60 protein-coding genes (1 of these 60 running past the window's edge) are annotated in these 57,671 nt (G+C 45.3%); 53 read left to right on the forward strand and 7 right to left on the reverse strand.

Annotated elements, in window-relative coordinates:
* Positions 1–6: 6 nt before the first annotated feature.
* From dnaA to RUMAL_RS20405, 14 genes are all read left to right on the forward strand, one after another.
* Entirely contained in the window at positions 7–1,386 is a 1,380-nt protein-coding gene (gene dnaA, locus RUMAL_RS00005) for a chromosomal replication initiator protein DnaA (protein ID WP_013496766.1), read from the forward strand.
* Between the two features lie 485 nt (positions 1,387–1,871).
* A complete protein-coding gene (dnaN, locus tag RUMAL_RS00010; RefSeq protein WP_013496767.1) occupies positions 1,872–2,978 on the forward strand; it encodes a DNA polymerase III subunit beta in 1,107 nt (368 codons plus the stop codon).
* A 21-nt stretch (positions 2,979–2,999) separates the two neighbouring features.
* Positions 3,000–3,224, forward strand: coding sequence for an RNA-binding S4 domain-containing protein (locus RUMAL_RS00015; protein ID WP_013496768.1), 225 nt, complete (start codon positions 3,000–3,002; stop codon positions 3,222–3,224).
* Positions 3,224–4,354, forward strand: coding sequence for a DNA replication/repair protein RecF (gene recF / locus RUMAL_RS00020; RefSeq protein WP_013496769.1), 1,131 nt, complete (start codon positions 3,224–3,226; stop codon positions 4,352–4,354). Before RUMAL_RS00015 ends, recF begins: the two co-directional genes overlap by 1 nt.
* Positions 4,355–4,383: 29 nt before the next feature.
* Positions 4,384–4,692, forward strand: coding sequence for a hypothetical protein (locus RUMAL_RS00025; protein WP_013496770.1), 309 nt, complete (start codon positions 4,384–4,386; stop codon positions 4,690–4,692).
* A 61-nt stretch (positions 4,693–4,753) separates the two neighbouring features.
* Positions 4,754–5,101, forward strand: a complete 348-nt coding sequence (locus tag RUMAL_RS00030) for a hypothetical protein (protein ID WP_013496771.1) — start codon at positions 4,754–4,756, stop codon at positions 5,099–5,101.
* A gap of 21 nt (positions 5,102–5,122) precedes the next feature.
* The gene (remB, locus tag RUMAL_RS00035) at positions 5,123–5,389 is read left to right on the forward strand and encodes an extracellular matrix regulator RemB (RefSeq protein ID WP_013496772.1); all 267 of its coding nucleotides are present in this window, start codon (positions 5,123–5,125) and stop codon (positions 5,387–5,389) included.
* Positions 5,390–5,392: 3 nt separating this feature from the next.
* Positions 5,393–7,381: a DNA topoisomerase (ATP-hydrolyzing) subunit B gene (gene gyrB, locus RUMAL_RS00040; RefSeq protein WP_013496773.1), complete on the forward strand. Its 1,989-nt coding sequence runs from the start codon at positions 5,393–5,395 to the stop codon at positions 7,379–7,381.
* 24 nt (positions 7,382–7,405) lie between these two features.
* Positions 7,406–8,110 (forward strand): hypothetical protein, encoded by a 705-nt coding sequence (locus tag RUMAL_RS00045; RefSeq protein ID WP_013496774.1) that lies wholly within the window; start codon positions 7,406–7,408, stop codon positions 8,108–8,110.
* The gene (locus tag RUMAL_RS00050; protein ID WP_013496775.1) at positions 8,111–8,695 is read left to right on the forward strand and encodes a DUF6709 family protein; all 585 of its coding nucleotides are present in this window, start codon (positions 8,111–8,113) and stop codon (positions 8,693–8,695) included.
* A 119-nt stretch (positions 8,696–8,814) separates the two neighbouring features.
* Positions 8,815–11,325 (forward strand): DNA gyrase subunit A, encoded by a 2,511-nt coding sequence (gene gyrA / locus RUMAL_RS00055; protein ID WP_013496776.1) that lies wholly within the window; start codon positions 8,815–8,817, stop codon positions 11,323–11,325.
* 505 nt (positions 11,326–11,830) lie between these two features.
* Positions 11,831–12,586 carry a zinc ribbon domain-containing protein gene (locus tag RUMAL_RS22650; RefSeq protein ID WP_013496777.1) on the forward strand — a complete coding sequence of 252 codons (756 nt, stop codon included), beginning with the start codon at positions 11,831–11,833 and terminating at the stop codon, positions 12,584–12,586.
* Between the two features lie 62 nt (positions 12,587–12,648).
* Positions 12,649–12,945: a hypothetical protein gene (locus RUMAL_RS21580; RefSeq protein WP_050793244.1), complete on the forward strand. Its 297-nt coding sequence runs from the start codon at positions 12,649–12,651 to the stop codon at positions 12,943–12,945.
* Positions 12,908–13,417 (forward strand): helix-turn-helix domain-containing protein, encoded by a 510-nt coding sequence (locus tag RUMAL_RS20405; RefSeq protein WP_157865465.1) that lies wholly within the window; start codon positions 12,908–12,910, stop codon positions 13,415–13,417. Before RUMAL_RS21580 ends, RUMAL_RS20405 begins: the two co-directional genes overlap by 38 nt.
* 405 nt (positions 13,418–13,822) lie before the next feature.
* Here RUMAL_RS20405 and RUMAL_RS00075 read toward each other — a convergent pair whose 3' ends face one another.
* Complete coding sequence (locus tag RUMAL_RS00075; RefSeq protein ID WP_013496778.1) at positions 13,823–14,689, reverse strand: ParB/RepB/Spo0J family partition protein; 867 nt, start codon at positions 14,687–14,689, stop codon at positions 13,823–13,825.
* Positions 14,690–15,103: 414 nt separating this feature from the next.
* Between RUMAL_RS00075 and RUMAL_RS00080 the strand changes: the two genes are divergently transcribed.
* The 10 genes from RUMAL_RS00080 to RUMAL_RS00130 all read left to right on the forward strand — a co-directional run bounded on the left by RUMAL_RS00080 (position 15,104) and on the right by RUMAL_RS00130 (position 29,545).
* Positions 15,104–15,883, forward strand: a complete 780-nt coding sequence (locus tag RUMAL_RS00080; protein ID WP_013496779.1) for a ParA family protein — start codon at positions 15,104–15,106, stop codon at positions 15,881–15,883.
* Between the two features lie 307 nt (positions 15,884–16,190).
* Positions 16,191–17,105: a ParB/RepB/Spo0J family partition protein gene (locus tag RUMAL_RS00090; RefSeq protein WP_013496780.1), complete on the forward strand. Its 915-nt coding sequence runs from the start codon at positions 16,191–16,193 to the stop codon at positions 17,103–17,105.
* A 114-nt stretch (positions 17,106–17,219) separates the two neighbouring features.
* Positions 17,220–19,868 carry a preprotein translocase subunit SecA gene (gene secA, locus RUMAL_RS00095; protein WP_013496781.1) on the forward strand — a complete coding sequence of 883 codons (2,649 nt, stop codon included), beginning with the start codon at positions 17,220–17,222 and terminating at the stop codon, positions 19,866–19,868.
* An 87-nt stretch (positions 19,869–19,955) separates the two neighbouring features.
* Complete coding sequence (locus tag RUMAL_RS00100) at positions 19,956–20,813, forward strand: shikimate dehydrogenase family protein (RefSeq protein WP_037305241.1); 858 nt, start codon at positions 19,956–19,958, stop codon at positions 20,811–20,813.
* A 260-nt stretch (positions 20,814–21,073) separates the two neighbouring features.
* On the forward strand, positions 21,074–22,243 hold the full coding sequence (locus RUMAL_RS00105; RefSeq protein WP_013496783.1) for a cellobiose 2-epimerase: 1,170 nt from the start codon (positions 21,074–21,076) through the stop codon (positions 22,241–22,243).
* Positions 22,244–22,266: 23 nt separating this feature from the next.
* Entirely contained in the window at positions 22,267–23,199 is a 933-nt protein-coding gene (locus tag RUMAL_RS00110; RefSeq protein ID WP_013496784.1) for a hypothetical protein, read from the forward strand.
* A gap of 49 nt (positions 23,200–23,248) precedes the next feature.
* Positions 23,249–23,935: a PHP domain-containing protein gene (locus RUMAL_RS00115; protein WP_013496785.1), complete on the forward strand. Its 687-nt coding sequence runs from the start codon at positions 23,249–23,251 to the stop codon at positions 23,933–23,935.
* Positions 23,936–24,065: 130 nt separating this feature from the next.
* Positions 24,066–25,286 carry a glycoside hydrolase family 5 protein gene (locus tag RUMAL_RS00120; RefSeq protein ID WP_013496786.1) on the forward strand — a complete coding sequence of 407 codons (1,221 nt, stop codon included), beginning with the start codon at positions 24,066–24,068 and terminating at the stop codon, positions 25,284–25,286.
* Positions 25,287–25,330: 44 nt separating this feature from the next.
* Positions 25,331–26,593 carry a DUF1015 domain-containing protein gene (locus RUMAL_RS00125; protein ID WP_013496787.1) on the forward strand — a complete coding sequence of 421 codons (1,263 nt, stop codon included), beginning with the start codon at positions 25,331–25,333 and terminating at the stop codon, positions 26,591–26,593.
* Positions 26,594–27,181: 588 nt separating this feature from the next.
* Positions 27,182–29,545 carry a CotH kinase family protein gene (locus RUMAL_RS00130; protein ID WP_013496788.1) on the forward strand — a complete coding sequence of 788 codons (2,364 nt, stop codon included), beginning with the start codon at positions 27,182–27,184 and terminating at the stop codon, positions 29,543–29,545.
* A 62-nt stretch (positions 29,546–29,607) separates the two neighbouring features.
* On the opposite strand, the gene RUMAL_RS00135 is transcribed toward RUMAL_RS00130, so the two are convergent.
* The 5 genes from RUMAL_RS00135 to RUMAL_RS00155 are packed head-to-tail and all read right to left on the reverse strand — an operon-like array spanning position 29,608 to position 35,712.
* On the reverse strand, positions 29,608–30,408 hold the full coding sequence (locus tag RUMAL_RS00135) for a zinc ribbon domain-containing protein (protein WP_028504505.1): 801 nt from the start codon (positions 30,406–30,408) through the stop codon (positions 29,608–29,610).
* Entirely contained in the window at positions 30,401–33,442 is a 3,042-nt protein-coding gene (locus tag RUMAL_RS00140) for a YfhO family protein (protein ID WP_013496790.1), read from the reverse strand. The genes RUMAL_RS00135 and RUMAL_RS00140 overlap by 8 nt, the downstream gene beginning before the upstream one ends.
* Positions 33,435–34,376 (reverse strand): glycosyltransferase family 2 protein, encoded by a 942-nt coding sequence (locus RUMAL_RS00145; RefSeq protein WP_013496791.1) that lies wholly within the window; start codon positions 34,374–34,376, stop codon positions 33,435–33,437. The genes RUMAL_RS00140 and RUMAL_RS00145 overlap by 8 nt, the downstream gene beginning before the upstream one ends.
* Before the next feature lie 18 nt (positions 34,377–34,394).
* A complete protein-coding gene (locus RUMAL_RS00150) occupies positions 34,395–35,147 on the reverse strand; it encodes a hypothetical protein (protein ID WP_013496792.1) in 753 nt (250 codons plus the stop codon).
* Positions 35,148–35,151: 4 nt separating this feature from the next.
* The gene (locus RUMAL_RS00155; RefSeq protein ID WP_013496793.1) at positions 35,152–35,712 is read right to left on the reverse strand and encodes a hypothetical protein; all 561 of its coding nucleotides are present in this window, start codon (positions 35,710–35,712) and stop codon (positions 35,152–35,154) included.
* 328 nt (positions 35,713–36,040) lie between these two features.
* On the opposite strand from RUMAL_RS00155, the gene RUMAL_RS00160 reads away from it, so the two are divergent.
* The 4 genes from RUMAL_RS00160 to RUMAL_RS00175 all read left to right on the forward strand — a co-directional run bounded on the left by RUMAL_RS00160 (position 36,041) and on the right by RUMAL_RS00175 (position 43,780).
* Positions 36,041–38,347: a sialidase family protein gene (locus RUMAL_RS00160; protein WP_013496794.1), complete on the forward strand. Its 2,307-nt coding sequence runs from the start codon at positions 36,041–36,043 to the stop codon at positions 38,345–38,347.
* A 163-nt stretch (positions 38,348–38,510) separates the two neighbouring features.
* Positions 38,511–39,044: a nucleoside/nucleotide kinase family protein gene (locus tag RUMAL_RS00165; RefSeq protein WP_013496795.1), complete on the forward strand. Its 534-nt coding sequence runs from the start codon at positions 38,511–38,513 to the stop codon at positions 39,042–39,044.
* 376 nt (positions 39,045–39,420) lie between these two features.
* Positions 39,421–43,002 carry a pyruvate:ferredoxin (flavodoxin) oxidoreductase gene (gene nifJ / locus RUMAL_RS00170; RefSeq protein WP_013496796.1) on the forward strand — a complete coding sequence of 1,194 codons (3,582 nt, stop codon included), beginning with the start codon at positions 39,421–39,423 and terminating at the stop codon, positions 43,000–43,002.
* 379 nt (positions 43,003–43,381) lie between these two features.
* Complete coding sequence (locus tag RUMAL_RS00175; RefSeq protein WP_013496797.1) at positions 43,382–43,780, forward strand: peptidoglycan-binding domain-containing protein; 399 nt, start codon at positions 43,382–43,384, stop codon at positions 43,778–43,780.
* A gap of 236 nt (positions 43,781–44,016) precedes the next feature.
* Here the strand turns inward: RUMAL_RS00175 and RUMAL_RS00180 are convergent, their stop codons facing one another.
* Positions 44,017–44,613, reverse strand: coding sequence for a helix-turn-helix domain-containing protein (locus tag RUMAL_RS00180; protein ID WP_013496798.1), 597 nt, complete (start codon positions 44,611–44,613; stop codon positions 44,017–44,019).
* Between the two features lie 309 nt (positions 44,614–44,922).
* Here RUMAL_RS00180 and RUMAL_RS00185 point away from each other — a divergent pair, with 309 nt between their 5' ends.
* From RUMAL_RS00185 to map, 25 genes are all read left to right on the forward strand, one after another.
* Complete coding sequence (locus RUMAL_RS00185; protein WP_028504504.1) at positions 44,923–45,255, forward strand: hypothetical protein; 333 nt, start codon at positions 44,923–44,925, stop codon at positions 45,253–45,255.
* A gap of 593 nt (positions 45,256–45,848) precedes the next feature.
* On the forward strand, positions 45,849–46,163 hold the full coding sequence (gene rpsJ / locus RUMAL_RS00190; protein ID WP_013496799.1) for a 30S ribosomal protein S10: 315 nt from the start codon (positions 45,849–45,851) through the stop codon (positions 46,161–46,163).
* Between the two features lie 95 nt (positions 46,164–46,258).
* A complete protein-coding gene (gene rplC, locus RUMAL_RS00195; protein WP_013496800.1) occupies positions 46,259–46,897 on the forward strand; it encodes a 50S ribosomal protein L3 in 639 nt (212 codons plus the stop codon).
* A 17-nt stretch (positions 46,898–46,914) separates the two neighbouring features.
* Positions 46,915–47,538: a 50S ribosomal protein L4 gene (gene rplD, locus RUMAL_RS00200; protein ID WP_013496801.1), complete on the forward strand. Its 624-nt coding sequence runs from the start codon at positions 46,915–46,917 to the stop codon at positions 47,536–47,538.
* Positions 47,538–47,828 (forward strand): 50S ribosomal protein L23, encoded by a 291-nt coding sequence (gene rplW, locus RUMAL_RS00205; protein WP_013496802.1) that lies wholly within the window; start codon positions 47,538–47,540, stop codon positions 47,826–47,828. Before rplD ends, rplW begins: the two co-directional genes overlap by 1 nt.
* 221 nt (positions 47,829–48,049) lie before the next feature.
* On the forward strand, positions 48,050–48,883 hold the full coding sequence (gene rplB / locus RUMAL_RS00210) for a 50S ribosomal protein L2 (protein ID WP_013496803.1): 834 nt from the start codon (positions 48,050–48,052) through the stop codon (positions 48,881–48,883).
* A gap of 22 nt (positions 48,884–48,905) precedes the next feature.
* A complete protein-coding gene (gene rpsS / locus RUMAL_RS00215) occupies positions 48,906–49,190 on the forward strand; it encodes a 30S ribosomal protein S19 (protein ID WP_002847829.1) in 285 nt (94 codons plus the stop codon).
* 16 nt (positions 49,191–49,206) lie between these two features.
* Positions 49,207–49,542, forward strand: coding sequence for a 50S ribosomal protein L22 (rplV, locus tag RUMAL_RS00220; protein ID WP_013496804.1), 336 nt, complete (start codon positions 49,207–49,209; stop codon positions 49,540–49,542).
* Positions 49,543–49,562: 20 nt separating this feature from the next.
* Positions 49,563–50,381, forward strand: a complete 819-nt coding sequence (rpsC, locus tag RUMAL_RS00225; protein WP_013496805.1) for a 30S ribosomal protein S3 — start codon at positions 49,563–49,565, stop codon at positions 50,379–50,381.
* A complete protein-coding gene (rplP, locus tag RUMAL_RS00230) occupies positions 50,381–50,803 on the forward strand; it encodes a 50S ribosomal protein L16 (RefSeq protein WP_013496806.1) in 423 nt (140 codons plus the stop codon). The genes rpsC and rplP overlap by 1 nt, the downstream gene beginning before the upstream one ends.
* Complete coding sequence (gene rpmC / locus RUMAL_RS00235; RefSeq protein WP_002847971.1) at positions 50,803–51,000, forward strand: 50S ribosomal protein L29; 198 nt, start codon at positions 50,803–50,805, stop codon at positions 50,998–51,000. Before rplP ends, rpmC begins: the two co-directional genes overlap by 1 nt.
* 18 nt (positions 51,001–51,018) lie before the next feature.
* A complete protein-coding gene (gene rpsQ / locus RUMAL_RS00240) occupies positions 51,019–51,276 on the forward strand; it encodes a 30S ribosomal protein S17 (protein WP_013496807.1) in 258 nt (85 codons plus the stop codon).
* 91 nt (positions 51,277–51,367) lie between these two features.
* Positions 51,368–51,736, forward strand: coding sequence for a 50S ribosomal protein L14 (gene rplN / locus RUMAL_RS00245; protein ID WP_002847897.1), 369 nt, complete (start codon positions 51,368–51,370; stop codon positions 51,734–51,736).
* Between the two features lie 16 nt (positions 51,737–51,752).
* Positions 51,753–52,070 (forward strand): 50S ribosomal protein L24, encoded by a 318-nt coding sequence (gene rplX, locus RUMAL_RS00250; RefSeq protein ID WP_013496808.1) that lies wholly within the window; start codon positions 51,753–51,755, stop codon positions 52,068–52,070.
* Between the two features lie 16 nt (positions 52,071–52,086).
* Positions 52,087–52,632 (forward strand): 50S ribosomal protein L5, encoded by a 546-nt coding sequence (gene rplE, locus RUMAL_RS00255; protein ID WP_013496809.1) that lies wholly within the window; start codon positions 52,087–52,089, stop codon positions 52,630–52,632.
* 17 nt (positions 52,633–52,649) lie between these two features.
* Positions 52,650–52,835 (forward strand): type Z 30S ribosomal protein S14, encoded by a 186-nt coding sequence (locus RUMAL_RS00260; protein WP_002847856.1) that lies wholly within the window; start codon positions 52,650–52,652, stop codon positions 52,833–52,835.
* Between the two features lie 16 nt (positions 52,836–52,851).
* A complete protein-coding gene (rpsH, locus tag RUMAL_RS00265; protein WP_013496810.1) occupies positions 52,852–53,250 on the forward strand; it encodes a 30S ribosomal protein S8 in 399 nt (132 codons plus the stop codon).
* 16 nt (positions 53,251–53,266) lie between these two features.
* A complete protein-coding gene (gene rplF / locus RUMAL_RS00270) occupies positions 53,267–53,818 on the forward strand; it encodes a 50S ribosomal protein L6 (RefSeq protein WP_013496811.1) in 552 nt (183 codons plus the stop codon).
* Between the two features lie 18 nt (positions 53,819–53,836).
* Positions 53,837–54,196 carry a 50S ribosomal protein L18 gene (rplR, locus tag RUMAL_RS00275; RefSeq protein ID WP_002847813.1) on the forward strand — a complete coding sequence of 120 codons (360 nt, stop codon included), beginning with the start codon at positions 53,837–53,839 and terminating at the stop codon, positions 54,194–54,196.
* A gap of 18 nt (positions 54,197–54,214) precedes the next feature.
* Complete coding sequence (gene rpsE / locus RUMAL_RS00280; protein WP_013496812.1) at positions 54,215–54,718, forward strand: 30S ribosomal protein S5; 504 nt, start codon at positions 54,215–54,217, stop codon at positions 54,716–54,718.
* Between the two features lie 14 nt (positions 54,719–54,732).
* The gene (rpmD, locus tag RUMAL_RS00285; RefSeq protein WP_013496813.1) at positions 54,733–54,912 is read left to right on the forward strand and encodes a 50S ribosomal protein L30; all 180 of its coding nucleotides are present in this window, start codon (positions 54,733–54,735) and stop codon (positions 54,910–54,912) included.
* A gap of 18 nt (positions 54,913–54,930) precedes the next feature.
* Positions 54,931–55,371: a 50S ribosomal protein L15 gene (gene rplO, locus RUMAL_RS00290; protein ID WP_013496814.1), complete on the forward strand. Its 441-nt coding sequence runs from the start codon at positions 54,931–54,933 to the stop codon at positions 55,369–55,371.
* A gap of 2 nt (positions 55,372–55,373) precedes the next feature.
* Complete coding sequence (gene secY / locus RUMAL_RS00295) at positions 55,374–56,684, forward strand: preprotein translocase subunit SecY (RefSeq protein WP_013496815.1); 1,311 nt, start codon at positions 55,374–55,376, stop codon at positions 56,682–56,684.
* Between the two features lie 30 nt (positions 56,685–56,714).
* Positions 56,715–57,350, forward strand: a complete 636-nt coding sequence (locus RUMAL_RS00300; RefSeq protein ID WP_013496816.1) for an adenylate kinase — start codon at positions 56,715–56,717, stop codon at positions 57,348–57,350.
* Between the two features lie 27 nt (positions 57,351–57,377).
* A protein-coding gene (map, locus tag RUMAL_RS00305) for a type I methionyl aminopeptidase (RefSeq protein WP_013496817.1) crosses the window boundary here: on the forward strand, positions 57,378–57,671 show its beginning. It continues 453 nt past the right edge of the window; the window shows 294 of its 747 coding nt (coding positions 1–294); it begins with the start codon at positions 57,378–57,380; its stop codon lies off the right edge, out of view.

Raw genomic sequence — 57,671 nt, forward strand, 5'->3', positions numbered from 1 at the left:
TAAGAGTTGATAAACTCATTCAATGATGTTTTTGATGAAGTCTTGAAGTATTGCTATCGTCTGACAGGGAGCGATGTCCCGGGTGACAAGCGCATAAGCGAACCGGGGTACCGTATGTGGATACAGGTCCTCAAACCATATAAGATGGAAAATAATGTGGCATACCTGCTGGCGAAGAGCGATTTTGTAAAACAGCAGACTCTTACCGCCTACGGCGATCTGCTCAATAAGGCTTTTGAAGAAGTCATGGGCTTCCCTATCAAAGTCGAGATAATGGTATCGGGCGATGATGAAGAGGAGGAAAAGAAGGAACTGAGGATAGAGGATCCCGAAATAACCGAGGATCCCGATGTATATACCTTCGATAATTTTATCAGAGGCAGTTCCAACAGCCTGGCATACGCTTTCTGCAAAGCCGTTGCCGAGAAGTATGATGCAAAGAACTCAGATAACGTTGATCCCGATAAGGTATTCAACCCCCTGATAATCTACGGTGATTCGGGTCTTGGAAAAACTCACCTTATGAAAGCTATAGAGTATAAGGTAAGCAAGGATCATCCCGATCTGAAGATAATCTATACCACGGGTGAAGCCTTCATAAATGAGCTGGTAAAAGCCCTCGAATTCAAAGATACCGTAAATTTCCATGAGAAATACCGTAATGCAGACCTTCTTCTGGTCGATGATATACAGATCATCGCAGGCAAGGAAAGAATGCAGGACGAATTCTTCCATACATTCAACGAGCTGTACAATGCCCGTAAACAGATAGTGTTCACATCGGATGTACTGCCCTCAAAGATGTCAAAGCTGCAGGACAGGATTTCAACAAGACTCAGCCTTGGTGTACTTGCAGATGTTCAGGCACCTGATTTCGAGACCAGGATGGCTATAATAAACCGCAAGGCAGAACTGCTGGGACTCAAGCTTTCAGATAACGTAGTAAGGCTCATAGCAGAAAAGCTGAAGACCAATATACGTCAGCTTGAAGGTACAGTTAAAAAGATAAAGGCTCTTACAATGTATACCAACGAGTCACCTTCCATATCCATGGCACAGCGAGTTATAAAGGAGATAATGATATCAAATCAGCCCTCCGAGATAACCGTTGACAGGATAATCTCCGAGGTGGCAAATGCCTTTGATGTTACTCCCGATGATATAAAGTCAAATCACAGGCATTCAAAAATATCTATCGCAAGAAAGATAACTATATATATATTGAAGGAAGTCAAGGGAATGACTTATACACAGATAGGCGATGCCCTCAATAAGAACCATTCCACCATGACCATACACTATCGTGACGTATCAAAACTCCTTAAAACAAACAAGGAAATGAAGGATACCGTTGACGATATAATCAAGAACCTGAAAGAGAAATAATACATAACAACAGTTGGTGTATCCTGATTAACATATTAAGATATATCACAGTTATCAACATTTTCAACAGGTTTTTCAACAATTTTGATTTTTGTGACCGGCTTGCTTTTCAGGGAAATCCTGACAATATCCGACAGATTTTCAAACATTTCCACAAACGGGATATTTTGTTTTCAAATGCAAAAAGTTGAAAGATATTATCAAAAGAAATTTTCAACCGATTTTTCACTTTTAAACCAACATTTTCTAAACAATTCAACACCATAAAAATTTGCCAACAGCTTCCCAACAAGCCGCCCTCAAAAAAACACACCACCCAAACAAAGTCTTTAAGGCACTCTCCGGACTTTCCAACAAAATCAACACACACTACTACTACTACTACAAATATATCTTAACTTATGTTTATCTTGGCACACAAAACTCAACAGATCACTACACCATAAGTTGAAAGTTCAACATCACCTAATGAAAGGATCGATAATATGAAATTCATCTGTACCAAGCAGACGCTTTATGATGCAATAGTCAATGTATCAAAAGCAGTATCCGAAAGATCAACTCTCCCTTCACTGGAGGGTATAAAGTTCTCACTTGCAGATTCTTTGCTTGAACTTACCGGATATAACCTCGAAATGGGTATAAGAACCGTCATATCTGTAAGAAGCGACGATAAAGGATCCTGTATAATCAATGCCAGACTTTTCTCTGAGATGATCAAGAAGATGTCGGCTGATGAAGTGCTGATAGATATATCCGACAGCTACCAGGTGACTATATCCGGAGGCGTGACCAAGTTCAATATGTTCGCAGCTTCTGCCGAAGACTATCCCGAACTCCCCGAGAAGGACAGCGAGACCCAGATACCCATATCCCAGCCTGTGCTGAAGAATATGATAGCCCAGACTAAATTCGCTGTGGCACTCACCGAAGATAAGCCGATACTTAAAGGCGAACTTTTCGATATCGAAAACAATACCCTTACCCTCGTTGCTATCGACGGCTACAGAATGGCAGTACGCTATGAACCTGTTAAGTATGCCGAGCAGATAAAATTCGTTGTACCCTCAAAATCTCTCTCCGAGATACAGGGACTACTCAGTGATAACGAAGACGATACGGTGTATATACACCCGTCAAGAAAGCATATAATCTTTGATATCGGCGGATATATGGTATATTCAAGACTTCTCGAAGGTGACTTCCACCCCTATAAGTCCGCTATACCGAATTCATCCAATACCGATGTAGTCGTAGACAGAAAAGAACTCATCTCAACCCTTGAAAGAGCTATGCTGCTCATCAATGACAGATCTCCTTCTCCTGTAAGATGTTTCTTTGAGAACGACCACGTTAAGATAAACTGTACTACCGCACTCGGCAAGATCTCAGATGAGATCAGCGCTGATATAGCAGGTCCCGTTATCGAGATAGGCTTCAAGTGCAAATACCTCCTCGATCCCCTTAAAGTAATTGAGGACGAAAAAGTAAAACTCAGGATGGGCGGCAGTCTGCTGGCTATGAAGATAGTTCCCTGCGAGGGCGAAAAGTATACTTACCTCGTTCTTCCTGTACGTCTGCCGAGAGAGTAATAATATACCGAAAGGAAAAATATGGAATATAAACAGAAAGAAGTAAATATAACTTCCGAATTCATAAAGCTTGATTCCCTGCTAAAATTCGCAGGAATAGTAGAAACAGGCGGAATCGGCAAGGAGATAATCCTTGAAGAACGCATAAAGGTCAACGGTGAAGTATGCACCATGCGCGGCAAAAAGATCCGCCCGGGCGATAAAGTACAGATAGACGAGATAAAGACTGAACTCGTGATAAAGTAATGTTCATTACGGATCTATCGGTGAACGGCTTCAAGAATCTCAAAAATATCGAGATAAAGCCCCATGAGAAAATAAATATCTTCTGCGGAAAAAATGCCCAGGGCAAGACCAATCTCATCGAAGCCATATGGCTGTGCAGCGGCGCAAGGAGTTTCCGCAGCACCAAGGACAGACGCATGATAGGCGACGACGAACAGGTCATGGAGATATGCCTTTCGTTCAAAAACAGCTTCCGCGAACAGGATATAAGATACGCTATGGCAAAACCGAATATCAAGGAAAAAAGCGTTTTCCTGAACGGCGTTAAGCTGAAAGCCCCGTCAAAACTCTTCGGCGGACTGAACTGCGTCATCTTTACCCCCGAAGATCTTGAACTTTCCAAAGGTTCACCCGATAACAGAAGACGATTTGCCGATCTTTCTGTATCGCAGATAAAGAATTCCTACAGCGCTGTAACAGAGAAGTATGAAAAGCTTATCGACCAGAGAAATACCCTGCTGAAAAATATCTCCTATGGCAGAGGCAGAAGAGAAGAACTTGAAATGTGGGATATCCAGCTTGCCCAGATGGGCGCTTATATATCCCTGCTGAGGTTCAATTATACCCGAAAACTCTGTGCTATCGCCAAAAAGCTGTATTCCGAGATATCTGGCGGCAGCGAGGAACTTGATATAGATTATTATTCCACGGTATATGATACAAAACTGCTTGGTGCAGCTTCGGTATACACAGGCGAACTCACCGAACAGTACCTCAATGTGCTGAAAAATAATATCGACGATGATATCCGCGCAGGTTTCACGCAAAAAGGTGTCCACCGCGATGACCTTATCTGCAGGATAAACGGTTCCCCCGTGAGAGAGGATGCTTCACAGGGTCAGCACCGTTCAGTCGCACTTATCATGAAGCTTTCGCAGGCGTATATCCTCCATGAGGAGATAGACGATCATCCCGTTATCCTCCTCGATGACGTCCTCAGCGAACTCGACCCCTCAAGGCAGAAGTTCGTTATATCAAAAATACACGATATGCAGGTGTTTATAACCTGCTGTGATATGAATATCCCATTTGATGAAAAACAGCATGGAAAGATATTCAACATAGAAAAGGGTCAGATAAAGAAAAAATGACCCTGTGATAAAAGAAAGAGATGAATGATATGGACGAGATCAAAGAAGTTAATGTTGTACAGTGCGATAAAGGGCATCTTTACCCCGGAAATATCCACAAGACCTGTCCGTTCTGCATAGAAGAAGCAAAGATAATTGAAAGACGTGAAGCTCTCAAAAAAGGGAAAGAACGTGAATTTCATATAAATACCAGATGGGAAAATTTCAAGCATTTGTTCGATCAGTGCAGAGAAGACTTCAAGGATTTGTGTGCTTTCCTGAACGATAAGTTTGAAAGCTATGATCCCTATAAAAATGATCCCTGGCGTGATGAACATTACTGGGATCTGTACAGATAGTCATGTATAGCAGAGAAAAAAATAATGATTTGTTTGTAACCAAAGAAAAGAGAGAGACAATATGGACGAGATCAGAGAAGTACAGGTAGTAAAGTGCGATAAGGGACATCTGTATGCCGCAAATGAATACAAGACCTGCCCTTATTGCAAGATATACGAAAAGAAAAAAGAGGAAGAAGCCCAAAGGATACGGGCTGTAAAAGCCCGCGAACTCCATGTGAATACCAGGTGGGAAAATTTCAGACTCTGGTTCGATGATCATTTCGGTACGCTGTTTTCAGTTATCTGGACAACTATCAAGATAATAACAGCGCCATTAAGACTTATCGCGAAATCCGGATATGAAAATCAGCATGGAGAATGGAGCAGGGGCACTTCTTACAGTGAACAGCACAGATGGCACAGATAAAGACCGTAATGGGGTTAGGATATGTATCTTCATATAGGTAATGATTTTATGGTCAACAGCAAAAATATAGTCGGGATATTTGATCTTGAAAACAGCTCGACTTCAGCTATAACAAGAGATTATCTCGGCAGTGCCGAAAAAAATAAACACGTCACCTACTGCACATACGAGCTCCCGAAAAGCTTCGTTGTGTGCTTTGATGATAAAACTCTTGAGGAAAGGGTATATATAAGCCAGCTGAGCTGCGCTACCCTGCTGAAGAGATATAAATCAAGTCGGAGGTATTGAATTTTGGATAACGATAATATCAAGGAAGTCGAGATCGTAGATACCGAGTCTATCTCGCAGATCGACAAAAGCAACAACTACGACGAAAATCAGATAGAGGTACTGGAAGGTCTTGAACCTGTCCGTGTAAGACCCGGTATGTATATCGGTTCCACAGGACCAAAGGGTCTGCATCACCTTGTTTACGAGATAGTTGACAACGCTATCGACGAAGCACTTGCAGGCTATTGTACCGAGATAATAGTTGATATCCTTCCCGGGGATGTTATCAGGGTAGTTGATAACGGACGAGGCATACCCACAGGCATCCACCCGAAAGAGGGCATTTCTGCGGCTACCGTTGTTTATACTGTTCTCCATGCAGGCGGTAAGTTCGGCGGAGGCGGAGGATATAAGGTAGCAGGCGGTCTTCACGGCGTTGGTGCGTCGGTTGTTAACGCTCTGTCCGAATATCTCGAACTCACAGTATATGACGGCAAGAACGTTCATTTCCAGCGTTTTGACAGAGGTCATTACAGCGAGCCCCTGAAGATCATAGGCGAGACCGATAAAACAGGCACCGAAGTAAAATTCAAGCCCGATCCCGAGATATTCCAGGAAACTACTACCTTCGATTATGAGATACTGCTGAAAAGACTGCGTGAGCAGGCTTTCCTGAATGCAGGCATAAAGATAGTCTTTTCAGACCTGAGAAATGCCGAAAAGCCTATAAGCGAAGTTCTTCACTATGAGGGCGGTATCCGTCAGTTCGTTGAACATATCCATAAGACCAGAGGTGTTGAGCCCCTCTCCGAGGACGTTATATATATCAACGGCGTTGAGGATGATATGTTCGCTGAGATAGCACTGCAGTATAACGATACCTATAACGAGATAATACTCTCGTTTGCCAATAATATCCATACCCCCGACGGCGGTTCACATGAGATGGCATTCAAGTCAGCACTGACTAAGATCTTAAACGATTACGGAAAGGCGCATAATCTCATCAAGGATAATGACGACGCTCTTATGGGCGAGGATTGCCGTGAGGGTCTGACAGCTATAGTTTCAGTCAAGCTGACAAACTGTGAGTTTGAAGGTCAGACAAAGGGAAGACTCGGTAATCCCGAGGTAAGACCCTTCGTCGATAAGATGCTGAAAGAAAAGCTACGCAATTATCTGGAGGAAAATCCCGCAGTTGCAAAGGCTATATTTGATAAGTCAATACAGGCACAGAAGGCAAGAGAAGCTGCAAAGCGTGCAAGAGAACTGACAAGAAGAAAGTCCGTTCTTGAATCCGCTTCACTGCCCGGTAAGCTGGCTGACTGTTCCGAGAGAGATATGTCCATGACCGAGATATATATCGTCGAGGGAGATTCTGCGGGCGGTTCCGCAAAAGAGGGTCGTGACAGACGCTATCAGGCTATACTCCCCCTCTGGGGCAAGATGCTCAACGTCGAAAAAGCCCGTATCGACAAGGTATACGGCAACGAAAAGCTCATGCCCGTAGTTACAGCACTCGGTACCTCTATCGGTGATGATTTTGATATCAGCAAGCTGAGATACGGCAAAGTCATAATCATGGCGGATGCCGATGTGGACGGTTCTCATATCCGTACACTTCTGCTGACTTTCTTCTTCCGTTTCATGCGTCCCCTTATCGAGGAGGAACACGTATTCATCGCTCAGCCTCCCCTTTTCAAGGTGGAAAGAAACAAGAAAGTAAGATATGCTTTCACCGATGAAGAAAGAGATAAGTATATTGACGAATTATCCGACGGCGGCAAACTGAAAGTCGCTGTCCAGAGATATAAGGGTCTTGGTGAGATGGATCCCGAACAGCTTTGGGAGACCACTATGGATCCAGAGCGCAGAACGATGATAAAGGTAACTATGGAGGACGCTGTCAAAGCGGACGAGATATTCACCATACTTATGGGCGACAAAGTCGGTCCCCGTAAGGAATTCATCGAGAAGAACGCTGAGTATGTCAAGGATCTTGACGTATAAATATATCGGACAGGAGCGTACCCAATGGAAATAGATATATCCAAAAACGGCGGTAATACCGAAGAAACAGTGGAAAAGGTCGAAAGATTCTATGAGAGGGATGTCCTCGATAAGAAAGAAGAGGATATTCCCAATACCGCTGAGGAAAAGGAATTCGTCCCCGCAGGCGAACCTCTTACAGGCTTTGAGTATAATATCAAAAACGAAGAAGAGGAAGAAGCTTTCACTGTTTTCCAGAAAAAGTATGTGTATAAGCGCAACTGGATAGTTACAGCACTTTTCTCAGTGGTGGCGATCATGTTTATGATATCCATAGCAAGGGATCCCGGCGTGTACCTCAATTGGGTGCTGTGCTTTGTGTGCCTTGTGATGATATTCACCACATGGTTCAATACATTCCGCATAAAAAAATATCTGATGAAAGCACTTGCTTCCCTTGAAGACGATAAATACCGCTTCACCCTCTATGATGACTGCTTCAAGATAGAAACAGTATTCACCGAGGAAGAGATGCAGGCAGAGGACTTCGTTCCCGTAAAGCCACGTATCGTCAGGTTTGAAGATATCTCACTGAACATAATTGAGAATGCAAGACTTTTCATAATCATCCTCAGAAAAGAGACTATCTATGTACTCTCAAAGCGCGTGATAAAAGAAAAGGATCAGACACTTCTGAGAGATAAGCTGAAAGAAGTCCTGGGCGAGGATTATGAGGTAAGTGAGAACTAAATGAGAAACAGAATAAAAAACAGAGGTATAGCCTTACTGCTTATCGGTATAGTGTTTGTGTTGATGGGAGTATTTCTGGCAGTACATTATGCAAGCTTTATATTCCTGGGAAAAACCGTTGACCTCAATGAGGTGCTGAAAAACGGCGAGGAACTTCCGCAGGGTGAATTTGTAAGCTATACCTGCGAATATCCTATCGGCAATTATTGCGAACTTCAGACCTATATCAACGGCATAATCCCGACACCGTCAAAAAGTCAGTTATATGCCATGATGGACGAGTATGACGGAAAAGGGCTGATATTTTCCGCTAAGGTGAATAACAAGAATAAGATAAAAGAGTTCAACAGAGTTGTCAACGGGCAGACAGAAAGCGTAACTGTTGTGGGATCTTTGGATACCATCGTAAATTATGATGCATCTCAATATCTTAAAAATAGCTGCAGCAATATCGAAGGCGATGTAGTTCTTACAGAATTTGTTATAGATTCTACAAAGACAAGATTTTCACAGATTGCTTTATGCATTTTCGCAATCGCGCTTGGCGTATTTTGTCTGGTAACGTTTATCAAGAAAAAAAGATAATAGCAAAGTCATCTATTCTGTAGTGACTTCAGCATTATCTATTTCGTAAACAAAATGAAAGTCCCCCGCAAATGGCAGCGAGCTTGCGAGCGACCGAAAATAAAAGAGGAGCTGATATAGTGGACGAATATAATCTTTTAAATCAGGACGTGGAAAGCATAATGAAGGAATCATTCCTTCAGTATTCCATGGCTGTTATCGTATCAAGAGCACTTCCTGATGTAAGAGACGGCTTGAAGCCTGTTCACAGAAGAATATTATATACAATGCATGAGAACGGACTTACTCCCGATCAGGCATACCGTAAGTGCGCCGATACCGTAGGTTCTGTGCTGGGTAGATATCACCCTCACGGTGACGCTTCCGTGTACGATGCACTGGTAAGACTTGCACAGAGCTTTTCACTGAGATATCCTCTGGTTGACGGTCACGGAAACTTCGGTTCAGTGGACGGCGACCCGCCTGCTGCTTACCGTTATACCGAAGCTAAAATGGCTAAAATGGCTGTTAATATGCTCACCGATATCAAGAAGGATACGGTAGATTTCCAGTCAAACTACGATGACAGATTGCAGGAACCTTGTGTACTTCCCTCCCGTTTCCCGAATATACTCTGTAACGGCGCGGTTGGTATCGCAGTTGGTATGGCTACTAATATACCCCCTCATAACCTCCATGAAGTTATCGAGGGCATGAAGATAGTTATACAGAACCCCGATTGTACCCTCGATGAACTTATGCAGGCTATCAAGGGACCCGACTTCCCTACCGGCGGTATCATAATGGGCAGAAGCGGTATCAGAGCCGCTTACGGCACAGGCAGAGGCAAGATAACCCTCCGTTCCAAGACATCCATTGAGGAGATCAAGGGCAGAAACTGTATCGTTGTTACCGAGATACCCTATATGGTCAATAAGGCAAAGCTTGTTGAATCCATAGCAGGTCTTGTTAAGGATAAGCGCGTTGAGGGTATCCACGACCTCCGCGATGAAACCAGCCGTGACGGTATGCGTATCGTCATCGAACTGAAAAAGGACGCAAATCCCCAGGTGGTATTGAATAAACTCTTCAGCTATACCCAGCTTCAGGACAGCGTAGGTGTTATACTGCTGGCACTGGTGAACGGTATACCAAAGATACTTACCTTAAAGCAGATACTTCAGGAGTATATAGATTTCCAGGTAAGCGTTATACGCAGAAGGACCGAGTTCGACCTGAAAAAAGCCAAGGAACGCGAGCACATCCTGCAGGGTCTTGTTATCGCCCTCGATAATATAGATGAAGTTATCGAGATAATGAAGAACTCAAAGAGCATCCCCGAAGCTAAGCAGAAACTCTGTACCCGTTTCGGTCTTACAGATGTTCAGGCAGACCATATCGCTCAGATGACCCTCGGCAGACTCACAGGTATGGAGCGTCAGAAGATCATCGATGAACTGGCTGAGATAACCGCTACAGTTGCAGATCTGGAAGATATCCTCGCAAATGAGCAGAGAGTGTTCGATATCATCATCGAGGAAGTTGAAGCTATACAGGAAAAATTCGGTGATGAAAGACGTACCCAGATCGAGAACGTCAGCGGCGAAGTTGATATCGAAGATCTTATCCCCGTTGAGGAAAGCGTCGTTACTTATACCAATGTTGGATATATCAAGCGTATGCCAATAAGCGTGTATAAGGCGCAGAACCGCGGCGGCAAGGGCGTTACAGGCATGAAGCAGCGTGAGGATGACTGCATCACCGAAATGAGCGTTTGCTCATCCCACGATAATATACTCTTTATCACCACAAAGGGTATCGCCTATAAGATGAAGTGCTATGAACTCCCCGAGGGCTCAAAGGCTTCACGCGGCGTGAATATCAAGAATCTTCTCGAACTTTCCGATGATAACCTCATCGCAGCTATGATAAAGGTCGAGGATTTTGACGATGATAAGTATATCGTAATGGTCACCAAGAGGGGCAAAATCAAGAGGACTCCTCTCTCCGCTTATAAGAACGTCCGCAAGAACGGTCTTATCGCTATCGGTCTTGACGAGGGCGACGAGATTGCAGGCGTAAGACTTACAGGCGGTCAGAACGAACTGCTGATAGCTACCCATAACGGTATGGCTATACGTATCAGCGAGAACGATGTCAGGGTAATGTCCAGAACAGCCCACGGCGTAAGAGCGATAAAACTCCGTGAGGGTGACTACGTTGTATCAATGGCACGTATCCGTGAGGGTGCAACAGTCCTGACAGTCAGCGAGACAGGTCTCGGCAGACGTGTGGCACTTGAAAACTATCCTATCCGTCACAGAGGCGGTCACGGTGTACTGAACTATAAGAACGGCGAAGTATGCGGCATAAAGGTAGTCGATGAAGAGGACGATATCATCATGATATCCTCCGACGGTATAGTTATCAGACTCCGTGCCTGCGATATCAGCGTCATGGGCAGATATTCCCGCGGCGTAAGACTGATGAAGGTTGCAGGCGAAAATAAGGTCGTAACATTCACCAGAACAGAACACGACGACGAAGCCGAGATAGCTGAGGTCGAAAAGGCAAGCGAGGAAGATATCCTCAAAGCCCAGGAAGAAGAAAAAGCAGAAGTCCTCGAAGAAGATACAGTAGCTGAGGATTGATGCCCGACAATATCCGCCTGTGATATGTTGGTTGTTTATTCAGAACGTTTGTGGATATTATTGGGTGAAAACCCTTTTGAAAAAGGGTTATTCCCTAAACGTCAGCTTTGCTGATGTTGACTCCCTTTCCTAAAACTTCTATTTCTTTTTGGCAGGGGGCAGCTACACTAATAAAAGCGCAGTATGTTATCGTACTGCGCTTTCTTTATTAATATGTCTGCTCCCTGCCAAAAAGAGGCAAAAGTCTTTGGAAAGGAGTCCGGCATGACTTTGTGATGCTTGGGAACAACCTTTCTTCAGAAAGGTTTTCCCCAGTGATCCCCGCAAACGTTCTGTACAGAAAGCCAACATACCGCAAAAGGAAATTGATGGGTAAATTGATTATAGAAAAGGTAAAATAGTGCTTGACAAAAATATAAAAATGAGGTATTATATTATTGTATATAAATGTCTGAATTGTTACAAACGTTATATATAAATAGGTAGTGACGAAAGGAGAACAATTATGCCGAATTGTCCCAAATGTAATTTTCCCTATGAGGAAGGTCAGGCTTTCTGCAACACCTGCGGATGCAAGCTGCCCGTTTCAATAAAGCAGAAGGTCTGCCCCGTATGCGGAAATACTTTGCTTGAAAATACAAAGGTATGTAATATTTGCGGAACACCTGTAAACGAATCACAGGATACCACCGCTGCCGAGGAACTTGCAAAACAGCAGGAGGCTCTTAAAAATCCTACCATGGATGCTGTTGAGATACCTGTTATAACCGATGATATGCTCCAGAATGAGGAGCCCAATAAGGCTGATATGCCTACTATGGACAGCATATTCATGCCCGGTCAGGAACCTGCACCCAAGTCCGTACAGACTGCTAAGCCTGCACCTGCTCCTGCACCAATACCGACTCCCGCACCTGCGCCGATACCTCAGAATCAGTTCCAGCAGACAAATCAGTATCAGCAGCCGGTACAGCCCCAGAACCAGTTCCAGCAGACAAATCAGTACCAGCAGCCGATGCAGCCCCAGAATCAGTTTCCACAGAATAATGTGCCGATAAATAATGCGCCCATAAACAACGTTCCACAGAACGGAGTAAAACCGGGTAAAAAGAGCTTCGCTCCCCTGATACTTATTATCCTGATAATAGCCGTGATACTTGTGGACATTTTTGTACTGTTCCCAGAGCAGATATTCAAGAAAAAGGATGACAGCGCAAAGAAGAACGCAGCTGTTATCACTGTTACTGATGATATATTCTGATGATCGCAGAACAATTATCGGAGCATGAAAATGCTCCGATTTTCATTTCAAGGAGGAAGTAAATGTTTTATATCAACCGTATGGGCTGCAGCTGCAGACATGATGGAAATTTCGTACTGGATCAGCCCCGCGGCTATGAGGGTCACCTGATGCTGTTTGTCAAGACCAAGGCTGTGTTTGTGATAAATGGTGTCACTATAAATGTTGAACCGAATACCTTTATAATATATGATAAGAATTCACCACAATACTATAAAGCCTGTGATGATGAGTATATCAATGACTGGATACAGTTTGAATGCAGTGAGGATATATCTTCGGGTGTTGATATCAAGTTCGATATGCCCATATATAGGTGAATCCATTGATGTTGCCAGCTATTTCAGGCTGATAGCCGATTGCTACTACAGACGAAATAATCTTCAGACCGCAGGGTTCCTTATAAAGGCACTGCTTACAGAAGTATTTTCCGAAAACGGCAAACAGGAAGAATCGGGTATCGTTCATTACCGCGAGCTCCTGGATCTTCGCCGCAGGATATATGCCCAGCCCAGCGAAGATTGGAGCGTTGAAAAAATGGCTCAACTGATAAGTGTCAGTGAACCGTATCTTCATCTGTTATATAAAAAAGCCTTTGGTATTACCTGCAACGCAGATGTTATCAACAGCCGCATTGAATCAGCAAAGCATTTTCTTGCGTATACCGACAGAACTGTTGAGGATATAGCATTCACCTGCGGCTATAAAAATGCAGTTCATTTTTCAAGGCAGTTCAAACAGGCGACTACACTTTCACCCAGCGAATGGAGAAAGAATAATTCTGTGGTGTAAATTTTTCAACACCGTCAGCATATCAATGTTGAAAACTAACTATCCAAGCGGAGAAAAATACCTCCGCTTGTTTTTTATCTCGACTGACTTCTCAACCATGCGAGTATCAGATATTAAGAGCCGACTTTTCAACATCGTCAGCATACCAAAGTTGAAAACTAACTATCCAAGCGGAGAAAAAATACCTCAGCTTGTTTTTTATCCAGACTGACTTCTCAACCATGCGAGTATCAGATATTAAGAGCCGACTTTTCAACACCATCAGCATACCAAAGTTGAAAACTAACTATCCAAGCGGAGAAAAATACCTCCGCTTGTTTTTTTCCCGACCGATTACCCCACTATGCGAGCATCAGATATTAGCAGCCGACTTTTCAACACCGTCAGCATATCAAAGTTGAAAAGTCAGACGGATTTTTCATCTGCAGTATTTTTTATCACTATAGTGTATTCTATGTGATCTTCCCTGTCGATACGTTTTGCTGTTGCCTCGACTCCTGCCAGCTTCATCACTTCAAGTGCCTTGTTCACTGAGTTGAAAAACAGCCTCACATCTTTTAACATTACAGCGCGTTTTTCATAGCTTGTCTTTTTCAACTCCTGACGTTCAAGACGGTCAATATATTTTTCAAGGGTATCAACTGTCCAGCTGCCGTTTATTGTTTTTGCGAGTATTTCCTTTCGTCGGTCTTCATCAGCCACCCTAAGCAAAGCGCGTGCATGGCGTTCGGTCAGTCCTTTTTCGATCATAAGCTGTTGTTCCTCATCGGTCAGCTTCAGCAGACGAAGCTTGTTCGCTATGGTGGAACGTGCCATACCGAGTTTTATGGAAATCTTCTCCCGTGTTATCTCACCGCTTTCGATAAGTTTGTTTATGGCTGCTGCTTCCTCAAAACAGTTAAGATCACTTCGCTGGATATTTTCCAGCAAGGCAAGTACAGCCGATCTTTTTTTGTCTGCTTCTATCAGTATGCATGGCACTGTTTTCAGTCCTGCTAGTTTTGCAGCCCTTAATCTGCGTTCACCCGATATCAGTTCAAAATCATTTTCGGTCTGCCTGACCGTCAGGGGCTGGATTATACCGTTTGCTGTTATGCTTTTTGCAAGTGATGTCAGTTCTTCAGGTGAAAAATGTCTGCGGGGCTGAGAAGGGTTCGGACGTATATCTCCCGTACCTATCTCCAGAAGTTTTCCGGTATCAGGTATTTCCTCAACGGTTTCCTCACGTATCTCAACGAATGCTTTTGTTATAAAGTCAGTTAGTTTGTTCATTAATATGCCTCCTTTTCAGTATCCATATTGTAGCATAGCCGCCGCTGATTTTCCATATTTTTATGCGGCATATCCTTCGTCTTTTTTAGATGTTTTAGTTCATCAGATGTTTTATAGTGACATACATCTTCTTTTTTATCGGAATGTTTGTCGCTTTTGAAAGATAAAAAAGTGTAGCAAACAGAAATGTTCCACGTGGAACAATTTATATTTTGTCTGTTTAGAATATCATTCCGAACAAAAATGTTCCACGTGGAACATTTTATAACTTATCAGAAAAGAAAAATTGTTCCACATAGAAAATTCAGAAAAATGATTACGTGCAAAATGCAGAAATTTTAAAAAAGGGGTTTTCAAATCGTAAAAAATGTTGTATAATAAAAAAGTACGAAACATTTGAAAAGGGGAGATATTATGGGTAAGATAATTGCCGTTTCTAACCAGAAGGGCGGCGTTGGAAAATCCACTACTGTCTGCAACCTTGCCGCTGTATTCGGCGCAAGGGGCGAGAAGGTCCTTATTATAGATTTTGACCCTCAGGGTAACACTACCACAAGCTACGGTATCCAGAAAAGGAGCATACGCAATACCATTTATGATGTACTCATGGGTGATTGTTCACTTTTTGAAGCTGTGTGTGCTACTGCTTTCAGGGGCGTATCTGTTGTACCTACAACTCAGGAACTTGCAGGCGCATCCGTACAGCTTATGTCAATGGAAAACAGAGCATCACAGCTGAAAGAAAAGCTGTCCGAAGCTCGTAATTTCTATGATCATATTTTTATAGATTGTCCGCCTACACTTGATATGCTGACAATAAATGCACTTGTAGCTGCTGACTCGGTACTCATACCACTTCAGTGCGAATTTCTCTCACTTGAAGGACTTGTCGAACTGCACAGCACGATCGACAGAGTAAAACAGGCATGGAATAAGTCACTCGTCATAGAGGGTATACTGTTTACCATGTGTGTTGACAGGTATAAGATCACAGGACAGATAGTCAGTGAAGTCAAAAAGCATTTTCCAAAGGAAGTATTTACAACTTCTATCCCGAGAAATGTTGCTTTATCCGAAGCACCCAGCTTTGGTCAGCCTGCTATATACTATGATAAAAAGGCAAAGGGATCAAAGGCTTACGAAGAACTGGCTAAGGAAATGCTGAAACGTGACAAAAAGCGTAAAGCAAAGTGAATATAAAAATGTTCCACGTGGAACATTTTTGCTTGATGAAATATTTTCTCTGCAGGAGCATAAGATCATAAATTGTTCCACGTGGAACAATTTGTTGAATGACATGAAAAGTAATGACAGTAAAGTTTCCGATACCAAGGAGACAATATATTATTCCAGCAGAAGATCATCAGGTCAGGATACAGCACACTATATAAAATGATGCAGATCCTGGAATATTCACACTTATAGAAAGTATATACCGATAAGATATATGGCTTTGGCGGTATTCATGCTTACCTCCATGGCAAGATAGAAAGGACTAATCATGGGAAAGAAAAACAGAATGGGTTCCGGACTTGATATGCTGTTTGCTGAAAATACTCAGCCCGAAACAGTATCAAGCGAACAGGAGAGTAATGATAGTGTGGCTATGGTGAAGATCACACTGCTTGAACCGAATAAGGATCAGCCAAGAAGCCTGTTTGATGATGATAAGCTTTCTGAACTGGCTGACAGCATAAAGGAAAACGGCGTACTTCAGCCAATACTTGCAAGACCTCTGGATAACGGCGGCTATCAGATAGTTGCAGGTGAACGCAGATGGAGGGCATCAAGGCTGGCAGGTCTTACTGAGGTGCCCGTATATATAAAGGAACTTGATGATAAGCAGACCATGCAGATGGCACTTATCGAGAATATACAAAGACAGGATCTTTCACCTGTGGAAGAGGCAAAGGCTTATAAAAACCTTATGGATACCTATAATATGACTCAGCAGCAGGTGGCTGAGTCGGTAGGCAAGTCGCGTTCGGCTGTTGCCAATTCTCTGAGACTGCTGGAACTTACAGCAACTGTAAGAGATATGGTGGATAATGGTGAGTTGTCAGTGGGTCATGCCAAGGTACTTTCCGGTGTTGACGACGATAAACAGTGTATATTAGCAGAACGTATCATCAGTGAAGGATTGTCCGTAAGGCAGCTTGAGGACGAGATAAAGAAGCTGGCACTGTCTGAAACCAAGAGATCAGATGATGAAAAGGCAAGTATACGCAAAAACTCGATCAAAAAGGACAGACCTTTTCTGTATGAGTTCATGATGTCCGTAAACGCGGTATCGGATTACAACGTTAAGGCTAAAGAGGAACGCGGAGGCGGAGTAAAAGTGGAACTAAAGATACCAAAGGAAGTTGATGCGGAAACACTGTTGTCAAAACTTGCAGTTCTTTTGACAGATGAATAAAAATACTTCTGTAAGGTATTGACTTTTTGTGGGATTTAATGTATAATATAATAGTCTATTTATATCAATATCATAAAGATGATCTTTACTGTACAATAAAAAGGTGGCTAGATAATGGGATTACTTGACAAACTGTTCGGCAATTACTCCAAAAAGGAGCTTGCCAAGATCGAACCTATCAAAAATAAGGTGCTGGAACTCGAGGAGAAGTATGCGGCTATGTCCGATACCGAACTGGGTGAACAGACCGCACTGCTGAAGAGCAAGGTGGATGATGCCTCGGGTCTTGATGATGTTCTGCCCGATGCACTGGCTGTATGCCGTGAGGCTGCGTGGAGAGTACTGGGCAAAAAGCCTTATCCCGTTCAGATAATCGGTGCTATCGTTCTTCATCAGGGACGTATCGCTGAGATGAAGACCGGTGAAGGTAAAACTCTGGTCGCTTGTCTTGCAGCGTATTCAAACTCACTTACAGGCAAGGGCGTACACGTTGTTACTGTTAATGACTATCTGGCCAAATTCCAGTCAGAGGAAATGGGAAAGGTATTCAACTTCCTCAATACCTCTATAGGCTGTGTACTTTCAGGCATGGATAAGTCTGCTAAGAGAGTGGCTTACAACTGTGATATCACATACGGTACGAACTCAGAACTGGGCTTCGATTATCTGCGTGACAACATGGTAATATACAAGAAGGACAAGGTGCAGAGAGAGCACGCTTTCGCTATTGTGGACGAGGTGGACTCCATACTGATAGACGAAGCGAGAACTCCTCTTATAATCTCGGGTCAGGGCGATAAGTCCACCGAGCTTTACGGTCTGGCTGATAAGTTCGCCAAGACACTGAAGCCTGTTACCGTTATCGAAATGGATGACAAGATAGATAACGATACTCTCGACGGTGACTATATCATCGACGAAAAGGCAAAGACAGCAACTATCACCAAGAGCGGTGTCAAGAAGGCTGAAAAGGCTTTCCATGTTGACAACCTTATGGATGCTGAAAATATGACCCTCGCGCATCACATCAATCAGGCGCTGAAAGCTAACGGCGTTATGAAAGAGGGCGTTGACTATATCGTTCGTGACGGTGAGGTACTCATCGTTGACGAATTTACAGGACGTGTTATGGACGGCAGACGTTTCAATGACGGTCTGCATCAGGCTATCGAGGCTAAGGAAGGCGTTGAGGTCAAGAGAGAATCCAAGACCATCGCTACCATAACATATCAGAACTATTTCAGACTTTACAACAAGCTGTCGGGTATGACAGGTACTGCGCTGACTGAGGAAGATGAGTTCAGGGAGATATACAAGCTGGACGTTATCGAGATACCCACCAACAGACCTGTTATAAGAAAAGACCATCCCGATGTGGTATACAAGACCGAGGCAGGTAAGTTCGATGCTGTTATCGATAAGATAGTTGAATGCCACGAGAAAGGTCAGCCTGTACTGGTAGGTACTGTATCTATCGAGAAGTCTGAGTACCTTTCAAAGCTGCTGAAGAAGAAGGGCGTTCAGCATAACGTGCTCAACGCTAAATACCATGACAGAGAAGCTATGATAGTTGCACAGGCAGGTAAGTTCGGTGCTGTTACTATCGCTACCAACATGGCAGGACGTGGTACGGATATCACACTGGGCGGTAACGCTGAGTATCTGTCACTGGCAGCACTCCAGAAAGAGGGCTATACCGAGGAGCAGGCTGTTGAGGCAGCAAGCTATTCAAATACTGATGATGAGGAGATCCTCACTGCAAGAAAGAAGTACAGAGAGCTTTACAAGAAGTTCGATGAAGAAGTAAAGGAAAAGGCTGAAAAGGTAAGAGAAGCCGGCGGTCTGTACATCATCGGTACTGAAAGACATGAGTCAAGACGTATCGACAACCAGCTGAGAGGACGTTCGGGACGTCAGGGTGACCCCGGCGAGAGCACATTCTTCCTCTCACTTGAAGATGACCTGATGAGAATATTCGGCGGTGACCGTATCACAGGTATGATGGATACACTGAATGTTGACGAGCATACTCCCATACAGTCAAGAATGCTTTCCAGCGTTATCGAATCTTCACAGAAGAAGATCGAGGGCAGAAACTTCAATATAAGAAAGAACGTCCTCAACTACGATGACGTTATGAATACTCAGCGTGAGATAATCTACAGTCAGCGTCAGATGGTGCTCGACGGTGAGGATCTGCATGAGTATATCGTACACATGATAAAGGATTTCGTTGATGATTCTGTAAATATGTACGTTCAGGGCGATATCGCTGATGACTGGAACCTTGTTGGTCTGAAAGAAAGACTCAATGGTCTGTTCACCACAGAGGATGATTTCAACTATACCGCTGAGGAAATGGACGAACTGACACGCGAGGATATCGTAAATACTCTCCAGGAAAGAGCTGAGAAGCTTTATGATGACAGAGAGCGTGAACTGGGCGAAGAGCTTCTGCATGAGATCGAGAGAGTTTGTCTGCTGAAGGTAGTTGATACCAAGTGGATGGATCATATCGACGATATGGAAGAGCTGAAGAAGGGTATCGGTCTGAGAAGCTACGGTCAGAAGAACCCTGTTGTTGAGTACCGTATGGAAGGTATGGATATGTTCGATGCAATGATCGAATCTATCCGTGAGGATACTGTAAGGATGCTGTTCACCATAAAGGTAAGACAGCAGATAGCTCCTCAGAGACAGGAAGTTCTCAAGCCAATGGAGAATCATCATAATATGACCCTCCGCAAGCGCGAGAAGAATTAAACTGATATACTGAAAGCTTATGAACAGGACGGCAATATGACCGTCCTGTTTTCGGATATAAATGATTATCAAAAGGAGAAAAGAGCGATGGAAAGAAAATACGCACTGCTTGGCGAAAGTCTGAAGCACACCATGTCACCGCCGATACACCGGAGGTTATTTGAACTGAAAAACAGGGAATTCACTTATGAGATAATCGAGCTGCCTCCCGAGGCACTGGAGGGTCATGCGGAGTATCTTAAAGCTCTCGCCGGATTCAATATAACCATACCCCATAAAATCGGTATTATACCTTATTGCGACAAGCTGGCTGATTCAGCTAAGAGATACAATTCAGTAAACTGCGTAGACAACAAGGATGGCGTGCACACAGGCTATAATACGGACTGCGACGGTTTTCTTGCGACAATAAGGGCTATGGGTGCTGACCTTGGAGGAAAGGTACTGCTTATCGGCTGCGGCGGTGTAGGCAGAATGATGGCGATAGAAGCGGCGCTGGCAGGTGCTGACCTTGTGATTGCTGTACTGGAAAGTGATATACCTCTGGCAGAACAGGCTAAAAAGGAAATAATTGCCATGAAGTCTGATGCTAAGGTGACTATAGTAAAGAATACTGAGATAGATACATCCGTAAGCTATGACCTGCTTATGAATGCCTGCCCTGTGGGAATGTATCCCAGGGTCGAGGGCTGCCCTGTGAGTGATGAGGTTATAGAGGCTAGCAAGGCTGTATTCGATGTTATATACAATCCCCGTGAAACTGTACTTATCAGAAAGGCGAGAGCTCTTGGCAAAAAAGCCGCAGGCGGAATGGCTATGCTGGTATGGCAGGCTGTTAAAGCCCACGAGATATGGGACAGCGATACCTATACTGACAGTGAGGTCCAGGCTATCATCGAGGAGATGGAGCTGCAGGTAGAAAAGGATTTTCCCATAGGCAAGTAATATTATATCCCGATGTGCAAAAGTGCATCGGGGTATTTTTTATGTATGACTGGTTCTTTTCAAAAAAAGAATTCGTTTACAATAGTAAATTATTTGTTATCTACTTGAAAAGCACTTTTTTTTGGTGTATAATTATAGCAACAGAATATATAGTTTTTTTATGACCCTCTTATAGTTGCACATATATAATTGAGGGATATATATATTCGGATATGAATAAGGGAAAAAAAGGAAAATGGGTAAAAAAGGAGTGTATGGATATGATGATAAGTGAGATAAGACAGGAACTGACAGATCACATTATACCATTCTGGAACAAGCTGCGCGATGATGAGAACGGGGGATTCTACGGATACCTCAGCTACGGGCTGGAACTTGACAAGAAGGCAGATAAGGGTGTTATACTGCATTCGAGGATACTGTGGTTCTATTCAAACGCTTATATGACACTGGGCGGTGATGAGCTTCTTGACAATGCAAAGCACGCTTATGAGTTCATAAAGAACAACTGCATCGACTATGAATACGGTGGAGTATACTGGATGATGGACTTTGAGGGCAAGCCTGCGGATACCATGAAGCATACTTACAATATCGCTTTTGCTATATATGCGCTGTCAAGCTATTACAGAGCGAGCGGTGACAAGGAAGCTCTCGCGCTGGCATACAGGCTTTTTGAGGACATAGAAAAGAATACTCTTGATGAGTACGGCTACCGCGAAGCTTTTGACAGGCAGTGGAGGCTTGTGGATAATGAGGCGCTCAGCGAGAACGGTCTGAAGGCTGACAAGACCATGAATGCTATACTTCACCTTATTGAAGCGTATACCGAGCTGTACAAGGCAGACGGTAACGAGAAGGTAGCTGACAGGCTGAAGTTCCAGCTGGGACAGATGAGGGATATAGTATATACCCCCGATACAAATGCGCTGAAGGTATTCTTTGATACAGCTTTCAATCTGGTCGGAGATATACATTCCTACGGGCATGACATTGAAGCCACATGGCTTATGGACAGAGCCTGCGATGTACTGGGCGATGAGGATCTGAAAAAGCAGTTCGCTGAAATGGACCTGAAGATATCCCATAATATACAGGATATAGCTCTTGAGGACGGTGCGCTGAACAATGAGCGCGACAAGAACGAGATAGACAAGACCCGCGTATGGTGGGTACAGGCTGAGGCTGTTGTGGGATTCATAAATGCTTATCAGCACAGCGGCGATGAAAAGTTCCTTGAATCTGCAAAGAGCGTATGGGAGAATATCAAGGAGTACATCATAGACAAGCGTGAGGGCGGTGAATGGTATTCCGAGGTCACCTTTGACCATACTCCTCACGACTATAAGGAAACGGTCGGTCCCTGGAAGTGTCCTTATCATAACGGCAGAATGTGTATGGAAGTCATCACACGCGGAGTAGATATCTGATATTCTTCCGAAAGGAGAACTACATGGAAAAAGCAGTCAAACTGCTTCACCGCACACTAATTACTTTGTGCATTTTTATACTTGGCGGAAGCCTGATATATTACCTTACAAAGTGGGGAAGTCTGCCCGATGAACCGGGTATACATTTCGGTTCCGATCAGGAGTTCGATGTATACGCCTCTAAGGTCTACGGATTTTATCCCCACCTGATGAGCGGCATCACCATAGGAATTGCGGCTTTTTCGGGGTGGCTGATCGGCAGGAAAAACACAGGACTTAATATCAGCGAAAAGGGCGAAAGGCTATTCAAGGCTGAGATAATGCTTACAATAGATGTCATAGCTTTGCTGGTAACCCTGACTTTCCTTGAATGGACGATGGCGGTATCACATCAGAGGGCGCTGGGCAATATCGCTCTCGTACTCATAAGCGCGGCGTTCATAGCGGGAGCTGTCGGGATAATCGCTGAGATAGTCACCGCAGTCAAATTCCGTAAGAAAAACGAACCTGCAAAGGGCACAGGAACTTTTCACCGTTCATGCAGGATAGCCGCGTGGCTTATAACGGGGTTTTCCGTTATACTGCTGATATTCATATGGGAAAGACTTCCCAATGATGACGTTACAGATCAGTATCACGGACTGGCATATTTTGCCAACTTTGACGCTTATCTTGCAAAATGGCTGCTTCTTGTTCCATCTGCTGTTGTTATAGCTATACTGGCTGTGCTGGAAGTCATATCGGTAAGGGCGATGAAAAAAGACAGCAAGGCGCTGGTGAGATTCACCGACAGGCTGAAACTGATAAACGGTCTGTTCTTCTTCTGGTGGGATCTCATGCTGATGAGCGAAGCTGAGATAGGCGCGGTATCGGTTTGTATATACGCAGGGCTGACAATACTTTATGCGGCACTGTATATCTTCCATAAAAAGGAATATAATCATACGGGCGCATAATGAACAACATATCAAAATCCAAGGGCATACCATAGAAAGGCAAATAAAAATGTACAAGTACGAAACACATCTGCACACTGCGGAAACTTCCGCCTGCGCATCGGCAACGGGCGCAGAACAGGCAAGACGTTATAAAGCAGAGGGATACAACGGTATATTTGTTACCGACCACTTTTTCAATTCTAATACCACTGTTCCGAGAGATATCTCATGGGATGAGAAAGTAATGCTTTACTGCAAGGGGTATGAAAATGCCAAGGCAGAGGGCGACAGGATAGGATTGAAAGTATTCTTCGGTATAGAGTACACTTATCAGGGGGCGGATATACTGGTATACGGTCTTGATAAGAGGTGGCTGCTGGCACATCCTGACTGTGACAGGGATTTTTATCAGTTCTGTTATGATGCAAGGGCAGAGGGCGCACTGCTGATACACGCGCATCCTTTCCGTGAGGCAGACTATCTTCGTGAGATAAAGCTTCTGCCAAAGTGGGTGGACGGTGTTGAGGTATACAACAGCGGCAACTCGAAGGAAGTATACAACGAGCGTGCTGAGTGGTATGCAAAGCAGTACGGTTTTCGTATGACGGCAGGAACGGACAATCACCATCTTGATAAGCCAAGTGAAAGACTTGCCGGCATTATCAGTGAGGTGAGGTTTGAATGTGCTGAGGATTATGCGGGTGCATTTTTTTCAGGCAGGGTAATACCGCTGTATCCGAAGGAACGGCTTTGATATACAAATGTTCTACGTGGAACATTTTGGGGTATATACATTTTAAAAAGTAAGCGGCGGAAATAATGCTTACCGGAATATATACATGAGATGGATATATTCCGGTAAGCAAGAAGAAGGAGGATGTTTTATGAACAGCAAAAAAATAGGTGCTATGATAGCAGCAGCTGTGCTGAGTTTAAGTGTTATGACAGCCTGCGGCAACAAGGAAGATAGTTCAAAGGCAGACAAGAAATCTTCGACAGCAGTTGAGAACAGTGCTGCTGATGAGAGCGAGACAGAGAATGTACCTGTTTCTCAGACACATACAAACGATACGATGACAGTGACTTCGGCAAAGGACCTGGTAGCAAAGATGACCAACGGCTGGAATCTCGGAAATACTATGGATGCTACAGGTGAGGGTCTCGGATCGGAGGTTAGCTGGCTTCCTTTAAAGGTTACCACAAACAAGTACATGATAGATATGCTGCCCGAAGCAGGATTCAATGTGCTTCGTATCCCCGTAAGCTGGGGCAACCATATTATCGACGATAAGTACACCATTGATCCTGCGTGGATGGACAGAGTTCAGGAGATAGTAAACTACGGCATAGATAATGGACTTTATGTTATACTGAACACACATCACGAGGAATGGTATATGCCCAAGCCCAGCGAGAAGGACGGCGATATTGAGGAGATCAAAGCTGTATGGGCACAGATAGCCGACCGTTTCAAGGGGTATGACGAGCATCTGATATTTGAAGGACTCAACGAACCCAGACTTCGCGGAGAGGGCGCTGAATGGACAGGTACATCCGAAGCGAGAGAGATAATAAACGAGTACGAAAAAGCATTCGTTGAAACAGTAAGAGCATCCGGCGGAAACAATGGTGACAGATGCCTGATGATAACAGGCTATGCTGCATCGAGCGCATACAACAATCTTTCTGCTATTGAACTTCCCGAGGACAGTGACAAGCTGATAATCTCGGTACACGCATACCTGCCTTACTCATTTGCACTGGATACAAAGGGTACGGATAAGTATGACCCTGAGGATACAGCTATACCTGAGCTGTTTGAGCATCTCAACGAGCTTTTCATAAGCAAGGGCATACCTGTTATAGTAGGCGAATTCGGTACGATGAACAAGGAAAATACCGAGGACAGAGTAAAATGTCTGGAGGATTACCTTGCAGCTGCGGCAAAGTACGATATACCCTGTGTATGGTGGGATAACTATGCACGCATCGGTAACGGAGAGAATTTCGGTCTGATGAACCGTGCTGATCTGGAATGGTATTTCCCTGATCTGATAGAGACTTTCAAGACTTATGCCGAGAAGGATCCGGCATCGGCTGAATGATACAGTTAAGGATATAATTATTTAAGATACGGAGCGTGGAAAAAATGTCAACAGCATTCAGAGGGGCGGATATTCTTCTGCCAAAGGATACGGATATGAAAAAATGGGCTGTAGTTGCCTGCGACCAGTACACTTCTGAACCGGAATACTGGGACAGAGTTGAAAAGTACGTAGGGGATGCTAAAAGCGCCTATGATCTTATCCTGCCCGAGGTATACCTGGAACAGCCGGGAGTAGATTACCGCATAGACAAGATACACCGCACAATGAATGAATATATTGAAAAAGGTGTATTTGAAGAATACAAGGATGCTATGATATATATCGAGAGAGTGCAGTCCGACGGCAGAGTGAGAGCAGGTCTTATCGGCGGGATAGACCTGGAGCAGTACGAATACTACAAAGGCTCCGAATCTCAGGTAAGGGCTACGGAGGCTACTGTTATCGAACGTATACCGCCCCGTATAAAGATACGCAAGGGCGCACCTGTGGAGCTGCCGCATATAATGATACTCATAGATGATGTGAAGAAACGCATCATTGAACCGCTGGCTGATAAGAAAGACGAATTCACCAAGCTATACGATTTTGACCTTATGGAGGGCGGCGGACATATAACAGGCTGGCTGCTGGATAAGGAAAACGAGGAGATCGTGCTGAGTCATCTGGAGCAGTTTTCAAAGCAGGAGGCTTTTGAACGCCGCTACGGTATAAAAGGCAGACAGCCCCTCACCTACGCTATGGGTGACGGAAACCACTCCCTTGCTACAGCTAAGGAATTTTATGAAACACTGAAACGTGCAGAGCCTGCTGCTGATCTTTCGGGACATCCTGCAAGATATGCACTGGTGGAGCTTGTGAATCTTCATTCGCCTGCACTGGAATTTGAAGCGATACACCGCATAGTTACTGAGGTGGATGCCGATAAGCTGGTGGATGAACTGACGAAAAAGCTGGAGCTTTCCGATAAGGAGAGCGAACAGGGCTTCGTTATAGTGCGCAACGGCGAGGAAAAAAAGGTTTATGTACACGCACCTTCTTCAAAGCTGACTGTCGGCTCTTTGCAGAATTTCCTGGATAACTATACTAAGGAATTCGGCGGAAAGACCGACTACATACACGGTGCGGATGTAGTAAAAGAGCTTTCAAAGAAGAAAAATTCCATAGGCTTCTTACTCCCCGATATGGGTAAGGACGAGCTGTTCCCAACGGTCATTGAGGACGGTGCACTGCCGAGAAAAACATTCTCAATGGGTCACGCGGCAGATAAGCGTTTCTATGTTGAGGCACGCAGGATAATAAAGTAATAAGAATAAAGGCAGTCCGTTCAGTTCAGCGGACTGCTTTTTTATATGTCAGGTATCTTATAATAAAGTCACAGCACACAACGGATACCGAGAAACAAATTGCCCGCACTAGCATTGTAAGTGACGAGACGGCATCCCGGGCTAGGGGAACTCTTTTTCCGTAATGGCTGACAACGGACACCGAGAAACAAATTGCCCGTACTTGCATAGTAAGTGACGTAATGCGTACCCGCGCGAGGGAAACTCTTTTTCCGTAATGGCTGACAATGGACACCGAGAAACAAATTACCCGTACTTGCATTGTAAGTGACGAGGCGGCATCCCGGGCTAGGGGAACTCTTTTTCCGTAATGGCTGACAACGGATACCGAGAAACAAATTGCCCGTACTAGCATAGTGAGTGACGAAGCGGCATCCCGGGCTAGGGGAACTCTTTTTCCGTAATGGCTGACAACGGACACCGAGAAACAAATTACCCGTACTTGCATTGTAAGTGACGAGGCGGCATCCCGGGCTAGGGGGAATTGACTTTTTGGGGGAAATTTAGTATAATGAAATATCAGAATATTGCTGATAAGGTGGGGCGGTAATGAAAAAAGAATATGATAAAAAATGTATTGCTGTCCTTTCAGCGGTGGGTTTGGCAGTGACAGGTATCGTTATCGCCTGCGTGATACTGCTTTCTCCGAAAAAGCTTGTTATAAGCGAGATATGTGCGGATAACGACGGTAAGTTCAAAGAGGCTTCGCACCGTGACAGCAAGGGTAAGCTGTGCGACTGGGTGGAGATATACAATCCCAACGATAAAGAAGTCAGCCTGAAGGATTATACAATCGTCCGTGAGGACGGAAAGGAGTGCGCTGTCAGCGGAGGGAGCGTTCCTGCACATGGGTATGCACTGATATACTGTACTAAAAACGGATTTGATGACAGCGATATACCCTGGGTGGATATAAAGATACCCAAAGGAGAGGAACATACAATTTCGATAAAGAGCGGCAGCAAGGTCATAGACAGCCTGACAGCCGAACCGACACCCGAGGGATTCACGGTATGTTCGGGCGAGGACGGCGCTTATATAACTGTGCCGACTCCCTGCAGTGAAAATTCACGGGATAAAAAAGCTTCACAGGTTGTATTTTCGGAGGAGAGCGGGTTTTATCCAAAAGGATTCATGCTGGAAATGACAGCTGCAAATTCTGCAGGGATATACTACACTACTGACGGAACAGACCCAAGAACTTCCGATACGGCGGAGATATATTCAAAGCCCTTGGAAGTAAAGGACAGGTCGGGGGAAAAGAATGTGCTTTCAGCTATAGACCCCATGAAGATACAGCTGCAATACCGCGTGGGAAAGGTGAAACTACCCAAGGACGAGGATGTTGATAAGGGCACTGTCATACGTGCCTGCGCAAGGAATACAGACGGCGGATGGGGAAAGGTAAGTACGGCTTCATACTTTGTAGGCTTTTCAACCGAAGATCACAGCAGTATGCCTGTGATATCTATGGTGACAGATCCTGCAGCACTGTACGATCACGAAACGGGCATATACGTCCGCGGAAAGGTATATGAGGATTACTACCCTACTGAACCCGATCATTTGTATAACGGCTCTATCCCTGCAAACTATAATCAGAGGGGTAAGGAGTGGGAGCGTCCCTGCTGCCTGCAGTTCTTTGAGAGTGACGGAAGTCTTGTATTCACTCAGGATGCAGGTATGCGTATTCAGGGAGGATGGTCCAGGGCTGATTATCAGAAATCATTCAGGTTCTTTGCGCGTTCGGACTACGGAAGCAAGAAGTTTGGATATAGTTTCTGGCAGGGGCTTGAAACCGCAGATGGCAGGGATGATGACAGCTTTTCAACATTTGTATTGAGAAACGGCGGTAATGATTCCAACTACCTGAAATTCAAGGATATAATGATACAGGATATGGCAAGCTGTCTGCTGCCAGCAACACAGTCAGGCAGACCATGTGTGCTTTTCATCGACGGTGAATACTGGGGTATGTATGTGCTTCAGGAGGACTATTCACAGGAATATTTTGCAAGGCATTACGGAGTAGATGAGGACAGTGTAGCCATATACAAGAACGATGAACTTGATGAGGGTATGGATCCCGACGAGATCAGCTACAGCAATATGCAGAAATTCATATCGGAGAGCGATATGAGCATTGATGATAATTACAGACGTGCCTGTGAACTTATGGATATGGATTGCTTTATAGACTACTGTGCTGTGGAGATGTATATATTCAATGATGACTGGCCGCAGAACAATTACGGCTGCTGGCGTTCAACGGACGGCAGTATATACGGTGACGGCAAATGGAGGTTCTTCCTGTTTGATACCGAATCATGTGCCTGCCATTATAATATGAAAAGCTTGGAAACGGATATATTTGAGTATCTGGAGAAAAAACAAAAAAAGCCGCTGAACAGCATGATACTAAGTCTGCTGGAGAATGAGGAATTCCGTTCAAAGCTGACAACAAGGCTTATGGATATGGGAAATATACTGTATACCGCTGAGCGTACAAGTAGCTTTGAGAAAAGGTACGAAGCGGAATATCTGCCTGAGATGTATGCGTATTTTCTGCGTTTTCCTACCTACCGCACTGTGGAAAGGTCATCTATGGGCATGATATCAAGAATGAGTAAATTCTTTGACGGACGGCAGCAAAAGCTGATAAAGGATCTGAGCCATAGGTACACCCTTGGCAGGGCGAAAACAGTAAAAGTGACATCTGATAAGGATATCACCCTTAACGGGCTCAGTATACAAAGCGGCTTTGAGGGGCGGTATTTCAACAACTGTGAGCTTATACTGAAAGCAGACAGTGAAGTGACCTGGACAGTTAAGCAGAACGGAAATACCACCGAGGTCAATGACAGTAAACTGGTGATAAAGATGACCGGCGATACTGAGATCAAGGCAGAGTAAGGATATATAAGGGCATAAAAAATGGAGGACTTGATGTCCTCCATTTTGCTGTATATGGTATTTTACATCCTGTATCCGCAGTTTGAACAGAACAGTTCGTCATCGCCTACCAGTTCGCCGCACTTGGGGCAAAGCTTTACTGAGGGGCGCTTTGGAGTAACAGCATTCGGGTCTTCGTTGTAGGTAGCAGGCTTTGTTTCACCTGTAAGACCCTGAACGGGCTGAGTGTTCTCACCGAAGCCGAAAGCACTTTCCTGTTCACTGTTTTCTGGTACAGCAGTATATTCAGGGGTGCTGACGGTCTGTACCTTTTCCTTTTTATTTTTGATTCTGCGCGGGACCTCAACAACAAAGTCCTCTCCGCCTATACGGGCTAGTACAACGATACCTGCTATGAGTATCAGCAGACCTGCGATGATGGGGAAGCATATCTTTGCGAGAATAACTGAGCCGATGAATTTATCGCTGTCGTAATTGCTATTGAAATAATCACCTATGAAATTATCTTTTTTTGATAAAATGTAGAGCAGCAGAGCGGGATGCAGGCTCAGAGTAATACTCATGAATATACTCACCCAGCCGAACTCTCTGCCCATGCGCTTGTATTTAGCGGCAGAGAATGCCCAGAACATAATAACCAGCGAGAACAGTGCCATAGGGATATATGCAATATTATTATAAAGAAAAGTATCAAGTTCAAATGACATATCAAATACTTGTTTTGAAAAGAACTGAGTGTACAGCAGACCACCAATGTAGTTACCTGCGGGAGCACACATTGCCAGCAGTGCAGCGATACAGGTCATTACACATACTCCGCCGCCGCTGTAAGTCAATTTTTTCTTGCAGACATTTTTAGCCATTGTCAACATCACCTTTATCCTTATTTATTTTAGTATTATTATCATAACCTATTTGAGCTGTTTTGTCAACAGCATTTTCTGTCTTTGTGTCGGGAGAGGTATCGTTATCGGATATCTCTATCATCACGGGTTCGGGTACCTCGGCGCCGCTGTATTTTGGTTCTGGGAGGGGTACATCTGGTGCAGGGGTCTTTTCGGTATGAGAGAACAGCTTGCGAAGATACTTTCCGTGTCCGATATCAGCCAGGGCTACGATGATAAGCAGTATTACACCGAATATGGATATAATAAGTGACAGCCGCCAGTAATTGGGTGAGAACTTCATTTTAACGATATTCTCGCCTTTTTCAAGGGGTATGGCGATAAGGCTGTCATCAACTGCCTTTTCGGGTCTGACGGACTTTCCGTTGACCTCTATCGTCCAGCCGTTTTCGTATGGGATAGTTGTGAACAGCATCTGACCGTCCTTTTCGGCAGTGACTTTTCCTGCAAGCTCGGTATCCGCAAAATCGGTTACTTCAAATACGCTGTCCTGCATTTTTTCAACTGCCTTGGAGAAACCGTCGTAGTCAAAGCTGTAAAACAGCTTATCGCGCCAGTAAGCTTCATTATCTTCATTGGCGATAGTTATGCGCACACGTATCTCCTGGTCTTTCAGGAATCTGCCTATCTTCATTATGGAGTAGTTATCGCCTGTGAAGAACTGTCCGACGTATTCCATATTGTAAGCGTCATCAACGTAGTCATCCTCTGGCTGGTACCAGATATTGCAGCTTCTTTCATACTTTGTGGGAAGATACATATAAAGGTCACTGTCTTTATCCATGCGCACTACGTAATCGACATGACACTCCTTGATGCTGTCATCAGCGGGATAGTACTTTATATGATCGTCGGTAGTACTTATAGTGAGGACATTCTCAATATCGCTGTTGATTATGTCAACGGGTGTGAAGAAATCATAGTCCTCACCTGCCAGGGCATTGAACAGTATGTTCTGATTTCTGAAGGGGTCATCATCGTTCAGGGCTACCTCTTTGATATCACCCTTTGCAGCAACACCAAGACCAAGGGTATTGGGATTTCTGTAGAACTTGAAAGTTGTGGGTACGGTCTTTGTTTCGCCGTCAACTACCTTCTGATGATCAATGCTTATCTCGGTTTTCAGCTTATACTCGTCAGGCACTTTATATTTGCTGCTTACGAACATATCATTTCCCGTTTTGTCCATAATATACCTGATATCGAATATTGCATCTGTCATTGGGGTAGCGCCGTCATATTTGGTATAATGTCCGCCGTAGGCAAAGCCAAGCCTGTGCAGCATGAGAAGAGCCGGGGCATTCATGGTCGAGCTGGAATGTGAAAGGCTTTTATAGCCCGTACCTATCGCATCATTTACGGTACGGTGGAAAGTAGCCTCCATACGGTAGAATGGGTCGGGGTCGTACTTCTCTATCATATCCACAGCCTTTTTCAGGTCGGACATATATGGCTCGTATGAGCTGTACTTTGAATAGGAAACATCAATATCTATTTTTTTGATAGTATCTATATTCACTGCAAAAAGCTCGGCAGTAAGCACCAGGGTAAGGGAGAAAGCAACTCCCCGTGAACGCGGGTACCTGCGTATCAGATACAGCAGTACAAAGTATACGATAAGAGCTATCATGCTGACCCATATACCCTGTATCACATTATAGGGGTCACCATTTTCGCTTTTGCGTGTGACGAACAGCTTGAAGTGGGAATAGTTTTCCCTTTCGCACCAGAATAGGAACACCATGAGCCCGAAGAACACGCCGCCGATATTCTTTGCGGTTATTCCTTCCAGTTCCTCAAAGGATCTGAATGCCATACATAAAAGCAGGAACGAGATGATGAAGGAATACCTGAAGGGCAGCCAGTTAGGCACCTGAAAACCGTGCATAGCCATATCCCAGGGCTTTATATACATAAGCACTGTCATGATAACGGTAAGTACACCGGTGGCAGTCTTTTCCTTGACGTTGATCCTGTCATTCATAAAATACAGGGGTACCAGCAGCAGCACAGCTGTACCGCAGTATACCATAGGCATACCCTCGGGGTATACGGTATCATAGGTCATGGGGAAAAGCTTGGTTATCAGTGACAGAAAATCGAACTGAGTAGCCAGTGAGAAATCGGGGTCTGTGAATTCAAACTTGCCCAGCTTCAGTGAGTTGTATACGGGTATGAGTATCCATGCGGCACACATAAGGGCGATAACGGTACCTGCACCGAAGGCAAGACATCTCAGTATAAATTTTTTCGGCAGTGCTCTTTCGGGGTCTGAAAGGCATACATAGCAGAAATAGAAAAATGTGAATATACCTACCATATAGCCTATATAGAAATGGGCTATGAACATCAGTGCAAGTGGTACTATATATGGCAGCAGCCTGCCCTCGTATACCAGCCTGCGTACTCCAAGACATATCAGCGGCAGATAGATAAGTCCATCCAGCCACATAGGGTCCATTAGCTGCACCACCATGAATGCCATGAGTGCATACATCAGCGGGAATAGTATCAGTGAAACTGTTTTAGGCGGGTGTTTTGCTGTGCGTTTCAGGAAGAAGCAGAATGTTACGGCAGCGGTGCCGACCTTTGCCAGCTGCATGATAAGTATAGCGGTGAGCATCATGTGCCGCGGCAGAAGTGCTATTATTATCATGAAGGGGCTTGCCAGATAGTAGGCGAATATTCCGAACATCTCACCGCTGAGATTTCTCGACCAGTTATATATCCAGCTTTCGCGTCCCCAGAAAGCTTCGCGGTAATGCTCATAGTAATAGACGTACTGTCCGTTAAGGTCAAGCACCAGCACTGAGCCGTCGCCTATGGGGTGTATCCTGAAAAATGCATAGGAGCCGTACATTATGGCTGCGGCAAGAAAGAATACCGCAAAGTACAGCCTTCTGTCTATACAGAATCCGCCTATGCCTTCAACGCATCTTCGCAAAAAGCTGCCCCTCTTATCGGGGGGGCAGAGCTTTTGTATATTATCCATTATTATCTTTATCCTCTCTGTTGCTGACTATTTCCCTTATTATATACCTTGGCCTCTGTTTTATCTCCTCGTATATCTTGGCGATATAATATCCTATCACACCAAGGCTGAACATTATTATACTCGATGTCAGCAGCTGAAGGATTATGACAGTTGGGAAACCTGCTTCGGAATTACCGAAAAATTTATTGTATAGCGTGTTAACACCCAGTATCACCGATATCAGGAAAGTTATCACGCCGAATATGGTCACTATCTGCAAAGGTGCAGAGGTGAAGGATGTGATATTGTTCACGGCAAATTTTATAAGCTGTGATGCGTGCCATTTTGACTGTCCTATCTCGCGGTCTGCGACTTCAAACATGACCCTTTCGGTGCGGAAACCTACCCAGCCTGACATCGCCCTGAAGAAAGTAAGTCTTTCGGGCATACGGTTAAGTGCATCTATAACGCATCTGTCCATCAGCTTGAAATCCGAAGCGTCCTGCATATCCAGTCCGCCTGTACTGCTGATAAGCTTGTAGAAAAGCAGGGAGAATCCCTTGTACATAAGGTTTTCCTTGCCGCGGTCTTTCTTTCTGCCCTCTACGATATCGACTCCGCCTTTTTCCCATATACGGTACATCTCGACTATTGTATCCACGGGAAACTGCATATCGCAGTCAAAGATAACGGCGCAGTCGCCTTTGGCAGTTTCAAGTGCCGCAAACATAGCGCTCTCCTTGCCGAAGTTACGCGAAAAATTCACAGCGACGATATGGCTGTCAGCTTTTGCGAGAGTTTTCATTTTCTCCCAGGTCTTATCAGCCGAACCGTCGTTTACGAATACTATCTCATAATCTATATTATTTTTGGTCATTGTACTGCCCACCGCAGCGGCAGTACGCTCAACATTACCTTCCTCATTATAGGCAGGGATAAGTACAGATATCATTACACTCACTCCCGTATATCATATTTCTTCGGACTTTTCAATATACTCTCCGTTTTTTCTTACTATGCCCTGTCTTACGGAATAAGCCCTTACAGCAAAGGATATCACCATGATGTATGCAGTCAGCTTGCTTAGAAATGCCAGCATTCCCGAAACGTCCTGTATCCCCTGAACATCCGTAAGACGGTTGATGATATCGCTTAACAGATTCACCGTGATACACAGTGCCGCCTTATTGAAGATATCTTTAAGGCGGAGTATATCTGTGTGGTTATCGGTAAGCTGTAGTTTTTTGTTATTTTCAGTCACATGGTTGCCTGCTTCTAAGAAAGCAGTGATACCTGCAGTCAGCCTGAGAGCGAGGGCAGTATTGATCATACCCAGCAAGCAGGCTGTTATATTTCCAACAGCAGTGCGGTCTTTTACGATGAATTCAAACAGCGCGGATATGCCTGCGCTGAGCAGTGCTGCACCCACACCGATGACCGCATTTTTCTGCAGGATCATGGCAGCCTTTTCACGTCCGTTATCCGATATGATACTTTTTATATATTTACAAAGCGCGATACCCCCAAGCCCGCTAATGCGGACAGGGGGTCGTTCATCGTTATCATATTTAAGTGATCCATACTGTCTGACACACAGCTCTTTCAGCTCAACTGCGCCTGCCATACACATAGCGGCGCCGATGGCTTTCAGCAGGAAACCTGCTGACCAGTCAAGAGGCAGCTGAATTAGCGATAATGTCATTCCCAGAAATATCAGGTACATTAACTCAGCCCTTTTTCTTGAAGGTGGATTTGATGAGCAGGCCTGCACCTGCGAATATCATACCGAACATCAGCACATACACATAGAGGGTATTGCCGTATCTGGCATGGAATTGCAAAGATGACAGGAGGGATATTACTATTATCAGTAATCCCAGTGCTGCAACGGAATAGCCTATAAAGCGTTTTTTGCCGTCCAGGAAGAAGATAAGACCTATGCCTAACAGCAGGGGTATCAGCATAACACCGCCTGATATCTGCATACCGAACAGGCTGTACATACCTGCACCGAAGCCCAGTCCTCTGCCTGCGGATACTGTAAAGGAGTTGAGCAGCCAGTAAAGTCCGCCGCCCAGCAGTAAAAATCCCATAAAGAACTGCAGAGTTTCATTACCCGCAGAACCGGTCTTATTTGTATCCTCATAATAGCTCATAGAAGTTTTTTTCTTACCGTTCATAATATCCTCGACTTCCTTAGCTTCTTTTCTGTTTCTTTTTGCAAAAGCTCTCGCGCTTTTTTCTGCTCTTTTCATTTCCTTATCAAAAAACGAAGTTTTTCCAAACATAAATCATACCTCCGTTCTTATACGATACATTTTACGTCTATGGGATATTATCCCCTTCCGATGATATAATTATAAGCTATTTTCCCCTGAATGTCAATACTTCCGCGATTGCACTTATGTTAATATCGGTTGCGTTTTTTATACGGTAGAATGGTATATATTTCCAATTAAAATCAAGGAGAAGTATTTGTTGCTGTTATTTTACGAAATGTCATTATATTGCTAATTTATTGACATTTAAGCTGAATTATTGTATAATGAGTGCAATAGTTCAGTATCGGTACGTTTGAGATATTTGAAAGGAAAGATGAAGGATGAAGGATGAAGGATGAAGGATATAAAAAGGTATGCGGCTGTTATATGTGCGGTAATGCTTTCGGCTGCGGTGCTTTCAGGCTGCGGTGACAAGAAGGAAAACAGTGAGAGCAAAAGTCAGGATAAAAGTGACAGCGGTGAAGAAGTATCGGGCGGAAACGACAATTACAACGGACAGTCTGTTGATACGGGCTGGGAATGGTCAAATGTGGAGATAGTCGGAGGAGGCTATGTGCCGAACATAATCTACAATCCCACGGAGGAGGGACTTGTATACTGCCGCACTGATATAGGCGGTGCATATAAACTGAACAAGGACAGCGGCAGATGGGAATGCATAACAGACTTCATTGGCGGTGATGACTGGAACTATATGGGTATAGAAAGTATCGCCACCGACCCTGTGGAGCCTGAGAGGGTATACATAGCGGCAGGCACCTACTCCAATGCGAACGGAGCAATATTCTATTCGGATGACTACGGTAAGAACTGGGGCATATTCGAGCTTCCATTCGGATGCGGCGGCAACGAAGTCGGCAGAGGTGCAGGCGAGAGGCTGCAGGTGGATCCCAACGACAACTCTATAATATACTTCGGTTCACGTGCAGACGGATTTTGGAAGTCGGAGGACTACGGCAGGACATGGGCTGAGGTAAAGAGCTTCCCGACTAAGGGAGGATATTCAGAGGACGGATATGCACAGGGCATAACCTTTGTGGCATTTGACAGATCGAGCGGAGGATCCGGCAAGGCTACGCAGACAATATTCGCAGGTGTTGCGGCTGCGGAAGGCAGCTACATATACCGTTCGGATGACGGCGGAGAAACATGGATGGGTATAGAGAATCCAACGGCGGCGATGACAGGTGATGACAGGCAGCAGCTGAAGCCTTGTCAGGGAGAGGTAAGCTCGGACGGGTATCTTTACACATTGTGGTCCATGAAGATAGGACCCAACGGTGCTACCGATGGTGCGATACAGAAGTACAGCATAGAAACAGGAGAGTGGAAGGAGATAACTCCCGATACGTCAGTGAAATGCGGATACGGCGGTATATCGGTGAACCCGAATGATCCTGCCATGATAGTATGCACCACCCTTGATCTTTGGGCACCCGGGGACAATATATTTGTCAGCTTTGACGGCGGTGAGACATGGGGAAGTATATGGTACCGTGATGAGAACAACAGCAAGGTAGATAATTATACTATGGACATATCCTCATGCGGATGGCTTGAATGGCATGGTCAGCTGAAACCCGGCTGGTGGATGACGGGTGTGGCAATAGACCCGTTCAACAAGGATGAGATAATGTACGGCACAGGTGCGACTATCTACGGTACCACGAACCTGACTAAGGTGAATGAAGAACCTGTAAATATAGAAGTTCGCGCTATGGGCATTGAGGAAACGGCGATATTCGATTTTGTTTCGCCTATGCCCAACGATGAGAATGCACCGGATCTTTATTCCATAATGGGAGATATCTACGGGTTCAGACATCAGGATGCGAATGTTTGTCCCGAGGAGCATTTCGGTGATTTCAAGTCTACGGATATCGACTGTGCTGCGATGGACTATAATATAGTAGTAAGGGCGACGGACGAAGGAAGCGGTACGGTATACTATTCTAAAGACGGTGCTGTTACCTGGCAGGAGGTTAAAACTCTGCCCGAGGGTGTTGATAAAAAGGGCGGCGGTTCTGTAAAGCTTTCGGCAGACGGCAGTACCATACTCTATGCGGCAGGTGTTGCAGGTGCGGGGGTATTCATCACCGATGACTTTGGGGATAGCTGGACGAAGTGTGAGGGTGTACCCTCGGCGGCGATGATAGAGACCGACAAGGTGGATCCCGACAAGTTCTATGCGGCATTTGACGGTGCGGTATACATAAGCACTGACAAGGGTAAAAGCTGGAATAGTCTGGCGACACTGCCTGTATCGAATTTTACCATGCAGGTATGTCCCGATGCTGAGGGTGATCTGTGGATAAACATAGGTAGCGGGCTTTTCCTGATGGATACACAGACGGGTGAGCTTAATAATATGTCAGCGGAGATCCGTGACTGCAGAGCGATAGGCTTTGGCAAGGCTGAAAAGGACGGAGATTATATGTCGATATATATGCTGGGTCAGGTGAATGACAACGGGTACGGCGTATATATATCTCAGGACAAGGGAGCAACATGGAAGCGCATAAACGACGATGCACACAAATGGGGCAACGTGAATCCTGTGATATCAGGTGACCCGAAGCACTTCGGCAGAGTGTATATAAGCACAAACGGCCGCGGTATAATCCGTGGAGATGTTAAGTGATATAATAAACTCCCCTCGTTCGTAAGAAAGATACTCATATAGAAATTTTAAGCCATGGTATTTCTGATCTACAGTCAGAAGTACTATGGCGTTTTTATTGACAATGCTGCAATGCTATGCTATAATTGTTACGAATATAAACCGGGATTTGGAGGAGCATACAATGAAAATAATAGCGATCGGAGCAGTTACAGCAGGTGGGAAAACAACAGTTGTCAATGCAATTAAAGATAGGTTACCAAGGACAACCTCGCTTCACTTTGATGACTACTCATTCGACGGAGAACCTGATGATTTCACAAAATGGGTATCGAAAGCTGAGGAATTCTATAATGTATGGGACTTGTCACCATTAAAAGCAGATGTTGAAAGGATTATCAATAGTGGAGAGTATGATTATCTGCTGTTGGATTATCCCTTTGCATATCAGAATAAAATGATGAAAGATTATCTGGACTGCTGTATATTTATTGATACGCCGTTAGACATCGCAATGGCTCGTAGAGTGCTTAGAGATATGAAAGAGGCTTCTGCTGATGAGATTCGTAATGAAATGAATACATACTTGAATGCTGCAAGAGTTTGTTATGTTCAGATGCTGACAGAAATTTTACCGAATTCCGACTATGTGATCGACGGTGCAAACGATCTTGAAACAATTATCAATGAAGCTATGGAAATAATATTAAGGTGCTAACTTCTGATTTATCTTAGCAACCGTATAAAATATAATGCCCCTGAGCGCATAAACGCTTGGGGGCAAAACTTCTATATGGTTACCAGCCGTAAGACCGGGGGGATTTTTATATCAGATCATTGCAGGAGAATGTCTGAATGTCGAAATTGGGTTAGGGTATACTAACTAATTTGCACAAATCTTACCTGTTAAATTTTTCACGGATAGGGCAAAAAAACCGAAAAAGGTCTTTACAAACCGAAAAAAACGTGTTATACTATAAGAGTTAACGCGTATACGTTTTGTTAGTTATGCCAGAATATATACGCTGACCTTTTGAGAGAACGTTTCTCAAATCATATCGGGCTGTCCGCCCGTAGAAAGGATGATCGTTTAAATGGCAAGAAAAATGAAAACCATGGACGGTAACAACGCTGCTGCTTGGGCATCATATCCCTTTACAGAAGTTGCTGCTATCTATCCTATCACCCCTTCCTCTGTTATGGCTGAGGTTACAGACCAGTGGTCTGCTAAGGGTCAGAAGAACCTGTTCGGTACTCCCGTAAAGGTTGCAGAGATGCAGTCTGAGGCAGGTGCTTCAGGTACTGTACACGGTTCACTGAGTGCAGGTGCACTGACTACCACCTACACAGCTTCACAGGGTCTGCTGCTGATGATCCCTAATATGTACAAGATCGCCGGCGAACTTCTTCCCTGCGTTATCCACGTTTCCGCAAGATGCGTAGCTTCCCACGCACTGAACATCTTCGGCGACCACTCTGACGTATATGCTTGCCGTCAGACAGGTTTCGCTATGCTGTGTTCTTCCAACGTACAGGAAGTTATGGATCTGGGTACAGTTGCTCACCTCTCTACAATCGAGAGCAGAGTTCCTTTCCTGCACTTCTTCGACGGTTTCCGTACCTCTCACGAGATACAGAAGATCGAAACTTGGGATATCGAAGATGTAAGAGAGATGACCAACTTCGAGAAGATCGAGGAATTCAGAAAGAACGCTCTGAATCCTGAGCATCCTATCCTGAAGGGTACTGCACAGAACCCTGACATCTTCTTCCAGGCAAGAGAAGCTTGCAATCCTTACTATGATGCTGTTCCCGGTATCGTTGAGGATTACATGGCTAAGGTCAATGCTAAGATCGGTACAGATTACAAGCTCTTCAACTACTACGGTGCTCCCGATGCAACTCATGTAATCGTTGCTATGGGTTCTGTATGTGATACTATCGAAGAGACTATAGATTACCTGAACGCTAACGAGGGCACAAAGCTGGGTCTTGTTAAGGTAAGACTTTACAGACCTTTCGCAGCTGACAGACTGGTAGCTGCACTGCCTTCTACTGTTGAGCAGATCTCTGTTCTCGACAGAACCAAGGAGCCCGGTTCTCTGGGTGAGCCTCTGTATCTTGACGTTGTTGCTGCACTGAAGGGCACACAGTTCCACGATGTACCTATAGCAAGCGGCAGATACGGTCTGGGTTCAAAGGATACAACTCCTGACCAGATCAAGGCTGTATACTGGAACGCAAGCTGGAAGGATTCCTACAAGCCTCGTTTCACACTGGGTATCAATGATGACGTTACCAACCTCTCTCTGGAGAGCGAGGGCAAGCTGGATTCCGCTCCTGCAGGCACAACTGCTTGTAAGTTCTGGGGTCTGGGTGCTGACGGTACCGTTGGTGCTAACAAGAACTCCATAAAGATCATAGGTGACCACACCGATCTGTATGCACAGGCTTACTTTGCATATGACTCCAAGAAGTCCGGTGGTGTTACAGTATCTCACCTGAGATTCGGTAAGACTCCTATCAAGTCTACTTACCTGATCAACCAGGCTGATTTCGTAGCTTGCCACAACGAGTCATACATCAGCAAGTACAACATCGTTAACGACATCAAGCCCGGCGGAACATTCCTGCTGAACTGCCAGTGGGATGAGGCTGATCTTGAGAAGCACCTCCCCGGTCAGGTGAAGAGATATATCGCTGAGAACAACATCAAGTTCTACACAATCAACGGCGTTAAGATCGGTAAGGAGATCGGTCTGGGCAACAGGATCAACACTGTTCTCCAGTCTGCATTCTTCAAGCTTTCCGGCATCATTCCTATGGAAGACGCTATCAAGTACATGAAGGACGCTGCTACTGCTTCTTACTCCAAGAAGGGTGAAGCTATCGTTAAGATGAACCACGACGCTATCGACGCCGGCTGCCAGCAGGTAGTTGAGGTCAAGGTACCCGCTGCTTGGAAGAAGGCTAAGGATACCAAAATGGGCATGGACAAGGTTAGCGAGAAGCAGGAGAAGAACAAGACTCTGCGTGACTTCGTTAACAACATCCAGATCCCCTGCAACGCTCAGGAAGGTGACAAGCTGCCTGTATCCACATTCAAGGATATGGCTGACGGTGTATTCCCTCAGGGCTCTGCAGCATTCGAGAAGAGAGGTATAGCTGTTGACGTTCCTGCTTGGGACGGCGCAAATTGTATCCAGTGTAACTTCTGCTCTTATGTTTGTCCTCATGCTGTTATCAGACCCAGCATCATGACAGATGACGAGCTGAAGAAGGCTCCTAAGCTGGCACAGGATAAGGCAGTACCCGTAACAGGTATGCCCGGCTACAACTTCGTTATGACTATGTCTGCTCTGGACTGCACAGGCTGCGGTTCTTGTGTAAACGTATGTCCCGGCAAGAAGGGCAACAAGGCTCTGAACATGATGCCTCTGGAGAGCCAGCTTGCTGAGCAGGAAGTATTCAACTACGCTCAGTCTCTGCCTGAGAAGCCTGAGGTATTTGAGAAGTTCAAGGAGACTACTGTTAAGGGCTCACAGTTCAAGCAGCCTCTGCTTGAATTTTCCGGCGCTTGCGCAGGCTGCGGTGAGACTCCTTACGCTAAGCTCATCACACAGCTGTTCGGCGACAGAATGTACATCGCTAACGCAACTGGTTGTTCTTCGATCTGGGGTGGTTCTGCTCCTTCGACTCCTTACACCACCAACAAGGATGGCAAGGGTCCTGCTTGGGCTAACTCCCTGTTTGAGGATAACGCTGAGTACGGTTACGGTATGTTCCTGGCTCAGTCCACAATCAGAAACAGAACTATCGCTAAGGTTCTTGAACTCTCCAAGACCACCAAGGCTGCTGCTGTTAAGGAAGCTGCTGAGGCTTACCTGAGCACAGTTGATAACGGTGCTGCTAACAAGGCTGCTACCGCTGAGCTGATCGCTGCTCTGAAGAAGTCCAAGAGCGCTGCAGCTGATGAGATACTGAAGGATGCTGATTACCTGGCTAAGAAGTCCATGTGGATCTTCGGCGGCGACGGTTGGGCATACGATATCGGTTTCTCCGGTGTTGACCACGTTCTGGCTTCCGGTGAGGATGTAAACATCTTCGTATTCGATACCGAGGTTTACTCCAACACAGGCGGACAGTCATCCAAGTCTACTCCTACCGGTGCTATCGCACAGTTCGCAGCAGCTGGTAAGGAAGTTAAGAAGAAGGATCTGGCTGGTATAGCTATGTCTTACGGTTATGTTTATGTTGCACACGTTGCTATGGGTGCTGACATGAACCAGTGCCTGAAGGCTATCCACGAGGCTGAGAGCTACAATGGTCCTTCCATCATCATCGGTTATGCTCCTTGTATCAACCACGGTATCAAGGGCGGCATGAAGATCGCTCAGACCGAGGAGAAGAAGGCTGTTCAGGCTGGTTACTGGCATCTGTACAGATATGATCCTCGTCTGAAGGCTGAAGGCAAGAATCCTTTCATCCTGGATTCCAAGGCTCCTTCTGCTGATTACAGAGAGTTCATCATGGGCGAAGTTCGTTACAACGCACTCGCTAGACAGAACCCTGAGAGAGCTGAGAAGCTGTTTGCTAAGGCTGAGCAGAACGCTAAGGATAGATATGACTATCTGCTGAGATATGCTAAGCTCTACAACACTGCTGATGAGAAGTAATTCTTAAAAGTAAATAATTACCGCCGCACTCCATTCGGGGTGCGGCGGTTTTTTTATAAATAACGAATTATCGAACGTACTGCAGGATTTACCGGGGAAAACCTTTCTAAAGAAAGGGTGAGAGTAATATACGGTGATGTCTGGTGAAAACAAAAAGGTATGTCAATATACACAATTCGATTTGCATATCGATAGTAAGATTGATTTTTTATAAATAATTTCTTGTTAAATTTAGAAATTAATATATTAATAATTAATCTGACTATTTGGTAAAATAGTTGAATTTAATATTAGAGTATTGACAGCGAATTGTTTTTATTGTATAATTAAAACATAGGTTAGAGTTAACCTAAATAATTAATCAAAAAGGGTGGTTAATATGAACAAAGTACTTAAGAGGATTTCTGCTGTAACACTGTCTCTTGCGGTTATAGGAACTGCTTCTGTGATTCCCGTGAAAAATAGTCCTATGATCAATACAGCTGTTGTTGCAAGCGCTGCAAACTACGACAATGCCTATTGGAATTATACCAGACCAACTGGTGGTAGGCGTGATACCGCAAGTAAGGTTAAGTGGATACAGGCTGCAATTAATTATTATTTCAACTCTAATAAGCTTGATGTAGATGGCAGTTATGGTCCGTTGACTAGTTCAGCAGTAGCTGATTTCCAGAGAAGCTACAATAAATATTATTCCAGGACAACGGGATTTAGCATTGCAGTAGATGGCGACTTTGGTCCTGATACATTTAGGGCATTTGAAGCGCTTAATTATTGATTGTTGAAAGACACATGAAATTATAATTTTTGTTTGGTCGGAAGTCAATATTTGACTTCCGACTTTTCTATTTCCGTACTCTTTCGGTCAAAAAGTGTGTTTAAGGACAGAGTTCAGCTACACCCAAAAACTGTTTGTGCTTTCAAGTTCTTCAATCGGATATATACTCCTTAGTGTTTTCAAAGACTTTCCTCAGTTGCCCCAAAGTTTTTGCGATAAAAACAGTACATAGTCTGTCAGAGCGCCATTTTAATAAGGTGTACAGCAGTCACGATGATGCTTATGCCACATATCACAAGTGCAACTATCATTCCGCGGCGGTTGGACTTGCGTATCTCCTGTTCTTTTGCTTTTTCGATATCGTCGAGAGTTTCACCGTTCATGAATGCCAGTATCTCTCGCTGTGTCTGGATATCGTGTTCGGATTTGATAGCTTCCATTTTGTGGAATGACATGAAAGTAAATACAGCTAGTGCCCCTGCAAGCAGACTGCCTATCACCATACCGACAGTACCGAAGTGTTCATAGATGGGGGTAACAACAGCCATAAGCAGTATCAGTCCGATGACGCCGCACCACTGGGCGCGTTTGAGCGCATATGCATCTTTGTTGTGGATCGTGTTTTTCATAGTTTCAACATCTCCTTTGATAAGTTCATCGAGGGACACGCCGAACAGGTCGCTGAGGATAAGCAGGCTGTGAACATCGGGGTAGTTCTTTTCGTTCTCCCAGTTGGAGATAGTCTGTCGGCTGACGTAAGATTTCTCTGCGAGAGTTTCCTGTGACCAGCCCTTTTCTGTGCGCAGTCTTTTTATGGTCTTGCTGAGTTCCATTCGGGTACCCTCCTTTCTTTGGGTGTGTACTCATCATAGCAGATGTGATCGCAGATTTCTACCAAATGCTCTTGACACAGCGTAAAATCGGGTGACAAAAGTGTTTGACAGGGGTTTATATAACTATATGATATAGTATTACGAGGGATATGTCAAGGGGAAAATATAATTCATGACGAGAGTGAATACTATAATAATAGTATATATAATATTTGTGTTTGTTATAAATTGAAATAACTGGTTGACATGGTATGATTGTCATGGTAAAATTATTTCAGTTATAAATTGTTATACCGGGGTGTATGTAAAGTGCTATTTAAGCCAAAATTTGACAAAATCAAACATGAAAATGATAATTACAACAGAGAAGAAATGATCGAGTTAACCGAAAAAATATTTGGAAACATGATACCTCACAGGATATTAAAGAAAAGAGCAAAAATGTGGTATGCTGCAGATCATCATGTTGATGAGAGGGTACTGGATAAACTATCTCGGTCTCCTTTTGTTGAGGTGCGGGAAAGTGTAGCGGCAAATGCGCATACGTCCGGGAAAACTTTGGAAGTATTACTTTGTGATGCTGACTTTCAAGTCAGAGAAACGGCGAAACGAAGAATAAGCGAAATAGATATGCGGAAATAAAACTAAAGGAGCAAAATATTCTTGTAATAATGCACAAAAAGCAACTGTAAAAACAGCGAAATTTCTACATCTAAAATACGTATAAATTTTCCCAAAACCCTTGCAAAATAGGCAAACGTAGTGTATAATAATACTTGCGTGACTGCACAGTGTATCTTAAATGAGATACACAAATGATATGCGATGAAACGGAAGGTTGCTGACAGTAGGTCAGGTAATTTCCGCGGAGTATGTCCGATTTTAAACCGGGCGACTGTAATACCGAGCACTGTATGTGTTATGCTTCTTGCGAGGGAGCTGTGGGATATCCTGCGCTCTTTTAGCTTAATGCATGACCATGTGCCTGATTTCGGTCCGGGAGCCTGCTTGCAGGTCTCGGGATTTTTTATAAGGATATCAGGGAACACACGGTAGAGTGTAGATTGAGAAAAATATCTCACAGGTACTATGGATAGTCTTACAAGCCTGTCAATTGCACAAGCTGTTGAGCATCTGACAATAATGAGCGATCAACAATTTGTGCAATTGACTGAGGCTTGGCTAAAGACTTGCCCCTAAAACAATTTTTATATTGCTGTAAGGAGGCGATTTAAGTGGCAGTCAATGAGAAGATGAGAATCAAGATCAAGGGCTATGAGCACGCTGTAGTTGACAGCGCAGCTGCAAAGATCGTTGAGGCGGTTAAGCGTTCAGGCGCACAGGTTTCCGGACCTATCCCGCTGCCTACCAACAAAGAGGTAGTAACGATCCTGAGAGCTGTACACAAGTACAAGGACAGCCGTGAGCAGTTCGAGCTGAGAACTCACAAAAGACTCATAGATGTTATCAGACCCACTAAGGAGACGATATCTACTCTTGAGAATCTTGAACTTCCCGCCGGCGTAAACATCGTTATGGAGGTCAAGTAATCTCCAAATGAGACCGACCCATAAGGGTCTCAAAAAACGAGGTTTTAGCAGGTCATGTCGGTGAAACCGACCAATAACCATAAGGAGGAAAAATCATGCAGAAGGGAATCATCGGTAAGAAGATCGGTATGACACAGATCTTCGATGAAGCAGGAAAGATCGTTCCTGTAACAGTTGTTGAAGCAGGTCCCTGCGTAGTTGTTCAGAAGAAGACTGTTGAAAAAGACGGTTATGAGGCTGTACAGCTGGGTTATGGCGAGATCAGAGCCAAGAGAGTAAATAAGCCTCTCCAGGGTCACTTCAAGAAGGCTGACGTTGCAATAAAGAGAACTCTTAAGGAGTTCAGACTGGCTGATATCTCAGCTGTCAACGTTGGCGACATCGTAAAGGCAGACGTATTCGCTGAGGGCGACGTTGTTGATGTCAGCGGCACCAGCAAGGGTCACGGTTTCAGTGGTACTATCAAGCGTCACAACGGCCACAGACTTAAGGAAACTCACGGTACAGGTCCTGTACACAGACATGCAGGTTCCTACGGCGCTTGCTCCGATCCTTCAAGGATCTACAAGGGCAAGAAGATGCCTGGTCAGTACGGTAACGTAAAGGTTACTGTTCAGAATCTGACAGTTGTAAAGGTTGACGCAGAAAATAATCTTATCGCTATCAAGGGCGCTATCCCCGGTCCTAAGAACGGAACAGTGACCATCTGCGACAGCGTTAAGAAGAAGGCTTAGTGGAAGGAGGAGTTAATATGTCAAAAATCGCAGTAGTTGATATGACAGGCAACAAGGTAGCTGACACTGAGCTGAATGATGCTATATTCGGCATCGAGCCTAATAAGGCACTTATGCACGCTATGGTAGTGAATTTCCTGGCTAACCAGAGACAGGGCACACAGTCCACCCTCACCAGAACAGAGGTACAGGGCGGCGGCAGAAAGCCCTGGAGACAGAAGGGTACCGGCCACGCAAGACAGGGCTCCATCAGAGCTCCTCAGTGGGTACACGGCGGTATCGCTCTTGGTCCTAAGCCCAGAGATTACAGCTATTCTCTGAATAAAAAGGAGAAGAGACTGGCTATGAAGTCTGCTTTCTCCACCAAGGTCATCGACAACAACCTGATCGTTGTTAATGAGATCGAGACCAAGGAGTATAAGACCAAGGTTATGGTCGATATGCTCAAGGCAATCGGCGCTCAGGGCAAGGCTCTCATCGTAACTGCTGATGTTGATGCAAAGGTAGTTAAGAGCGCTGCAAACATTCCCGGTGTCAAGACAGCTACCGTAAACACACTGAACGTTTACGATATCCTGAACTACGATAAGTTCATCGTATCTTCGGAGGCTGTAAAGAAGATCGAGGAGGTATACGCTTAATGAAAAATGCTCACGATATTATCATAAAGCCTATCATCACCGAGGACTCTATGGACAGACTCGCTGATAAAAAGTACACCTTCCAGGTTGCCAAGGACGCTAACAAGATCGAGATAGCTAAGGCTATCGAGGAGATCTTCGATGTAAAAGTTGCTAAGGTAAACACCATCAGCGTTAAGGGCAAGGAGAAGAGAATGGGCAGATACACAGGTTTCCGCCCTGACTGGAAAAAGGCTATCGTTACTCTTGAGGGCGAAAAGACCATCGAATTCTTCGACGGTATGTACTAATTTCCCCTGAAACGAACGGCAGGTGAGAACCTGTCGGGAGACTTCGGAAAAGCTCATATTCAAGAGTTCCCGCTGAAATCCGCAAACACCGAGGACCAGGCGGAAAGGCTTTGCGAGGCGGCGAGGACCGCTTTTGATACGACCGCAAAGCGTAGGTATGGAAGGGTGCTTGGCGTAATGCTTTGACCTTTTCGCAAAACCATATTAAGGAGTGAATTATAATGGCAATAAAGACTTACAAGCCCACGACTCCCGGTAGAAGAGGCATGACTGTCATCGACTATTCCGGTCTGTCTAAGGTTGAGCCTTGCAAGTCCCTTCTCGAACCTCTGAAGAAGAATTCGGGAAGAAACAGCTACGGTAGAATCACTGTTCGTCACAGAGGCGGCGGAGTAAGAAGAAAATACCGTGTAATTGATTTTAAGAGAAACAAGCTCGATATGAACGCTACTGTTCAGACCATCGAGTACGATCCTAACAGATCTGCATTCATCGCACTCGTTCAGTACGAGGATGGCGAGAAGAGATACATCATCGCACCTAACGGTCTTGCTGTTGGCGATGTTATCAGAGCAGGCGCTGGTGCTGATATCAAGCCCGGTAACGCTCTGACACTGGCAGATATCCCTGTTGGTACCTTCATCCACAACATTGAGCTGTATCCCGGCAAGGGCGCTCAGCTGGTTCGTTCCGCTGGTAACATGGCTCAGCTGATGGGCAGAGAAGGCGCTTACGCTCTCGTAAGACTTCCTTCAGGCGAAATGAGAAAGATATCTGTTAACTGCATGGCTACAATCGGTCAGGTAGGTAACATCGACCACTCTAACGTAAACATCGGTAAGGCAGGTAGAAAGCGCCACATGGGCTGGAGACCTACCGTAAGAGGTTCCGTAATGAACCCCTGCGATCACCCTCACGGTGGTGGTGAAGGTAAGTCACCTGTTGGTAGACCTTCCCCTGTTACCCCTTGGGGTAAGCCTACTCTGGGTTACAAGACCAGAGCTAAGCACGCTCGTTCCGATAAGTTTATCGTAAAGCGCAGAAACGGCAAGTAACCTGAAAGGAGGACGATGATAAATGGGCAGAAGTGTTAAGAAGGGTCCTTACGTTCAGGAGGCTCTTTATAAGAGAGTAGTTGCAATGAACGAAGCAGGCGAGAAGAAAGTCCTCAAGACATGGAGCAGAGCTTCCACGATCTTCCCTGACTTCGTAGGTCATACATTCGCAGTACACGACGGCAGAAAGCACGTGCCTGTATATGTAACCGAGGATATGGTAGGCCACAAGCTTGGTGAGTTCGCTCCCACAAGGACCTACAAGGGCCACGCAGGCTCCAAGACCTCGAACAACGGTAAGAAATAATTAAGGAGGATCAGACATGGAAGCAAAGGCTATACTGAGAACAGCTCGCATTGCTCCTCGTAAGGTACAGATCGTCCTTGATCTTATCAGAGGTAAGGATTACGAAATAGCAATGGCTACTGTTAAGAATACACCAAAGGCTGCAAGTGAATATCTGGAGAAGCTCCTCAAGTCCGCAGCAGCAAACGCAGAGAACAATCACAACATGGATAAGAACAATCTTTATGTTGCTGAGTGCTACGTTTGCCCCGGACCTATCATGAAGAGGATCATGCCCAGAGCTCAGGGCAGAGCATACAGAATTCTGAAGAGAACATCACACATCACTGTTGTTCTCAAGGAAAAGGATTAAGCTGAAAGAGGAGGTAAACTATGGGCCAGAAAGTTAATCCGCACGGACTCAGAGTCGGTGTGATAAAGAATTGGGATTCCCGCTGGTTTGCAGATAAGAGCACTTTCGGCGACACTCTGGTTGAGGACTACAACATTCGTAAGGATATTATGAAGGACCTCAACAGAAGATCCAAGAACCCCGCTGACAAGTGCGTTTACGCAGGCGTTCCCAAGGTTGAGATCGAGCGTTTTACCGGTAAGGACGGCGCTCAGAAGGTTAGAATACACATTTACTGCGCTAAGCCCGGTATGGTAATCGGTAAGGGCGGCGCTGAGATCGATAAGCTCCGCGAGAGCATCGAGAAGAAGATCGGCAAGAGCGTTGCTATCAACATCGTTGAGGTTAAGAACCCCGACATCAACGCACAGCTGGTCGCTGAGAAGATCGCTCATGACCTGGAGGACAGAATCTCCTTCAGAAGAGCTATGAAGCAGTCTATCGGCAGAGCAATGAAGCTGGGCGCTAAGGGTATCAAGGTAAAGGTAAGCGGTAGACTTGCCGGTGCCGAGATAGCTAGAAGCGAGAGCTACCACGAGGGTACTATCCCGCTGCAGACCATCAGAGCAGACATCGACTACGGTACTGCTGAGGCTCACACAACTTATGGTCGTCTGGGCATCAAGGTATGGATCTACAGAGGCGAAGTTCTCAAGGGTGAGATCGCTGCCAGCGACAGACGCGACGTTTCAGACAAGAACGACAAGAAGCGCAGACCCCGCAGAGATGACAGGTCTAAGGATAACCGCAGAGACTTCAACAAGGCTCGCGGTATGAAAAGAGAAGGAGGTAACGCATAATGCTGCTTCCAAAGAGAGTTAAGTTCAGAAAACAGCACAGAGGTCGTATGACCGGTAAGGCACTGAGAGGAAACAAGGTTTCCTACGGTGATTTCGGTCTTCAGGCTCTTGAGCCCGCATGGATCACCTCTAACCAGATCGAGGCTGCCCGTATCGCTATGACAAGATACATCAAGAGAGGCGGTCAGGTTTGGATCAAGATATTCCCTGACAAGCCTGCAACAAGAAAGCCCCTTGGTACCCGAATGGGTAAAGGTAAGGGCGCTCCCGAGTACTGGGTAGCTGTTGTTAAGCCGGGCAGAGTAATGTTCGAGATAGCAGGTGTTCCCGAGGAGACTGCTAGAGAGGCTATGAGACTCGCTATGCACAAGCTCCCTATCAAGTGTAAGTTTATAGTAAAAGAAACGGGTGGTGAGCAGTAATGAAGGCTAATGAGATCAAGGAAATGACCGCAGACGAGCTTAACACCAAGCTCGCTGAGCTTAAAGAAGAGCTGTTCAATCTTCGTTTCCAGCACGCTGTGAACCAGCTGGAGAATCCCAAGAGACTTCAGGCTGTGAAGAAGGACATTGCTCGTGTTAAGACATTCATTCGTAAGCATGAGTCCGAAGCTCAGTAATAAAGGAGGAGGATCACTGTGAGCGAAAGAAATCTGAGAAAAACCAGAGTCGGTACTGTTGTATCGAATAAGATGGATAAGACTATCGTAGTTGCCATCAAGGATAACGTTCAGCACCCTCTGTATAAGAAGATAATCAAGAAGACTGTTAAGCTGAAGGCACACGACGAAAACAACGAGTGCGGTATCGGCGATACAGTAAAGGTAATGGAGACAAGACCTCTTTCCAAGGATAAGAGATGGAGACTTGTCAACATCATCGAAAAGGCTAAGTAATTTATATATGAGTGCAAGGTACTTTGGCAGAGCGTAAAATCGCTTCTGCCGCGGTACTGAGTCCCAGTGATTTGAAAGGAGGAGCGCTTCAATGGTACAGATGCAGACTTACCTGAAGGTTGCAGATAACTCCGGTGCTAAGGAGCTTATGTGCATCCGTGTTCTCGGCGGTACGAGAAGAAAGTATGCTAACATCGGTGACGTTGTAGTTTGTTCTGTTAAAAAAGCAACACCAGGCGGAGTTGTTAAGAAGGGCGATGTAGTCAAGGCTGTCATCGTTCGTTCAGCAAAGGGTCTGAGAAGAGCGGACGGTACTTATATCCGCTTCGATGAGAACGCTGCTGTAATAATAAAGGAAGATAAGAATCCCAGAGGTACACGTATATTTGGACCTGTGGCTAAGGAACTGAGAGATAAGGATTATATGAAGATCCTGTCCCTGGCTCCCGAAGTTCTGTAATGGAGGTGTCGTTGAAATGAATAAGGTACACGTTAAAACCGGCGACACAGTCGTTATCCTGTCCGGTAAGGACAAGGGCAAGCAGGGTAAGGTACTTCAGGTATCACCCAAGGAAGGCAAAGTCATCGTTGAGGGTCTGAACGTTGCAAGAAAGCACGTAAAGCCCAGAAGCGCACAGCAGCAGGGCGGTATCGTTGATGCTGAGGCTGCAATGTATGCTTCAAAGGTAATGGCTGTTTGCCCTAAGTGCGGCAAGCCTACCAGAGTTGCTCACAAGTTCCTGGAAGATGGAACTAAGGTAAGAGTTTGCAAGAGCTGCGGCGAAGAATTCTAAGAAGGAGGAGTTAAACATGGCTGCAAGACTTAAAGAACAGTATGTTAGCACAGTAGCTCCTGAACTGATGAAGAAATTCGGCTACGCTAACGTAATGCAGATCCCTAAGCTGGATAAGGTAGTTATCAACGTCGGCTGCGGCGCTGATAAGGATAATAAGAAGGTCATCGATGCTATCATGACCGATCTGGCTGCTATCACCGGTCAGAAGCCCATCGTTTGTAAGGCAAAGAAGAGCGTTGCTAACTTCAAGCTGAGAGATGGTCAGGTAATCGGTGTTAAGGTTACACTGAGAGCGGATAAGATGTATGAATTCGTTGACAGACTTTTCAACGTAGCATTCCCCCGCGTAAGAGATTTCAGAGGTATCAACCCCAATTCCTTCGACGGCAGAGGCAACTACTCCACCGGTCTGAAGGAGCAGCTGATCTTCCCTGAGATCGAGTATGATAAGATCGACAAGGTAAGAGGTATGGATATCAACTTTATCACTACCGCAAAGACCGACGAAGAAGGCAAGGAGCTGCTCAGACTCATGGGCGCACCTTTCGCTGAGAAGTAATGAGGAGGATACGATAAATGGCAAAGAAGGCTATGATAAACAAGCAGCAGGCTGCTCCTAAGTATTCCACTCGTGCTTATAACAGATGCAAGATCTGCGGCAGACCCCATGCATATCTGAGAAAGTTCGGCGTATGCCGTATCTGCTTCAGAGAGCTGGCTCATGACGGTCAGATCCCCGGCGTTAAGAAGGCAAGTTGGTAAGAAGGAGGTAGGCACAATGCAGATTACAGATACTATTGCAGATCTGTTAACAAGAATACGCAATGCTAGCACTGCTAAGCATGCGACTGTCGATGTACCTGCATCTAACATGAAGAAGTCTATCACACAGATCCTCGTAGATGAGGGCTATGTAAAGAACTTCACCGTTATAGAAGACGGCAAGCAGGGTATCATCAGGATCACTCTCAAGTATGATGACAATAGAAATTCAGTAATAACAGGGCTGAGAAGAGTTTCAAAGCCCGGTCTGAGGATCTACGCAAGCTGTGAGGATATGCCTAAGGTAATCAAGGGCATGGGTATCGCTATAGTATCCACCTCTAAGGGCGTAATCACCGACAAGAAGGCAAGAGAGCTGAATGTCGGCGGCGAAGTCCTCGCATTTGTATGGTAATAAGGAGGGCTGAGAAATGTCAAGAATAGGATTGAAGCCCATTACTGTTCCCGCAGGTGTAGAGGTAAAGGTTGCTGATGGCAACGTTGTTACAGCTAAGGGTCCCAAGGGCACACTTACAAAAACATTCCACAAGGATATGATAATAAAGGTAGACGGCAGCACAGTAACTGTTGAGCGTCCTTCCGAGGATAAGCTCCACAAGAGTCTGCACGGTCTGACCAGAACACTCGTAAACAACATGGTTGAGGGTGTTTCCAATGGATTCTCTAAGAAGCTCGAGATCGTTGGTGTTGGTTACAGAGCACAGAAGCAGGGCAAGAACCTGGTAATGAACCTGGGCTTCTCTCATCAGGTTATCTTTGAAGAGACTGACACTATCAAGATCGAAGTTCCCGATCCCAACCACATCGTTGTATCGGGCTGCGACAAGCAGGAAGTTGGTCAGTTTGCTTGTGAGATCCGCGAAAAGCGTCCCCCCGAGCCTTACAAGGGTAAAGGTATCCGCTATGAAGGCGAGTACATTATCCGCAAGGAAGGTAAGGCAGGTAAAGGCGCTAAGAAGTAATAAAAGGAGAGAATCACTATGGTTAAAAAGCTTGACAGAGCTAAGGCTAGAATCAAGAGACATCAGAGGATCCGCAACAAGATCAGCGGTACTCCCGAATGCCCTCGCCTCAACGTATTCCGCTCCTCTAAGCATATATATGCACAGATCATCGACGATGTTAACGGCGTAACACTGGCTTCCGCTTCCTCTATGAGCAAGGGCTTTGAGGGCAACGGCGGCAACAAGGAAGGTGCACGCAAGGTCGGCGAGATGATCGCAGAAGCTGCTAAGGCAAAGGGAATTGAAAATGTCGTATTCGACAGAGGCGGTTTCCTTTATCACGGCCGTGTGCAGGAGCTTGCAGACGGTGCCCGTGAAGGCGGACTTAAATTCTAAGGAAGAGGAGGAAATACAATGGCTTTAATAGATGCTTCAAAGATCGAAGAGCTGCAGGAAAAGGTCGTAGCAATAAACAGAGTATCCAAGACTGTTAAGGGCGGCCGTATCATGAAGTTCTCCGCACTTGTAGTAGTTGGCGACGGCAACGGTATCGTTGGCTTCGGCATCGGTAAGTCGGGCGAAGTTCCCGACGCTATCAGAAAGGCTATTCAGGATGCTAAGAAGAACCTGGTAAAGATCTCCCTGAAGGGTACAACCATTCCTCACGAGATCGTAGGTAAGTTCGGCGCAGGCGAGGTTCTCCTCAAGCCCGCCGCTCCCGGTACAGGTATCATCGCAGGCGGCACTGTGAGAGCAGTGGTTGAAGCAGCCGGCATAAGAGATATAAGAGCAAAGTCGCTTCGCTCTAACAATCCTTACAACGCAGTAAGAGCTACAATCAACGGTCTGACCAGCGTAAGAAGCGCTGAGGCGATCGCTGAACTGAGAGGCAAGACTGTTAAGGAAATATTTGAATAAGGAGGATAAACAGTATGGCAAACCTGAAAATTCAGCTGACTAAGAGCCTGAGCGGCAGAAGCGAGAAGCAGATCGCCACTGCAAATTCTCTTGGTCTGAGAAAAATCGGGGATACGACCGAGCAGCCCGACAACGCTTGTACACAGGGCAAGATCAAGCTGGTATCCCACCTTATTAAAGTAACCGAAGCGTAAGCAGGGAGGTGCGACAACATGAAGCTTCACGAATTATCACCTAATCCCGGCGCTGTAAGAGACGTTAAGCGTGTGGGCAGAGGTCACGGTTCAGGAAACGGTAAGACTGCAGGTAAGGGTCACAAGGGCCAGAAGGCAAGATCCGGCGGCAGCATCAGACCCGGCTTCGAGGGTGGTCAGACCGCTCTTGCAAGAAGAATTCCTAAGCGTGGATTCAATAATATATTCGCTACCAAGTATGCGATCATCAATGTTTCCGATCTTGACAAGTTTGTTGACGGTACAGTAGTTGATACTGAGCTGCTCAAGGCATCTGGCATCATCAAGAAGGAAATGGATGGAATAAAGGTTCTCGGAAACGGAGAGCTCACCAAAAACCTTACCGTCAAGGCTGCTAAGTTCTCAGCAGCAGCTAAGGAGAAAATCGAAAAGGCAGGCGGGAAGGCTGAGGTGATGTAATTGTGATAGAGACATTTCGTAATGCCTGGAAGGTCCCGGAATTAAGAAGAAAGCTTCTATTTACATTTTTCATCATCGTTATTTACAGGATAGGCGGAACAGTTCCTGTTCCCTATCTTGATTCGGCTGCACTTAACACTTGGTTTGAAGGCAGCAAAAATTCAGGTGACTTTTTCAGTTACCTGAACGTCCTTTCGGGCGGTAACTTTTCAAAGGCTACACTGATGGCACTGTCCGTTGGTCCTTACATCAACGCACAGATCATCATTCAGCTGCTGACCTACGCACTTCCTCCTCTGGAAAGACTTTCCAAGGAAGGCATGGAAGGCAGAAAGACCCTTAACAAGATCACCAAGTACACAGCACTTGGTATAGCACTGTTCCAGGGCTGGGCTTACTACAGAACACTGATGAACGTTGACGGTCAGCAGATAGTACTGTACACAGGCCACACCTTTGAAAGATACTTCACGGAAGCCATCATTGTTCTCTGCTTCGTGGCAGGCGCTTCGCTGACTATATGGCTGGGCGACAGGATCAATGAAAAGGGTATAGGCAACGGCGTATCCATGTTGCTGTTCGCAGGTATCATCGCAAGAGGTCCTGATGCTGTCATCACCCTCTGCAAGATGATGACTACAGGCGATACAAAGAATATGATACTCGTTCCTATCATCATCGTAGTATTCGTCCTGATGATCGCGTTCATAATCTTTATGAACAACGCTGAAAGAAGAATACCGATACAGTATGCCAAGCGCGTTGTAGGCAGAAAGCAGTACGGCGGTCAGAACACATTCATCCCGATCAAGATCGCGATGAGCGGCGTTCTTCCTATCATCTTTGCTATGAGCTTTATGTCTATCCCTGCAACACTCAAGCTGTTTACCGGCGATCCTAAGCCCGGTACTTTCTACGATGGTCTGCTGAGATGGTTCAATTACACACATCCGTTCTACGCTTGTATGTACTTCGTTCTCATAATCGCGTTCAACTACTTCTATGTAAGTATGTCCTATAACCCGATCGAGATCGCAAACAACCTCAGACAGAACAACGGCGGCGTTCCCGGAATAAGACCCGGTAAGCCTACCAGCGACTACTTCCAGAGGATACTCAGCAAGATAACTCTGGTCGGCGCTGTGTTCCTGGGTATCATTGCTATCTTCCCCATCATCTTTGGTGTTATCACCAAGCTGCCTATCGCAATGGGCGGTACTTCGATACTCATCGTTGTAAGTGTTGCGCTTGAAACAGCAAGAACTATGGAATCTCAGATGATGATGCGTCATCACTCCGGCTTCCTGAAATAATAAAGTCCGATCGAGAAAGGGGTAAGACTAATGAACAATATCATTCTTTTGGGCGCTCCAGGTGCCGGCAAAGGTACTCAGGCAGAGAACATCTGCAAGGAGCTGAACATTCCTACCATTTCCACAGGCAATATGCTCAGAGCTGCTGTTAAGGCAGGTACAGAGTATGGTCTGAAGGCGAAGGCAGCTATGGACGCAGGCGCACTTGTTTCTGACGATATCGTTATAGGTATCCTCAAGGACAGGATCGCTGAGCCTGACGCACAGAATGGCTTCATTCTCGACGGTTTCCCCAGATCTGTTCCTCAGGCTGAGGCTCTGGACGCTATGGGCGTTCAGATCGACAAGGTCATTGAGATAGATGTTGCTGATGAAACCATCCAGCAGAGACTCTCGGGCAGAAGGGTATGCCTCGACTGCGGCGCTACCTACCACGTGGACTTCAAGCCCTCTAAGGTAGAAGGCGTATGCGATGTATGCGGCAAGCCTATCGTTATCCGTAAGGACGACGAGCCCGCAACTGTTAAGAGCAGACTGGAAACATATCATAAAACTACTGAGCCTCTCAAGGGCTACTACGAGAAGCAGGGCAAGCTGACATCCGTAAAGGGCAGAGAGACCGTTGAGGAGACCTCTGCAGCAGTTATGGCTGCTCTCAAGGCTTGATATCTTATATAGAAAGCGTAATATCTGATGATATGTATAAAATCAAATAAAGAAATTGAAAAGATGCGCAAGGCAGGTCAGCTGACCGCAGGCGCATTACAGGCAGCAGGTGAAGCACTAAGACCGGGCATGACTACTCATGAACTGGACAAAGTGGTAGAGAAGTTCATTCTCTCTCACGGTGCTAAGCCGGGATTCAAGGGTTACGGCGGATTTCCCGCTGCAGCCTGCATATCCGTGAATGACGAAGTTATCCACGGTATCCCCGGCGGCAGGAAGATCATGGAAGGCGATATAGTTTCTGTAGATACAGGAGCTTTC

The organism is Ruminococcus albus 7 = DSM 20455 (genome assembly GCF_000179635.2).
GTDB classification, from domain to species: domain Bacteria; phylum Bacillota; class Clostridia; order Oscillospirales; family Ruminococcaceae; genus Hominimerdicola; species Hominimerdicola alba.

Coding starts and splice junctions, on each gene's coding strand:
- dnaN (WP_013496767.1), top strand. CDS start 1,872: ATGAAATTCATCTGTACCAAGCAGACGCTTTATGATGCAATAGTCAAT.
- RUMAL_RS00015 (WP_013496768.1), top strand. CDS start 3,000: ATGGAATATAAACAGAAAGAAGTAAATATAACTTCCGAATTCATAAAG.
- recF (WP_013496769.1), top strand. CDS start 3,224: ATGTTCATTACGGATCTATCGGTGAACGGCTTCAAGAATCTCAAAAAT.
- RUMAL_RS00025 (WP_013496770.1), top strand. CDS start 4,384: ATGGACGAGATCAAAGAAGTTAATGTTGTACAGTGCGATAAAGGGCAT.
- RUMAL_RS00030 (WP_013496771.1), top strand. CDS start 4,754: ATGGACGAGATCAGAGAAGTACAGGTAGTAAAGTGCGATAAGGGACAT.
- remB (WP_013496772.1), top strand. CDS start 5,123: ATGTATCTTCATATAGGTAATGATTTTATGGTCAACAGCAAAAATATA.
- RUMAL_RS00045 (WP_013496774.1), top strand. CDS start 7,406: ATGGAAATAGATATATCCAAAAACGGCGGTAATACCGAAGAAACAGTG.
- RUMAL_RS00050 (WP_013496775.1), top strand. CDS start 8,111: ATGAGAAACAGAATAAAAAACAGAGGTATAGCCTTACTGCTTATCGGT.
- RUMAL_RS22650 (WP_013496777.1), top strand. CDS start 11,831: ATGCCGAATTGTCCCAAATGTAATTTTCCCTATGAGGAAGGTCAGGCT.
- RUMAL_RS21580 (WP_050793244.1), top strand. CDS start 12,649: ATGTTTTATATCAACCGTATGGGCTGCAGCTGCAGACATGATGGAAAT.
- RUMAL_RS00075 (WP_013496778.1), bottom strand. CDS start 14,689: ATGAACAAACTAACTGACTTTATAACAAAAGCATTCGTTGAGATACGT.
- RUMAL_RS00080 (WP_013496779.1), top strand. CDS start 15,104: ATGGGTAAGATAATTGCCGTTTCTAACCAGAAGGGCGGCGTTGGAAAA.
- RUMAL_RS00090 (WP_013496780.1), top strand. CDS start 16,191: ATGGGAAAGAAAAACAGAATGGGTTCCGGACTTGATATGCTGTTTGCT.
- secA (WP_013496781.1), top strand. CDS start 17,220: ATGGGATTACTTGACAAACTGTTCGGCAATTACTCCAAAAAGGAGCTT.
- RUMAL_RS00100 (WP_037305241.1), top strand. CDS start 19,956: ATGGAAAGAAAATACGCACTGCTTGGCGAAAGTCTGAAGCACACCATG.
- RUMAL_RS00105 (WP_013496783.1), top strand. CDS start 21,074: ATGATGATAAGTGAGATAAGACAGGAACTGACAGATCACATTATACCA.
- RUMAL_RS00110 (WP_013496784.1), top strand. CDS start 22,267: ATGGAAAAAGCAGTCAAACTGCTTCACCGCACACTAATTACTTTGTGC.
- RUMAL_RS00115 (WP_013496785.1), top strand. CDS start 23,249: ATGTACAAGTACGAAACACATCTGCACACTGCGGAAACTTCCGCCTGC.
- RUMAL_RS00120 (WP_013496786.1), top strand. CDS start 24,066: ATGAACAGCAAAAAAATAGGTGCTATGATAGCAGCAGCTGTGCTGAGT.
- RUMAL_RS00125 (WP_013496787.1), top strand. CDS start 25,331: ATGTCAACAGCATTCAGAGGGGCGGATATTCTTCTGCCAAAGGATACG.
- RUMAL_RS00130 (WP_013496788.1), top strand. CDS start 27,182: ATGAAAAAAGAATATGATAAAAAATGTATTGCTGTCCTTTCAGCGGTG.
- RUMAL_RS00135 (WP_028504505.1), bottom strand. CDS start 30,408: ATGGCTAAAAATGTCTGCAAGAAAAAATTGACTTACAGCGGCGGCGGA.
- RUMAL_RS00140 (WP_013496790.1), bottom strand. CDS start 33,442: ATGGATAATATACAAAAGCTCTGCCCCCCCGATAAGAGGGGCAGCTTT.
- RUMAL_RS00145 (WP_013496791.1), bottom strand. CDS start 34,376: ATGATATCTGTACTTATCCCTGCCTATAATGAGGAAGGTAATGTTGAG.
- RUMAL_RS00150 (WP_013496792.1), bottom strand. CDS start 35,147: ATGTACCTGATATTTCTGGGAATGACATTATCGCTAATTCAGCTGCCT.
- RUMAL_RS00155 (WP_013496793.1), bottom strand. CDS start 35,712: ATGTTTGGAAAAACTTCGTTTTTTGATAAGGAAATGAAAAGAGCAGAA.
- RUMAL_RS00160 (WP_013496794.1), top strand. CDS start 36,041: ATGAAGGATATAAAAAGGTATGCGGCTGTTATATGTGCGGTAATGCTT.
- RUMAL_RS00165 (WP_013496795.1), top strand. CDS start 38,511: ATGAAAATAATAGCGATCGGAGCAGTTACAGCAGGTGGGAAAACAACA.
- nifJ (WP_013496796.1), top strand. CDS start 39,421: ATGGCAAGAAAAATGAAAACCATGGACGGTAACAACGCTGCTGCTTGG.
- RUMAL_RS00175 (WP_013496797.1), top strand. CDS start 43,382: ATGAACAAAGTACTTAAGAGGATTTCTGCTGTAACACTGTCTCTTGCG.
- RUMAL_RS00180 (WP_013496798.1), bottom strand. CDS start 44,613: ATGGAACTCAGCAAGACCATAAAAAGACTGCGCACAGAAAAGGGCTGG.
- rplC (WP_013496800.1), top strand. CDS start 46,259: ATGCAGAAGGGAATCATCGGTAAGAAGATCGGTATGACACAGATCTTC.
- rplD (WP_013496801.1), top strand. CDS start 46,915: ATGTCAAAAATCGCAGTAGTTGATATGACAGGCAACAAGGTAGCTGAC.
- rplW (WP_013496802.1), top strand. CDS start 47,538: ATGAAAAATGCTCACGATATTATCATAAAGCCTATCATCACCGAGGAC.
- rplB (WP_013496803.1), top strand. CDS start 48,050: ATGGCAATAAAGACTTACAAGCCCACGACTCCCGGTAGAAGAGGCATG.
- rpsS (WP_002847829.1), top strand. CDS start 48,906: ATGGGCAGAAGTGTTAAGAAGGGTCCTTACGTTCAGGAGGCTCTTTAT.
- rplV (WP_013496804.1), top strand. CDS start 49,207: ATGGAAGCAAAGGCTATACTGAGAACAGCTCGCATTGCTCCTCGTAAG.
- rpsC (WP_013496805.1), top strand. CDS start 49,563: ATGGGCCAGAAAGTTAATCCGCACGGACTCAGAGTCGGTGTGATAAAG.
- rplP (WP_013496806.1), top strand. CDS start 50,381: ATGCTGCTTCCAAAGAGAGTTAAGTTCAGAAAACAGCACAGAGGTCGT.
- rpmC (WP_002847971.1), top strand. CDS start 50,803: ATGAAGGCTAATGAGATCAAGGAAATGACCGCAGACGAGCTTAACACC.
- rplN (WP_002847897.1), top strand. CDS start 51,368: ATGGTACAGATGCAGACTTACCTGAAGGTTGCAGATAACTCCGGTGCT.
- rplX (WP_013496808.1), top strand. CDS start 51,753: ATGAATAAGGTACACGTTAAAACCGGCGACACAGTCGTTATCCTGTCC.
- rplE (WP_013496809.1), top strand. CDS start 52,087: ATGGCTGCAAGACTTAAAGAACAGTATGTTAGCACAGTAGCTCCTGAA.
- RUMAL_RS00260 (WP_002847856.1), top strand. CDS start 52,650: ATGGCAAAGAAGGCTATGATAAACAAGCAGCAGGCTGCTCCTAAGTAT.
- rpsH (WP_013496810.1), top strand. CDS start 52,852: ATGCAGATTACAGATACTATTGCAGATCTGTTAACAAGAATACGCAAT.
- rplF (WP_013496811.1), top strand. CDS start 53,267: ATGTCAAGAATAGGATTGAAGCCCATTACTGTTCCCGCAGGTGTAGAG.
- rplR (WP_002847813.1), top strand. CDS start 53,837: ATGGTTAAAAAGCTTGACAGAGCTAAGGCTAGAATCAAGAGACATCAG.
- rpsE (WP_013496812.1), top strand. CDS start 54,215: ATGGCTTTAATAGATGCTTCAAAGATCGAAGAGCTGCAGGAAAAGGTC.
- rpmD (WP_013496813.1), top strand. CDS start 54,733: ATGGCAAACCTGAAAATTCAGCTGACTAAGAGCCTGAGCGGCAGAAGC.
- rplO (WP_013496814.1), top strand. CDS start 54,931: ATGAAGCTTCACGAATTATCACCTAATCCCGGCGCTGTAAGAGACGTT.
- RUMAL_RS00300 (WP_013496816.1), top strand. CDS start 56,715: ATGAACAATATCATTCTTTTGGGCGCTCCAGGTGCCGGCAAAGGTACT.